49 protein-coding genes (2 of these 49 running past the window's edge) are annotated in these 57,042 nt (G+C 70.8%); 29 read left to right on the plus strand and 20 right to left on the minus strand.

The annotated features are described in order from the left end of the window. Positions 1-442: the start of an AAA family ATPase gene (locus tag ABZ532_RS23880; protein WP_361287225.1), read on the minus strand. 2,804 nt of this gene lie to the left of the window's left edge; 442 of the gene's 3,246 nt are visible here — the first part of the coding sequence; the start codon lies at positions 440-442; its stop codon lies beyond the left edge, outside the window. 203 nt (positions 443-645) lie between these two features. Between ABZ532_RS23880 and lanL the strand changes: the two genes are divergently transcribed. The 8 genes from lanL to ABZ532_RS23920 all read left to right on the plus strand — a co-directional run bounded on the left by lanL (position 646) and on the right by ABZ532_RS23920 (position 9,564). Further along, on the plus strand, positions 646-3,441 hold the full coding sequence (gene lanL, locus ABZ532_RS23885; RefSeq protein WP_361287228.1) for a class IV lanthionine synthetase LanL: 2,796 nt from the start codon (positions 646-648) through the stop codon (positions 3,439-3,441). Between the two features lie 59 nt (positions 3,442-3,500). Beyond that, on the plus strand, positions 3,501-5,282 hold the full coding sequence (locus tag ABZ532_RS23890; RefSeq protein ID WP_361287231.1) for an alpha/beta fold hydrolase: 1,782 nt from the start codon (positions 3,501-3,503) through the stop codon (positions 5,280-5,282). A gap of 6 nt (positions 5,283-5,288) precedes the next feature. Continuing rightward, positions 5,289-5,387 (plus strand): ALQxL family class IV lanthipeptide, encoded by a 99-nt coding sequence (locus tag ABZ532_RS23895; protein WP_361287234.1) that lies wholly within the window; start codon positions 5,289-5,291, stop codon positions 5,385-5,387. A 48-nt stretch (positions 5,388-5,435) separates the two neighbouring features. Beyond that, positions 5,436-5,567 carry an ALQxL family class IV lanthipeptide gene (locus tag ABZ532_RS23900; protein ID WP_361287237.1) on the plus strand — a complete coding sequence of 44 codons (132 nt, stop codon included), beginning with the start codon at positions 5,436-5,438 and terminating at the stop codon, positions 5,565-5,567. A gap of 47 nt (positions 5,568-5,614) precedes the next feature. Continuing rightward, positions 5,615-5,737, plus strand: coding sequence for an ALQxL family class IV lanthipeptide (locus ABZ532_RS23905; RefSeq protein WP_361287240.1), 123 nt, complete (start codon positions 5,615-5,617; stop codon positions 5,735-5,737). Between the two features lie 46 nt (positions 5,738-5,783). Continuing rightward, a complete protein-coding gene (locus tag ABZ532_RS23910; protein ID WP_361287243.1) occupies positions 5,784-5,906 on the plus strand; it encodes an ALQxL family class IV lanthipeptide in 123 nt (40 codons plus the stop codon). Positions 5,907-6,022: 116 nt separating this feature from the next. Beyond that, on the plus strand, positions 6,023-7,801 hold the full coding sequence (locus ABZ532_RS23915; protein ID WP_361287246.1) for an ABC transporter ATP-binding protein: 1,779 nt from the start codon (positions 6,023-6,025) through the stop codon (positions 7,799-7,801). Beyond that, on the plus strand, positions 7,783-9,564 hold the full coding sequence (locus ABZ532_RS23920) for an ABC transporter ATP-binding protein (RefSeq protein ID WP_361287249.1): 1,782 nt from the start codon (positions 7,783-7,785) through the stop codon (positions 9,562-9,564). The genes ABZ532_RS23915 and ABZ532_RS23920 overlap by 19 nt, the downstream gene beginning before the upstream one ends. A 29-nt stretch (positions 9,565-9,593) precedes the next feature. Here the strand turns inward: ABZ532_RS23920 and ABZ532_RS23925 are convergent, their stop codons facing one another. Beyond that, positions 9,594-12,518 carry an AAA family ATPase gene (locus ABZ532_RS23925; RefSeq protein WP_361287252.1) on the minus strand — a complete coding sequence of 975 codons (2,925 nt, stop codon included), beginning with the start codon at positions 12,516-12,518 and terminating at the stop codon, positions 9,594-9,596. Between the two features lie 217 nt (positions 12,519-12,735). Between ABZ532_RS23925 and ABZ532_RS23930 the strand changes: the two genes are divergently transcribed. From ABZ532_RS23930 to ABZ532_RS23940, 3 genes are read left to right on the plus strand one after another with little or no spacing between them, the layout of a single operon-like run. Continuing rightward, positions 12,736-13,524, plus strand: a complete 789-nt coding sequence (locus ABZ532_RS23930; protein ID WP_361287255.1) for a CPBP family intramembrane glutamic endopeptidase — start codon at positions 12,736-12,738, stop codon at positions 13,522-13,524. A gap of 17 nt (positions 13,525-13,541) precedes the next feature. Then, the gene (locus tag ABZ532_RS23935; protein WP_361287258.1) at positions 13,542-14,819 is read left to right on the plus strand and encodes a sensor histidine kinase; all 1,278 of its coding nucleotides are present in this window, start codon (positions 13,542-13,544) and stop codon (positions 14,817-14,819) included. Then, the gene (locus ABZ532_RS23940; RefSeq protein ID WP_361287261.1) at positions 14,771-15,415 is read left to right on the plus strand and encodes a response regulator transcription factor; all 645 of its coding nucleotides are present in this window, start codon (positions 14,771-14,773) and stop codon (positions 15,413-15,415) included. The genes ABZ532_RS23935 and ABZ532_RS23940 overlap by 49 nt, the downstream gene beginning before the upstream one ends. A 66-nt stretch (positions 15,416-15,481) precedes the next feature. On the opposite strand, the gene ABZ532_RS23945 is transcribed toward ABZ532_RS23940, so the two are convergent. Beyond that, the gene (locus ABZ532_RS23945; protein ID WP_361287425.1) at positions 15,482-17,116 is read right to left on the minus strand and encodes an acyl-CoA synthetase; all 1,635 of its coding nucleotides are present in this window, start codon (positions 17,114-17,116) and stop codon (positions 15,482-15,484) included. A 176-nt stretch (positions 17,117-17,292) separates the two neighbouring features. Between ABZ532_RS23945 and ABZ532_RS23950 the strand changes: the two genes are divergently transcribed. The 7 genes from ABZ532_RS23950 (at position 17,293) to ABZ532_RS23980 (ending at position 22,747) form a co-directional block, all read left to right on the plus strand. Next, positions 17,293-18,093 (plus strand): crotonase/enoyl-CoA hydratase family protein, encoded by an 801-nt coding sequence (locus tag ABZ532_RS23950; RefSeq protein ID WP_361287264.1) that lies wholly within the window; start codon positions 17,293-17,295, stop codon positions 18,091-18,093. 44 nt (positions 18,094-18,137) lie between these two features. Then, entirely contained in the window at positions 18,138-19,100 is a 963-nt protein-coding gene (locus tag ABZ532_RS23955) for an OB-fold domain-containing protein (RefSeq protein ID WP_361287267.1), read from the plus strand. 2 nt (positions 19,101-19,102) lie between these two features. After that, positions 19,103-20,149, plus strand: coding sequence for a thiolase domain-containing protein (locus ABZ532_RS23960; RefSeq protein ID WP_361287270.1), 1,047 nt, complete (start codon positions 19,103-19,105; stop codon positions 20,147-20,149). After that, positions 20,146-21,324, plus strand: coding sequence for a thiolase domain-containing protein (locus ABZ532_RS23965; RefSeq protein ID WP_361287273.1), 1,179 nt, complete (start codon positions 20,146-20,148; stop codon positions 21,322-21,324). Before ABZ532_RS23960 ends, ABZ532_RS23965 begins: the two co-directional genes overlap by 4 nt. A gap of 130 nt (positions 21,325-21,454) precedes the next feature. Next, positions 21,455-21,697: a DUF397 domain-containing protein gene (locus ABZ532_RS23970; RefSeq protein ID WP_361287276.1), complete on the plus strand. Its 243-nt coding sequence runs from the start codon at positions 21,455-21,457 to the stop codon at positions 21,695-21,697. An 81-nt stretch (positions 21,698-21,778) separates the two neighbouring features. Further along, on the plus strand, positions 21,779-22,177 hold the full coding sequence (locus tag ABZ532_RS23975; protein WP_361287279.1) for a RidA family protein: 399 nt from the start codon (positions 21,779-21,781) through the stop codon (positions 22,175-22,177). A 69-nt stretch (positions 22,178-22,246) separates the two neighbouring features. Next, positions 22,247-22,747, plus strand: coding sequence for a hypothetical protein (locus tag ABZ532_RS23980; protein WP_361287282.1), 501 nt, complete (start codon positions 22,247-22,249; stop codon positions 22,745-22,747). A 95-nt stretch (positions 22,748-22,842) separates the two neighbouring features. Here ABZ532_RS23980 and ABZ532_RS23985 read toward each other — a convergent pair whose 3' ends face one another. Then, positions 22,843-25,068 (minus strand): terpene synthase family protein, encoded by a 2,226-nt coding sequence (locus ABZ532_RS23985; RefSeq protein ID WP_361287285.1) that lies wholly within the window; start codon positions 25,066-25,068, stop codon positions 22,843-22,845. Between the two features lie 170 nt (positions 25,069-25,238). After that, positions 25,239-26,597, minus strand: coding sequence for an MFS transporter (locus ABZ532_RS23990; protein ID WP_361287428.1), 1,359 nt, complete (start codon positions 26,595-26,597; stop codon positions 25,239-25,241). Between the two features lie 187 nt (positions 26,598-26,784). Here ABZ532_RS23990 and ABZ532_RS23995 point away from each other — a divergent pair, with 187 nt between their 5' ends. Next, a complete protein-coding gene (locus ABZ532_RS23995; RefSeq protein WP_361287288.1) occupies positions 26,785-27,723 on the plus strand; it encodes a helix-turn-helix transcriptional regulator in 939 nt (312 codons plus the stop codon). Between the two features lie 80 nt (positions 27,724-27,803). On the opposite strand, the gene ABZ532_RS24000 is transcribed toward ABZ532_RS23995, so the two are convergent. Beyond that, the gene (locus ABZ532_RS24000; protein ID WP_361287291.1) at positions 27,804-28,925 is read right to left on the minus strand and encodes an aminoglycoside phosphotransferase family protein; all 1,122 of its coding nucleotides are present in this window, start codon (positions 28,923-28,925) and stop codon (positions 27,804-27,806) included. A 230-nt stretch (positions 28,926-29,155) separates the two neighbouring features. On the opposite strand from ABZ532_RS24000, the gene ABZ532_RS24005 reads away from it, so the two are divergent. Beyond that, positions 29,156-30,655: a hypothetical protein gene (locus ABZ532_RS24005; protein WP_361287294.1), complete on the plus strand. Its 1,500-nt coding sequence runs from the start codon at positions 29,156-29,158 to the stop codon at positions 30,653-30,655. A gap of 86 nt (positions 30,656-30,741) precedes the next feature. Here ABZ532_RS24005 and ABZ532_RS24010 read toward each other — a convergent pair whose 3' ends face one another. Together ABZ532_RS24010 and ABZ532_RS24015 are read right to left on the minus strand one after the other, a co-directional pair. Next, positions 30,742-32,148, minus strand: a complete 1,407-nt coding sequence (locus tag ABZ532_RS24010; RefSeq protein WP_361287297.1) for a SpoIIE family protein phosphatase — start codon at positions 32,146-32,148, stop codon at positions 30,742-30,744. A 173-nt stretch (positions 32,149-32,321) separates the two neighbouring features. Beyond that, positions 32,322-33,722 (minus strand): cytochrome P450, encoded by a 1,401-nt coding sequence (locus ABZ532_RS24015; protein WP_361287300.1) that lies wholly within the window; start codon positions 33,720-33,722, stop codon positions 32,322-32,324. A 194-nt stretch (positions 33,723-33,916) separates the two neighbouring features. Between ABZ532_RS24015 and ABZ532_RS24020 the strand changes: the two genes are divergently transcribed. Beyond that, complete coding sequence (locus ABZ532_RS24020; protein WP_361287304.1) at positions 33,917-34,084, plus strand: hypothetical protein; 168 nt, start codon at positions 33,917-33,919, stop codon at positions 34,082-34,084. 89 nt (positions 34,085-34,173) lie between these two features. Here ABZ532_RS24020 and ABZ532_RS24025 read toward each other — a convergent pair whose 3' ends face one another. The 5 genes from ABZ532_RS24025 to ABZ532_RS24045 form a co-directional block, all read right to left on the minus strand. After that, entirely contained in the window at positions 34,174-35,652 is a 1,479-nt protein-coding gene (locus ABZ532_RS24025) for a glutamate--cysteine ligase (protein ID WP_361287307.1), read from the minus strand. A 166-nt stretch (positions 35,653-35,818) separates the two neighbouring features. Continuing rightward, complete coding sequence (locus ABZ532_RS24030) at positions 35,819-37,540, minus strand: serine/threonine-protein kinase (RefSeq protein ID WP_361287310.1); 1,722 nt, start codon at positions 37,538-37,540, stop codon at positions 35,819-35,821. Between the two features lie 119 nt (positions 37,541-37,659). Beyond that, positions 37,660-38,868: an MFS transporter gene (locus ABZ532_RS24035; RefSeq protein ID WP_361287313.1), complete on the minus strand. Its 1,209-nt coding sequence runs from the start codon at positions 38,866-38,868 to the stop codon at positions 37,660-37,662. Between the two features lie 144 nt (positions 38,869-39,012). After that, entirely contained in the window at positions 39,013-40,434 is a 1,422-nt protein-coding gene (locus ABZ532_RS24040; RefSeq protein WP_361287316.1) for a S1 family peptidase, read from the minus strand. Positions 40,435-40,574: 140 nt separating this feature from the next. Beyond that, positions 40,575-41,198 carry a TetR/AcrR family transcriptional regulator gene (locus tag ABZ532_RS24045; RefSeq protein WP_361287319.1) on the minus strand — a complete coding sequence of 208 codons (624 nt, stop codon included), beginning with the start codon at positions 41,196-41,198 and terminating at the stop codon, positions 40,575-40,577. 60 nt (positions 41,199-41,258) lie between these two features. Here ABZ532_RS24045 and ABZ532_RS24050 point away from each other — a divergent pair, with 60 nt between their 5' ends. Both ABZ532_RS24050 and ABZ532_RS24055 read left to right on the plus strand, forming a co-directional pair. Next, positions 41,259-42,872, plus strand: coding sequence for an FAD-binding oxidoreductase (locus tag ABZ532_RS24050; RefSeq protein WP_361287322.1), 1,614 nt, complete (start codon positions 41,259-41,261; stop codon positions 42,870-42,872). 176 nt (positions 42,873-43,048) lie between these two features. Beyond that, positions 43,049-43,669 carry an L-threonylcarbamoyladenylate synthase gene (locus ABZ532_RS24055; RefSeq protein ID WP_361287325.1) on the plus strand — a complete coding sequence of 207 codons (621 nt, stop codon included), beginning with the start codon at positions 43,049-43,051 and terminating at the stop codon, positions 43,667-43,669. 104 nt (positions 43,670-43,773) lie between these two features. Here ABZ532_RS24055 and ABZ532_RS24060 read toward each other — a convergent pair whose 3' ends face one another. The 4 genes from ABZ532_RS24060 to ABZ532_RS24075 form a co-directional block, all read right to left on the minus strand. Next, a complete protein-coding gene (locus ABZ532_RS24060; RefSeq protein WP_361287328.1) occupies positions 43,774-44,004 on the minus strand; it encodes a helix-turn-helix transcriptional regulator in 231 nt (76 codons plus the stop codon). A 275-nt stretch (positions 44,005-44,279) separates the two neighbouring features. Beyond that, the gene (locus ABZ532_RS24065; RefSeq protein ID WP_361287331.1) at positions 44,280-45,359 is read right to left on the minus strand and encodes a selina-4(15),7(11)-diene synthase; all 1,080 of its coding nucleotides are present in this window, start codon (positions 45,357-45,359) and stop codon (positions 44,280-44,282) included. Positions 45,360-45,912: 553 nt separating this feature from the next. Beyond that, the gene (locus ABZ532_RS24070; protein WP_361287334.1) at positions 45,913-47,883 is read right to left on the minus strand and encodes a potassium transporter Kup; all 1,971 of its coding nucleotides are present in this window, start codon (positions 47,881-47,883) and stop codon (positions 45,913-45,915) included. 127 nt (positions 47,884-48,010) lie between these two features. After that, positions 48,011-48,580: a TetR/AcrR family transcriptional regulator gene (locus ABZ532_RS24075; RefSeq protein WP_361287337.1), complete on the minus strand. Its 570-nt coding sequence runs from the start codon at positions 48,578-48,580 to the stop codon at positions 48,011-48,013. A gap of 150 nt (positions 48,581-48,730) precedes the next feature. On the opposite strand from ABZ532_RS24075, the gene ABZ532_RS24080 reads away from it, so the two are divergent. Together ABZ532_RS24080 and ABZ532_RS24085 are read left to right on the plus strand one after the other, a co-directional pair. Then, positions 48,731-49,675 carry an NADP-dependent oxidoreductase gene (locus ABZ532_RS24080; RefSeq protein WP_361287340.1) on the plus strand — a complete coding sequence of 315 codons (945 nt, stop codon included), beginning with the start codon at positions 48,731-48,733 and terminating at the stop codon, positions 49,673-49,675. A 65-nt stretch (positions 49,676-49,740) separates the two neighbouring features. After that, entirely contained in the window at positions 49,741-49,920 is a 180-nt protein-coding gene (locus ABZ532_RS24085; RefSeq protein ID WP_361287343.1) for a hypothetical protein, read from the plus strand. A gap of 293 nt (positions 49,921-50,213) precedes the next feature. On the opposite strand, the gene ABZ532_RS24090 is transcribed toward ABZ532_RS24085, so the two are convergent. Continuing rightward, entirely contained in the window at positions 50,214-51,347 is a 1,134-nt protein-coding gene (locus ABZ532_RS24090; protein ID WP_361287346.1) for an extracellular solute-binding protein, read from the minus strand. A gap of 122 nt (positions 51,348-51,469) precedes the next feature. Further along, on the minus strand, positions 51,470-54,214 hold the full coding sequence (locus ABZ532_RS24095; protein ID WP_361287349.1) for a SpoIIE family protein phosphatase: 2,745 nt from the start codon (positions 54,212-54,214) through the stop codon (positions 51,470-51,472). 183 nt (positions 54,215-54,397) lie between these two features. Between ABZ532_RS24095 and ABZ532_RS24100 the strand changes: the two genes are divergently transcribed. After that, the gene (locus ABZ532_RS24100) at positions 54,398-54,760 is read left to right on the plus strand and encodes an MmcQ/YjbR family DNA-binding protein (protein ID WP_361287353.1); all 363 of its coding nucleotides are present in this window, start codon (positions 54,398-54,400) and stop codon (positions 54,758-54,760) included. 142 nt (positions 54,761-54,902) lie between these two features. Here ABZ532_RS24100 and ABZ532_RS24105 read toward each other — a convergent pair whose 3' ends face one another. Next, a complete protein-coding gene (locus ABZ532_RS24105; protein WP_361287356.1) occupies positions 54,903-55,499 on the minus strand; it encodes a hypothetical protein in 597 nt (198 codons plus the stop codon). Positions 55,500-55,753: 254 nt separating this feature from the next. Between ABZ532_RS24105 and ABZ532_RS24110 the strand changes: the two genes are divergently transcribed. The 3 genes in view from ABZ532_RS24110 to ABZ532_RS24120 are tightly spaced (at most 36 nt apart) and all read left to right on the plus strand, a layout consistent with a single transcriptional unit that may run on beyond the window. Next, entirely contained in the window at positions 55,754-56,053 is a 300-nt protein-coding gene (locus ABZ532_RS24110; RefSeq protein WP_361287359.1) for a gas vesicle protein, read from the plus strand. A 36-nt stretch (positions 56,054-56,089) separates the two neighbouring features. Then, positions 56,090-56,530: a gas vesicle structural protein GvpA gene (locus ABZ532_RS24115; RefSeq protein WP_361287362.1), complete on the plus strand. Its 441-nt coding sequence runs from the start codon at positions 56,090-56,092 to the stop codon at positions 56,528-56,530. Between the two features lie 3 nt (positions 56,531-56,533). Beyond that, positions 56,534-57,042: the 5' portion of a GvpL/GvpF family gas vesicle protein gene (locus tag ABZ532_RS24120; protein ID WP_361287365.1), read on the plus strand. 205 nt of this gene lie beyond the right edge of the window; 509 of the gene's 714 nt are visible here — the first part of the coding sequence; the start codon lies at positions 56,534-56,536; the stop codon falls past the right edge of the window.

Raw genomic sequence — 57,042 nt, forward strand, 5'->3', positions numbered from 1 at the left:
GCGTCTTGCCCAGTCCGGGATCCCCCGTGATCTCGACCAACGCCGACGCACCGCCGGCGCACCCGGCGACGGCCGACCTCAGCAGTGCCATCTCGCGCTCACGGCCGACCAGCGGCCGCGATCTCGCGGCGGTTCCCGATCGAGCCGTACGGTCCGCGCGCCCCGGACCGGCTGTCCGGTCCGTTCGGCCGGCGCCACCCGGCCGATCGCCACGACCGGTACCCTCCCGCGGCTCCCGACGTTCCACCCCCTTGCCCGACTGCCCCCACTGCCCCGCTGACCCGGCCGCACGCCGACTCTGCTCCAACGACCCCGCCTCGCCTCCTGCTTCACCCGGACGGCCCCCCGCCGCCACGGGTACGGATCTGACGCCACCGTCTCCGCCTCGTGGGCGGATCGGACGACCGATCCGATCTTCGAGTACGTGGCGGGGTGCGGACATCGTGGCAATCACGCAGATCCCGCGCACGTAGCGGCGGTGATTCCTCCACTTCCTCCGGCGAGGGTGCTCACCGAGGGGCCCCCTTGGTCGCTCCCTCGCCGCATCAGGGGCCACACCCTCATGCTGCGGCCCTGCCGCCGCTGCGAGGTTCGTCGCCGAGGTCGCCGCCGGGCGACGAATCACCGGGAGGAGCGCACGGTCTGATGCAGGAATTTCGCTTGCGGTGGGTCGTGGAAGCGCTGCTGGGGGAGCGTCGGGCGGAGGGCTGGACGCTCACCGAGAACGACGTGTGGTGCCGCGTGGAGCCTGCTGACGGCGGAGCAGTCGAGCGGATCCAGGGCTGGAAGCTGCATGTGTCGGCCACCAGGTTCTCCGCGCCTGAGGTGCTCCACCGGGTGGCGGGTCCGCTGGTCGACCACGGCTGTGCGTTCAAGTTCGCCAACAGCATCGCGGTGGTCGAGGAACTGACGGGGGAGCGCGCCGACCGCGCCCAGTGCGGAAAGGTCATCACGGTCTACCCAGCCGACGATGACCAGCTCCGGACCCTCGCCGCCGCGCTGGACGACGCCACCGCGGGACTGCCCGGACCGGCCATCCTGTCCGACCGGCCGCTGCGGCCCGGGAGCCTGGTGCACTACCGCTACGGCGCGTTCCAGGGCGTGCCGGTGCTGACCGACGACGGGGTCCACCAACTGCGGGTGGCCGCCCCGGACGGCACTCCCGTGGAGGACCTGCGCAAGCCGTGGTTCAGCCCGCCGCCCTGGACCGAACCGCCCTTCCCCGCGCCCTCGGCGAAGGCGCAGGGCCCGGCAGGGACGGCCCCCGCTCGCGGGTCCGGGGCACGGCCGGTGCTGGTCGCGGATCGCTACGAGGTGCGCGAGGCCATCCGCCAGGCGGCACGCGGGGGTGTGTACCGGGCCGTGGACCGCACGGACGGTGCTCCCGTGATCGTCAAACAGGCCCGCGCCCATGTGGGAGTCCGGTGGGACGGCCGGGACGCCCGGGACGGTCTGCGGGCCGAGGCGGCGGCTCTGGCCACGCTGGCGGGAATCGCGGCCGAGCCGATCGAGGTCTTCGACAAGGGCGGGCACACGTTCCTGGTCGAGTCGCTGCTGCCCGGACAGACGCTGGCCGCCTGGGTGACCGAGCGGCTGGACGAGACGGGCCCCCTCACCGGACTGCATCCCCGGGAAGCGCTGCCACTGGCAAGGAAGCTGGCGGATCTGCTGGACCAGGTGCACGAACGCGGCCTGGTGTTCCAGGACTTCACCCCGCCCAACATCATGGTGGCCCCCGACGGCGGACTGAAGCTGGTAGACCCCGAGCTGGCGGCCGTCCCCGGCACCTGGGTGGCACGCGGCCACACCCCAGGTTTCGCCGCACCGGAGACGCTGGTGAATCCCCGACAGGGACCGGTACCGCAGCAGACGGCGGACCTCTTCTCGCTGGGCGCGGTGCTGTTCTACGCCGCGGTCGGGACCGCCCCGCTGTTCGGGGAGGACAAGCCCGAGCCCAGATCGGTGCACGGCCGGCTCAGCGCCCTGCTGACCGCGGTCGGCGAGCACAACCCCGCGGCCAGGCTGCTGGCCCCCGCGATACGCGGGCTGACTGCCGACACCCCCGGGGAACGCTGGTCCATCGAACGCCTGCGGATCTTCCTGACTGAGGCAGCCCGCGCCGATGTCATCCGTGCCGGTCCGTCCGCGACGCCCGTGACGCATCGAGCGAGTGCCCCGGACGCGCCGGACCGGCTGGCCCCGGCCGAACAGGAACGGATGGCCGACGAGGGCCTTGCCCACGTCCTGGCCACCCTTGCCACGTCCGACGCCCACCGGCTCTGGCCGAGCACCGACTTCGGCAACGACACCGACCGCTGCAACGTCCAGCATGGCAGCGCGGGCGTCCTGAGCGTGCTCACGCTCGCCGACCGCCTGCTCGGCCGGGAGGAGCTGCGGTCCGCGGTCGCCCATGCCGCACGCTGGACCGACCGGCGGCGCAACACGGTGCCCCGGCTGCTGCCGGGCCTGTACTTCGGGCGCTCGGGTACGGCCTGGGCGCTGTTCGACGCCGCGCGCCACATCTGCGATCCCGAGCTGGAACAGCACGCCGTCGAACTCGCCCTCGGTATACCCGTGGTGTGGCCCAACCCGGACGTGTGCCACGGAGTCGCGGGAGCCCTGATCGCCCAGCTGCACCTGTGGCGTGGAACCGGTCGCCCCGAGTTCCTCCACCGGGCGCGCACCGCCGCGGACACGCTGCTGGCGGCTGCCGTACGGGAGAGCGGCCAGGTGTACTGGCCCGTTCCGGCCGGCACGGACTCCCAGCTGGCCGGTATCACCCACCTGGGATTCGCCCACGGAGTCGCGGGCGTGGGGTACGCCCTGCTGGCGACCGCGCAGGCCACGGGCGAGGAGAGGTATCTGGAAGCGGCGGTGGCCGCGGGGGCCACGCTCGCCGCCACGGCCGAGCGGGCCTCCTGGGGGGCCAGTTGGCGCACCGACCGCGCCGACGCGCCCGGAGTGGGTCTGCGGTTCCACTGGTGCAGCGGGTCATCCGGAGTGGGTACCTTCCTGCTGAGGCTGTGGCGCGCCACCGGCGACACCGGCTGCCTCACCCTGGCAAAGGAGGCCGCGGCGGCGGTACGGCAGGTCAAGTGGGCCTCCGGCACATCGGCCTGCCACGGTCTCGCCGGAAACGGTGAGTTCCTGCTCGACCTCGCCGACGCGATCGGGGGCCCGTACCACGGCTGGGCCGAGGAACTGGCTGCCGCCATGGTGCTGCGCCACGCGGTCCACGAGGAGCGGCAGCTGGTGCCGGACGAGTCACTGCGTACGGTGGCGGTCGACTACAACGTCGGCCTGAGCGGCGCGGTGGGATTCCTGCTGCGGCTGCGTCACGGCGGTAGCCGGCCCTGGATGGCCGACGGGCTCGCGACGGACGCCTTCTGTGCGACGGGCGCGGCGCCCCGTCCCGCCGGGCAGGCGGTCCCCGGACGATGACCACGCCATCGAGCGCTCCACCTCACGCCTGGCGGCCCCCGTCGACCGACCCGAGCGCGATGATCTCCAGGATCAGCTTCCGGTTCTCCGCCGACGGCAGCCGGGCCGTCTGCCTTGCGGCCGACACAACCGGCCGCTACCACGCCGAGAGCTGGACCCTGCACGGTGACGGACCACGACGCGACTTCGCCGCCAGGCTGAACAGCGGCCCGGCTTACATCATGGCGCTGCCGCTGGACACCGGACGGCTGCTGATCTCCCGGCACGGGGCTGCGGGCATCCAGATCCTCGAATTGCTCCACCGGGACGGGCAACGCACCCCCGTCGGCACCCACTCGGGCCCGCCGCTGCGCCTGCTGCCCGCTCCGGAGACGGCCGGATGCCTGGCGTTCGCCTGGCCGAGCGGTGGGAACACCGGCAACTTCGGGGCCGCCGGGAGGCTCTACGCGGTGGTGGAGGCGGCCACCCCCTGGCTACGAGAAGTGGCCAGGCTGCCGGGACCGGTACTGGACGCGGCCGTCTGCGGCCACCGGCTGCTGCTGACCGTCGGCCAGGGATCCGGCGGGACGCGGGTACTCGTGGATCCGTCCAGCGGCGCACCGGAACCGGCGCCGTTCCTGGACCCGAGGTCGCACGTCCTGGCCACGGCGGGTGAGCGGGTCCTGCTGGCCTCTCGCGGACCGGCAGGCGCCGAACTCGTACTCGCCGATCTCGCCACCGGAACCTGCCGTGCCCTCGATCCGGAGGGCGAACTACCGGGCGTGGCCCATCCGGTGGCCCTCGACCCCACCGGTACGTCCGTGGCCGTCATCGGAACCCTCGGCGCCAGATCGGTGCTCAGCCGCTGGGACACCGTGACGGGAGCCGTCCACCCTGTCCCGCTGCCCGAAGGGGAACTCCTGCCCAGCGCGGCCTGGACGAGCGCGGGTCTGTGGCTTCCCTACGCCGGCCCCGGCCACCCCCGGAGCCTTGCCTGGTCCGGACCCGACGCCGACCGGCTTCACGTGCCGGTCTCCAGGACGGGACCCTGGGTGCCCGCCAGACTCGAGACCTTCCCCGGTGCCGAAGGACCGGTCGAAGCCGTGGTCCACGGCCCCGACTGGCGCACCAGCCCCCGCGTCGTGGTGGCCCTGCACGGAGGCCCGTCGAGCCGTTGGACCCTGGGCTTCGAACCGCTGTTCCAGGCGCTCGCGGCGGCCGGCATCACGGTGGTCGCGCCCAATCAGCGCGGAAGCACCGGGTACGGAGCCGCGCACACCCTCGCCATCGTCGGAGCCTGGGGTGTACCCGACCTCGCCGATGTCGCCGCCGCCGGGGCGCACATCGCGCGGGAGCGGGCACCGGGTCTGGAGCCCCCGGCTGTGTTCGGCATCAGCTACGGCGGCTATCTCGCACTTCTTGCCGCGGCCACCCAGCCTGGTACGTGGTCGGCCTGTGTCGCCGTCGCGCCGTTCCTGTCCGGACCCCGCCTGCACGCCGACGGCTTCACCACGGTACGTGGCATGGTCGAACGCCTCGACGGGCTCACCCCCGCCGACGACGCCATCGGGCCGCGCGACGTAGAGCGGCTGGCTCCCGGCCTGCGGGCCCCGCTGCTGCTCGTCCACGGAGCACGAGACGAGTCCACCCCGGTGTCCCATTCCCGGGCCCTCGCCGAGCGGTTGACCGCGCTGGGACGCCGCGACGGCGCGGACTTCCGCTACCTCGAACTTCCCGACCACGGCCACGCCGCCATCGGCGCGGCCGTCGGGGACCCGGTCACCGCCGTCGTGACCAGGTTTCTCGCCGAAGGGGGCGGGACCACCCGCCCCGGACGCCCACCGTCCGCGGAGAGGAGGTGATGACCCATGGCGTTCGCACTGGACCTGGACGCGCTGCAGGAGCTCCCCGCTGAGGAGGAGCAGGCGGGCTGCTGCAAGCAAACGTGCTGCGTGACCAGTCCGTAGCGGGAGTAGCCCGCCCGTCTCCGACGTGAAGTGAAAGGAGTGAAACCAATGATGGATCTGGCACTGGAACTGGACCTCGATGCCCTCCAGGAGCTTCCCGCCGAGGAGGAGCAAGCCGCCCTCTGCGTCCGCTCGTGCAAGTACAGCTGTCCGGCGACCTGCACGATCACGTCTCCGTGATCCGGGTCGCCGCCGCACCACGCGGAGCCGGGAGGTGGCGCCCGCCCATGGCACTGGAACTGGACCTCGATGCGCTGCAGGAGCTTCCCGCCGAGGAGGAGCAGGCCGGCAAGTGCGGACTCTCGTGCACCGGCACCTGTCAGAGCACCTGTCTCAGCACGGGGACCTGATCCGGCCCCCTGCTGTCACCACGCACGGAGAGAGGAGGTGATCAACATGGCACTGGAACTGGACCTGGACGCGCTGCAGGAGCTTCCCGCCGAGGAGGAGCAGGCCGGCGGCTGCCTCTACACGTGCTCCGGCACCTGCCCGGCGACCTGCCTCATCACGGCCCCCTGATCCGGACTCCTGCCGAGTTTCGGCAGGGCGCCGGGGTCGGGCCGGGGTGCTCACCGCGCCCCGGCCCGACCGGACCGTCACGACCGTCCCGTACGACGACATCCCACGGAGGCACCATGCCCGCCCCAACCGGCGGCCGGCTGCTCGCGGCCACCGCGCGGCGCGTACGCCCACGCCTGGTCCTGCTCACCACCGCGCTCACCGTGAACTCCGGCACCGGGGTAGCGATGCCGGTACTGCTCGCCGCGTGCGGCGACGCGGTGCTCCGCGACGAGGCTCTGCGGGGACCCGTCACCGCGCTGGTGGCCGTCCTGGTGGCGGGAGCCCTCGCGGAAGCCGCCGCCCTGCGTCTGTCGGTGTCCACCGCGGCGGTGGGTACCGCATGGCTGCGGATGTCGAGCGTGCGCCGACTGCTGGCCCTCGGGCCGGGTTCGCCCTACTCCGTGGGGGAGTCGGTGACGCACGTGGTGCAGTCGGCTCCGCAGGCGGCTTCCCTGCCGGGCGAGGCCGCCGAGGCCGCGGTGTCCGCGCTCGGTTCGCTCGCCGCCCTGGTCGCACTGTGGGTGGTCGACTGGCGCGCGGGGCTCGCCTTCACCGTGCTGTCACCGCTGACCGCCGTGGTGGCCCGCAGATTCATCGCCGACGCGGGTGAAGCCGAGGCCCGCTATCTCGACGCCCGGACACGTATGGCGGGCCTGCTGGTGACGGCCCTGTCCGGGGCACGCACCATCAGGGCGGCCGGCACGCTCGTCGTCGAGACGGAACGCGTCGTCACCCCGCTGGGCGAGTTGTCCGCCGCGGGCCACGCGATCTGGCGCACCCAGCGCCAGGTCGTCTGGAAGATCGGGGTGCTGGTGGCCCTGACGCACATCGCCGTGCTCACCACCGCGGGGCTCGACGTGGCCGCGGGACGGATCAGCCCCGGCGAACTGCTGGCCGTGACCGGGTACCTCGCCCTCGCAACGCGTCTGCTCGACCAGATCGACATCGCGCTGAACCTCGCATACTCCCGGGCGGGCGCCTCCCGGCTCTCCGCGATCCTGGACGAGCCTGTGATCGAGGGCGGACCCCGCCGCAGCCCGCCGCTCGACGGCGCCGTGTCCCTGCGCGACGTGACCGTCCACCGCTCGGGAGAACGCGTCCTGGACCGGCTCGACCTGGAGATCCCCCACGGAGTCTCGGTCGCCCTGGTCGGCGCCACCGGATCGGGCAAGAGCCTGCTCGCCGCGCTTCTGGGGCGGCTGGCGGAGCCGGACGAAGGCGTGATACAGGTGGGCGGCGTCCCAGTGGCCGAACTGGAACTCGGCACCCTGCGCCAGACCGTGTCCTACGCCTTCGAGCGCCCCGTGCTGGCGGGACGGACCCTGCGTGAGGCCATCCTGTTCGGTCGACCCGACCTGCCCGGCTCCGCCGCCGAGGACGCTGCACGCGCCGCGCAGGCCGACCCCTTCGTGCGCCGCATGCCCGGTGGTTACGACACACCGGTGCGGCTCGCACCGATGTCGGGAGGCCAGCTCCAGCGCATCGGCATCGCCCGCGCCCTGGCCCGCCCCGCGCTGGTGTACGTACTCGACGACGCGACCTCCGGCGTGGACTCCGTAACCGAGACCCAGATCGGCGACGCCGTGACCGGGCGGCTCGGTGACCGTACCCGCCTGGTCATCACCCACCGCGCGACGACCGCCGCGCGCTGCGACCTGGTGGCCTGGCTCCACGCCGGCCGTATCCGTGCCCTGGCACCTCACTCGGACCTGTGCGACGACCCGGACTACGCAGCCGTCTTCGCCCGCACCGCGGCCGTCGTGGCAGGCCCCGGCACCGGTGCCTCCCCGGCTCCCGCCGACGCCCCGACCGCCCCCAGCGACGAGGAGCAGAGATGTCCAGCCGACTGCTGACCACCCAGCTGCCGGGCCCGGCCGTGCAGAAGCGCCGTCACACCACGGTGCGTCTCGGCCTGAGCCCCGCCGCCTCCGCCCTGCTCGCCGACTCGCTACGGGGGAGCGGACGGCCACTGCTGCGTATCGCCGCCCTGTCGGCCGTCGAGGCGGCTCCCGCCCTCGCCTCCGGCTGGGTGACCGCCATCGCTCTCGACCAGGGCTTCCTGAGGCACCGTCCGGACATCGGGGTGGCCTGGCTGGCCGTGCTCGCCGCGCTGTACCTCGTACGCGCCGTCGCCGAGCGCGGGATGTTCGACCCGATGGCCGCGGTGATCGAGCCGATGCGCGACCGACTCACCCGTCGCGTCGTCCACAACTCCCTGGCCCAGGCCGCGACGTTCGACCAGGCGCCCGACACCGCCGGCGTGTCGCGGTTGACCGGTCAGGTCGACACCGTACGCAATCTGACCGCGACGCTGATGCGGACCGCCCGGCCGCTGACCGTCTCACTGCTCGCGGCGCTCGCCGGACTCGCCGGGCTCGCACCGCTGCTCGCCGTCCTCGTCCTGGTGCCGCTCACGGTGGCGGTCGCGGTGTTCCTGTGGACGATGCGACGGCTGACCGCACTGCGCCGGAGCGCCCTGATCGCCGGGGAGGAGGTCGCCGGCTGCGCCGGGGAGGTCCTCGCCGCCACACGCGACATCGCCTCGCTCGGCGCAGAGGACCAGGCAGCCGCGCTCGTCGAGGCCCGGTCCGACGAGGAGGTCCGAAGCCTGGTCCGGGTAGGCCGCGCGGCGTCGCTGCGGATCACCGTGATCCTCGTCGGCGGCTACGTTCCCCTGGTGGGCCTTCTGCTGATGGGGCCCCGGCTCATCGAGGAACGCGCCATCACCGCGGGCGCCCTGATCGGCGCTGCCACCTACGTCGCGGGTTCCGTCGTCCCCGCGCTGCAACTCATGACCAGTGCCGTCAGCGGCTACTGGAGCCAGCTAGGAGTGCTGCTGCACCGCTTGGCGGAGTCGGCCCCCGAGCTTCCGCCGACCACGCCGCCGGCGGCCCCGGTGCCGCCGGCGCACCCCGGTACCGCCGCACTCGTCGCCGAGCGGATCGCCTTCGCCTATGGACCCGGAGCCGATCCCGTACTGAAGGGCCTCGACCTCCACATCCCCTACGGGGACTACCTTGCGATCACCGGCGCCAGCGGAATCGGGAAGTCCACCCTCGCGATGCTTCTCGCGGGAATCCGGACACCCACATCAGGCGCGGTCCTCGTCGCGGGTGTGCCCGTCACCGGTCTGCCCGAAGAACAACGCCGCGGTCTCATCGCCCTCGTCCCGCAGGAGGCCTACGTCTTCCCGGGCACCGTGCGGGACAATCTCCGCTACCTCGCCCCCGCAGCGGGTGACATCGAGATCGCCCATGCCGCCGCCACGGTCGGCCTCACGCCCCTGCTCACCCGGCTCGGTGGTCTTGACGCCGTACTCGGCGATCCAGCAGGCGGCCTCTCCAGCGGTGAGCGCCAACTCCTCGCGCTCGCACGGACCTATCTCTGCGGCGCCCCGATCGTCATCCTGGACGAAGCCACCTCGCACCTCGACCCGGCCGCCGAGCATGTCGCGGAATCCGCCTTCCGCGCCAAACCTGGCACCCTCATCGTGATCGCCCACCGCTCCAGCTCCGCGGCCCGCGCCGACCGCGTCCTCCACATCGACGCCGACCATGTCAGCCTCACCGCCGTGCCCCCGTCCGCCGCCACTCCGGCCATCGGCACTCCGGCATGACACGTCCGTGCTCGCCGCCCGGCCGTGGCTCAGGCGCTGCCCGCGCGCGCGGCGCCGGAGACCGCCGTGCGGGTGACGAGGCTGGCGAGAGCCGAACGCGACGGGATCCCGGACTTGCGGTAGATCGCGGTCAGATGGGTCTCGACGGTGCGCCGGCTCAGGTGCAGCCCATCGGCGATGGCGTGATTGCTCAGCCCCTCGGCGACCAGTCCCGCGATCTCCCGCTCACGCGCCGTCAGCAAAGCCAGCTCCGGTGGTACTTCCTGGCCGCGATCTCCGTCAGCCTCCTGCGGACGTATCATCTCGGCCAGATCGACCAGCAGACGTGCCCCGCCGTCACTGGCGAGGCGATGCGCCCGCTGCCACATCGCGGCGGCGCCTGCGTGGTCACCCGAGGACTGCGCCAGGGCGACCGTACGCAGCAAGGTGTACGCCTCCCACAGCGCGGCCCCCATGGTGGTGTACTCCCGCGCCGCCTGGTCGAGCAGGCGCATGGCCGTACCGACGTCGCCCCGGTGCTCGGCGAGCGCCGCCGACGCGCGCAGGGCGGCCGCACGCTGGCCGCCCAGCCCCAGCCGTCCGGCCTCTTCGGTGGCGCGGGCCGCCCAGCTCTCGGCCTCGTCCAGCCGGCCACCCGCGAGCGCGGTGGCGACGAGCAGCTCGAGCTGCGCGGGACGTAGCGACGGCTGCACCCGGTGCAGGTGCGTACCGCCTCCGGCTCTCAGGACGGCTTCCTCGGCGCGGTGCGCATCCCCGTTCACGAGTGCCGTATGGCCGAGGATGCACCAGGCCAGCGACGCCCACCAGCTGTCGCTCGCACCGGCCGTGGCGACGGCCTCCTCGGCGACCGCCATCGCCCGTGCGTCCCCCAGGGGGCAGGCCGCGAGAACGATCAGAGGGGCGAACGACAGGGTGAACGTGAGGAGTTCGCTGTCTCCGATGCCCCGTGCGATGGACTCGGCCTCATCGGCCGACTGGAGCGCCGAAGGCAGCCGGCAGGTGTTCAGATGGACATACGCCCTGCTCATCAGCAGGTGCGGCAGCAGATAGAGCTGACCGCTGCGGCGGGCGATGGCCAGTCCCCGGTCGGCGTGCCGCTCGGCGTCGGTGTAGCGCTCCAGCATCGTCTCCGCCCAGCTCAGCCACACCAGGGACTCGCAGAGCTCGGTGAGAGAGGGGTCGGTGAGTCCGTCGGCCAGCTGGGCCGCCTCGCCGGCGAACCGGAGGGCCGTGGCGGTTTCGCCTTCGTATGCCTCGCCGAGTGCGCACAGGGCCAGTGCCGCGGCCTCACCCGTCCGGTCCCCGTGGGTGCGGGCGAGGTCGAGAGTCCGTGCCAGCTCGTCGCGTACGGCGGGGTAGGCCACGGTCAGCAGCGCGGACATGCCCAGCGCGAGTCCCAGCGACACCGCCTGGCCGGGCGACGGCCCCGGGCTGCGCGACAGCTCACGCCGCAGCAGGGCGGTCGCCTCCGGAGAGTGCCCGAGGTGCCGTTCCATCACGGCGCACTGGGCGATGGCGTCGGCGCGCAGCGAGGGGTCGTCGGCGCAGGCGGAGTTGATCACCCTGTGCAGCAGGTCACGGCTTTCCCGCAGATGGCCGCAGACCCCGAGGGCACGGGCCCTGGCCAGCGTCAGCTCACCGCGCTGCCTGACGTGTTCGGGAGCATCCGGCAGCAGCTCCAGCACGACGTCCAGCAGGTGGGCGGCGGTGGCGGGTGCCGTATGGCCGAGCTGGTCGGCCGCTTCGGTGAGCACTCTGGCGGCCGCCGGGTCCCAGCCGGTCAGCGACCGCTCCACATGGTGGGCGCGTTCCGCGGCCGAAGCGCCGGACCGGGCCAGCTCGTCGGCGGCGCGGCGGTGGATCCCGGCCCGCTCATGGGCCGCGGTGTTCCCGTACACCAGGGCCCTGAGCACCGGGTGCCGAAGCGCCCACCGGCCGCCCGGAGCGGGCCGCAGCAGGTCACGCTGCATCAGAGCGCCTATGAAACCGTCCAGTTCACGGCCCGGGTATCCGGTGGAGGACGCCAGCATGGCCGATGTCGCGTGGTCCCCGAGCACCGCCACCGTATCGACGGTGCGGCGTTCCGGCGCGCTCAGCGGGGTGAGCTCGTCCAGCAGCAGGGCACGCAGACCGCTCGGCACACCGACAAGATCGCCGTGCCGGGCCGCGGTCGCGGCTCCCGGCAGCGGGGCGCCGCTGCGGTAGGCGTGGAGCAGGGACAGCAGATAGAGAGGGTTCCCCTCGCTGGCGGCGAAGAGCTCCGCGGCGTCACCGGGGGGAAGCCCCGCGGCGAATTCGGTGAGCGACTCACGCTCGGGGAGCGGGGACAGCTCCATGGGGAGCACGACACCGCTGTCGATCCCGCGGGTGAGCGCCGCCGTCAGCGAGGTCGGCGTCTGCCGGTCCCGTCGCGCCACGACGAGCAGCACCCGGCCGCTCACCGGATGCCGTACGAGATGGTCGAGCAGCTCCAGCGAGCCCGGGTCGGCCCAGTGCAGATCGTCCAGGGCCACCAGCAGCCCGCGGTCCCCGGAACTGCTCGCGAGCCTGGCCAGCAGACGCGCGACCGCACGGTAGGCACCGAAGCGGTCAGCCGCGCCGGGTGCACCGGACGCCGTATGGGAGACACCGCGCACCACGGGCGCCGCCTCCGTGAACGCGGCCGCGGTGTCATCGCCCGCACCGTTTTTCACGAGGTCGTGCACGTCGATGTCCGCGAAGGCGTCCGTGAATGCCTGGAAAGGCGTGTGCCGCTCGAACTCCGTGGCCCTGCCCCGCAGTACCGTCATCCCGCCGCGCGCTGCCTTGGCGCACAGCTCACCCAGCAGCCGGCTCTTACCGATCCCGGCGTCCCCGGTGACGTCGACCACCGAGGGCCCGACGCTCTGTCCGATCCTCGCGATCAGGGAGTCGAGCTGCGCCAACTCTTCGGTTCTACCGACCAGTTTCAACACGCAGTCACTATCCCATGACGCACTGACAACCTCCTTCGGCAGCGCCTCGACCTGGCCGGGTGCTGCCGAAGGCGCATGTGGGGTGCCCGCACCGCCTGCCACGTGGACGGGTCGAGGAAGTCCGACGGCATCGGCCTTGGAAGGTGGTGCTGGGTACAGCCCACCTTGGCAAGCAGGTGCAGTCCGCGCCCACCGAACGTGCGGCATCGTCGACTTCATGCAGATGAGACAGCAGACGAGACAGCAGACGCAGTGGAAAGCGCAGGCCGGAGTGTTTCTGGCGATCGCCTTCGTGGCGGCCGGGGTACTGGGAGCCGTGCAGCCGGCCACCGGTATCCCCCCGGAGGTCATCCAGCTGACCCAGTTCGGCCCCGCACTGGCCGTGGCGGTGGCGGCCATGCTGTGGCCGGCCCTGACCCGCGGGCTGCTCGACGGCTACCCGACGGGTACGGCCGTCCGGGGCCGGGCGCTGATCGCCACGGCCCCCCTGGCCATCCTCCTGGCGGCAGGCTCATACGCCCTGTTCACCGGCGCCGCTCACGTCACCGACCCCCGCAGCCTGCACCACTCCTTCTTCCTCGTGGTCTGTGCGCAGCTGGTGGGCGCCTGCGGTGAGGAGATCGGCTGGCGCTGCTTCCTGCAACCACTGCTGCGAACGCGCTTCGGGCCGGTGACCGCGTCGGTGGCGGTCGGTGTGGCCTGGGGCCTGTGGCACGTTCAGGTGCTGGCGGGGAGCCCCGCCTACGCAGCGGGCTTCCTGCTGGCCACGACCGCGATGTCCGTCGTGCTGGGTGTGGCCCTGGACGAGGCACGGGGGCACCAACGCCTGCTCCTCGCCGGCGCCTTCCACTGCCTGATCAATCTGGGCATGCTCCTGGCCATGGACGAGGAGACGGGCAGGGCGGCGCCGATGGTCCTGTTCGGCCTGGCGTGCGCGGCGACCGCGCTGCCGTGGACCCTGAGCGGGCGGCGCGGCGCCCCGGTTAAGATCGCGGAGAGAGCGTGATGATCGGGTCGGGGGTCATGAGGGCGGTGCGTGTCGGGCGAGGGGAGTGGATCGCCCTCGGGCGCTGTCAGTTGCTCGGGCTGACCGGGTTTGCGGTGACCGGCGTCGGGCTGCTGGCCGGTGGGGCGCTGCTGCTGCTGCCGCTCGGAATCGGCTTCTGGGCGCTGCCTCCCGCCGCCCGGCTCCTGCGCCGCGTCTGCGACCGGTACAGGAACCGCGCGGCCCGCTGGACCGGCCGTCCCCTCAGCCATCCCGACCCGCTCCCGCACGATACGTCGGCCCGCCGCGGCAGCGCCGAAATCCTCGCAGACGACGGCTTCTGGCGTGACCTGCGCTGGGCTTGCCTGGAGCCGTGGACGGGCGGAGTGCTTGCGGCGGTGCCGCTTGCGCTCGCCGAGTACGGGGCCTTCGGCGCGCTTGTGCAGCCCTTCGTGTGGCGCCGGCTGGGCGATGGCAACTGGTACGCCTTCGTGCCGGTCACGTCGACCGCCACCATGGCCACCGCCCTCCTCCTGGGCCTTGTCCTCTCGGTTGCGGGTCTGCATCTGGCACCGTACGCCACCTCGCTGCACGCCCGTCTCACCCGTCACTTCCTGTCCGCCCCGCGCAGCACCGAACTCGCCCGCCGTGTGGCTCGGCTGGCTGATACGCGAACCGCCGCCCAAGACGTCCACGCGGCTGAAATCGCCCGCATCGAGCGGGATCTGCACGATGGCGCACAAGCCCGGCTCGTGGCGTTGGGGCTGACCCTGGATGATGCGACCCACCTCCTGGACACAGACCCCCGGACCGCCCGGGCCCTGCTCCTCGACGTCCGCGCCACCTCCGAACGGGCGCTGCAGGACCTGCGCGACCTCGTCCACGGCATCCACCCTCCTGTCCTGGCAGACAGGGGTCTCGCCGACGCGGTCCGCTCGCTGGCTCTGGAAAGCCACCTGGATGTGGATGTGCTGGCGGAGCTGCCCCAGGCACGCTTGCCCGCTCCCGTCGAGTCGGCAGCGTACTTCGCGGTGTCCGAACTCCTCACCAACGCGGCCAAACACGCGGCGGCCACCCGCGTCGACATGGTGCTCACGCACGACGGCAGCCGGCTGCGGGTGAGCGTGACCGACGACGGCCGCGGCGGCGCGGACCCTGCGGCCGGGAGCGGACTGAGGGGCATTCAGCACCGGTTGGGCCCCTTCGACGGCACACTCGTCCTGCACAGCCCGCCGGGCGGACCGACCACAGCAGCCTTGGAGATACCGTGCGCGTCGTCCTCGCCGAAGACCTCTTCCTCCTCCGCGACGGGCTGACTCGCACACTGCACGACCACGGTTGCCAGGTCGTCGCCTCCGTGGACAACGGTCCCGAGCTGGCAAGAGCCCTCAGGCGTACCGACCTGGACGTCGCCGTGATCGACGTCCGGCTTCCGCCGACCCACACGGACGAGGGGCTGAGGGCGGCCCTGCGGGCCCGTGAAAGCCGTCCCGCACTCCCGGTCCTGATCCTCTCCCACTTCGTCGACCAGCTGTACGCCCATGAGCTCCTCGCCTCGGGCGAAGGCGCCGTGGGCTACCTGCTCAAGGACCGTGTCACCCACACCGCCCAGTTCATCGACGCCCTGCGCACCGTCGCGGCGGGTGGCACGGTGATGGACCCCCAGGTCGTGGCCAAGCTGCTGACCCGCAGCGGGAGACGGGGCCGCACCGACTCCCTGACCGGCCGCGAGCACGAGGTCCTCGCCCTGATGGCCGAGGGCCGATCGAACACCGCCATCGCCCAGACCCTCCATGTGAGCGAGAGCGCGGTGGCCAAGCACATCGCGTCGGTCTTCGGGAAGTTGCGGATAGAGCAGTCGCCGGAGGACAACCGGCGGGTGCTGGCGGTGCTGGCGTATCTGAAGGGGTGAGCCGTCCGCGCAGCCACGACCCACGGGCCTGTCCGCCCTCACCCCGCCGGCCCAGGTCGGACCGGGTCACCCGGACCGCGGCGCCTCCGCGTCCGCGGTCGCCACGGCCCGTGCCCAGCGGTAGTCTGCCTTGCCGCTCGGTGACCGCTGGATCGTTGGTGCGATCACCAGCTGCCGGGGGATCTTGTAACCGGCCAGCCGCTGGCGGCAGTGCGCCTGGACCGTCCCCAGGTCGAGCACCCCGGCCCCCTCGCGCAACTGCACCACGGCCGCCACATGATTGCCCCAGGTGGCGTCGGGCACCCCGGCGACCAAAGCGTCGTACACATCCGGATGGGCTTTGAGCGCCTGCTCGACCTCCTCCGGATACACCTTCTCGCCACCGGTGTTGATGCACTGCGAACCGCGCCCGAGCACGGTGACGACGCCCTCCTCGTCGACCGTCGCCATGTCCCCGAGCAGTACCCACCGCTCGTCGCCCCTGCGGAAGAAGGTCTCGGCGGTCTTCTCCGGGTCGTTGTAGTAGCCGAGCGGCACATGGCCGCGCTGGGCGATGCGCCCCGGCTCGCCGACGCCGACCGGCTCGTGCGTGGCCGGATCCACCACCTGCGTACGGGCGTTGACGCGCAGCCGGAAGCCCTTGTCCGGCCCCGAGTCCTCTGTCGCCGTGCCGTTGAAGCCGGACTCCGACGAGCCGAAGTTGTTCAGCAGCATCACGTTCGGCGCCAGCGCGGTGAACTGCGCCCGCACCGTTTCGGACATGATCGCCCCCGATGACGACACGCTGAACAGCGAGGAGAGATCGGTCCCCTTGAGCGGTCCTCGCAGTGCGTCGATCAGCGGTCGCAGCATCGCGTCGCCGACCAGCGACACACTGGTCACCCGCTCCCGTTCGATGGTGCGCAGCACCTCCTCCGGAACGTACTTGCGGTGCAGCGCGACCCGTTGCCCGAAGTTGAAGGCGATGAAAGCGGTGAGCGTCGAGGTGCCGTGCATCAGCGGGGGAGTGGGGAAGAAGGTGATTCCGCTGCCGCCCGCGGCGACCCGCTCCGCGAGCTCCTGCGGTCGCCGCACCGGTTCACCCGTGGGCGCCCCGCCGCCGAGACCGGCGAAGAAGAGGTCCTCCTGCCGCCACATCACGCCCTTGGGCATCCCGGTGGTGCCGCCGGTGTAGATGATGAACTGGTCGTCGGGCGACCGCGGTAGGAAGCCTCGTTCCGGTGAGCCGTCCGCCTCCGCGTCCGTGAATTCGAGGCAGTCGAGCGGGGGAGTCCCCTCGGGCGGGGGCCCCACCCGTACCAGGTGGCGCAGCATCCCGCTCCGTGGCGCCGCGACGGCGACCCGCCCGGTGAACTCGGCGTCGAAGACGAGGGCTGCGAGATCGGCGTCGCGGTAGAGGTAGGCCAGCTCGTCCTCCACGTAGCGGTAGTTGACGTTGACCGGCACAAGCCGGGCCTTGAGGCAGCCCAGCACCGTCTGAAGGTACTCGACACCGTTGTAGAGGTGCAGCCCCAGGTGCTCGCCGGGCTTCAGCCCGGCGCCGACGAGGTGGTGGGCGATCCGGTTCGCCGCGGCGTCGAGCTCCGCATAGCGGTACCGGCGCTCCGCCCCCGTACCGGGATGGTCGGCGTAGACGAGTGCCTCACGGTCCGGAACGACGTCCACGACCGACTCGAAAAGGTCGGCAAGGTTGTACTCCACCATTCCTCCTTGGCTCCCGTGCGCACGGTCCACTGCCTCGGCGCGGTCATTAGAGCGCCGGGGCGAACAAGTGGGAAGGGGCCCGGCAGAAGAAATCTGACTGACTGTCAGAAGACTATTGAACTGCACTCCTGGCTCCTGCAACCTGTTCTAGGTCTCGAGACGGGAGGACGGTCATGGCTGGTACGGAACACCTCACCGTGCGGCGCGAGGGCGCCACGCTGGTGCTCACGCTCAACAGGCCGGAGGCGAAGAACGCGCTCTCGCTGCCGATGCTCGTCGGCCTCCACGACGGCTGGGTGGAGGCAGACGCGGACGACACCGTCCGCACCATCGTGCTCACCGGCGCGGGCGGCGGATTCTGCGCCGGAATGGACCTCAAAGCACTCGCGGGCGGAGGGATGGAGGGCGAGCAGTACCGGGACCGGCTGAAGGCCGATCCCGACCTCCACTGGAAGGCGATGCTGCGCCACTACCGCCCCCGCAAGCCCGTCATCGCGGCCGTGGAAGGGCACTGCGTGGCCGGCGGCACCGAGATCCTGCAAGGTACCGACATCCGCGTCGCCGGCGAGAGCGCCACCTTCGGACTGTTCGAGGTCAGACGTGCTCTCTTCCCCATCGGCGGCTCCACAGTCCGCCTCCAGCGCCAGATCCCGCGCACCCACGCCCTGGAGATGCTGCTGACCGGCCGTCCCTACACCGCCGCCGAAGCCGAACGCATCGGGCTCATCGGCCATGTCGTCCCGGACGGCGGGGCCCTGGAAGCCGCCCTCACCATCGCCGAACAGATCAACGCCTGCGGGCCGCTCGCCGTCGAAGCCGTGAAGGCGTCCGTCTACGAGACGGCCGAGATGACCGAGACGGAAGGCCTGGCAGCCGAACTCAAGCGCGGCTGGCCCGTGTTCGACACCGCCGACGCCAAGGAGGGCGCCCGCGCCTTCGCCGAGAAGCGCGCCCCCGTCTACCGCCGGGCGTGAGCACAGGACCCGAGGTCCCGCCCCGCACCCACCCGAGGAGACCCATGTCAGCCGGCCCCGCACCCGAAGTGCTGCGCGCACCCCTGGTCGTCGAGTTCCCCTTCACCCGCTCTCTCGGACCCGTCCAGTCCGCCTTCCTCACCGGCTTGCGCGAGCGCACCGTGCTGGGGGTGCGGACCACCGCGGGCCAGGTGCTCGTGCCACCCGTCGAGTACGACCCCGAGACCGCGCAGGAGATACGCGAGCTGGTCGAAGTCGCCCCCGTCGGCACCGTCACCACCTGGGCCTGGAATCCGGCCCCCCGTCGCGGCCAGCCCCTGCGAACCCCCTTCGCCTGGGTACTGGTCAGGCTCGACGGGGCCGACACCGCACTGCTGCACGCCCTCGACGCCCCCGGCCCCGAGGACGTGCACACCGGAATGCGGGTCCGCGTCCGCTGGGCGCCCGAGCGCGTCGGAGCCATCACCGACATCGCCTGCTTCGAGCCGTACGAAGCCAGTGGGCCCACCGCGGAGGCCCAACCGCACAGCGGATCCTTCACCGACCCCGTCACCGGAATCGTCGCCGCCGCACGGCTCGACTACAGCTACAGCCCCGGCCGCGCCCAGTCCCGCTACATCCACGCACTCGCGGGGCGGCGCACCACCGGCGAACGCTGCCCGTCCTGCCGCAAGGTGTACGTCCCGCCCCGCGGCGCCTGCCCCACCTGCGGAGTCGCCACCGCGGAACAGGTCGAGGTCGGCCCACGGGGCACGGTCACCACCTTCTGCATCGTCAACATCAAGGCCAAGAACCTCGACATAGAGGTGCCCTACGTCTACGCGCACATCGCGCTCGACGGCGCGGACCTCGCCCTGCACGGACGCATCGGCGGCATCCCCTACGACCAGGTACGCATGGGCCTGCGCGTCGAACCGGTGTGGACCGAAGACGGCCGTCACCCCGACCACTACCGGCCCACCGGCGAACCCGACGCGGACTACGACACCTACAAGGAGCTGCTGTAGCCATGCGAGACGTCGCGATCGTCGCCTTCTCCCAGACCGAGACCCGGCGCAGCAGCGAGGAGCTATCCGAGGTCGAGATGCTGATGCCGGTCCTGCACGACGTCCTCGAACGGACCGGACTGCGCACCGGGGACATCGACTTCACCTGCTCCGGCTCCTGCGACTACCTCGCCGGCCGGGCCTTCTCCTTCACCCTGGCCCTCGACGGAGTGGGGGCCTGGCCGCCCATCTCCGAGTCCCATGTCGAGATGGACGGTGCCTGGGCCCTGTACGAAGCCTGGGTGAAACTCCTCACCGGCGAGGCCGACACCGCACTCGTCTACTCGTACGGAAAAACCTCACCCGGCTCGATCCGGGACGTCCTGACCCGCCAGCTCGACCCCTACTACCTCGCCCCGCTATGGCCCGACCCGGTGTCACTCGCCGCCCTCCAGGCCCAGGCGCTCATCGACAGCGGCGCCACCAGCGAACGGGAACTCGCCGGCATCGCCGCCCGCAGCCGCACGGCCGCCGGACCCAATCCGCGGGCACAGCTGCGCGGCCACCACGAGCAGGGGGACTACCTCGTCCATCCCCTGCGCACCGGGGACTGCCCGCCCATCGGCGACGGGGCCGCGGCCGTCATCCTCGCCGCGGGGGACAGAGCCCGCGACCTGTGCGCGCGGCCCGCCTGGATCCGCGGGATGGACCACCGCATCGAGGCCCACGGCCTCGGCGTACGCGACCTCACCGACTCCCCCTCCACCCGGCTGGCCGCCGAGCACGCCGGAGCCTTCGACGCACCCGTCGACACCGCCGAACTGCATGCCCCCTTCACCTCCCAGGAGGTCGTGCTCCGCAAGGCGCTGGACCTCGACGACAGCGCCCGGGTCAACCCGTCAGGAGGCGCACTCGCCGCCAATCCGATCATGGCCGCGGGCCTCGTCAGGATCGGCGAGGCGGCCGCCGCCATCCACCGCGGCGAATCCGGCCGCGCCATCGGCCACGCCACCTCCGGCCCCTGCCTCCAGCAGAATCTGGTCGCCGTCCTCGAAGGAGAGCCGACATGAGCCGCACATCCGCCAAGGAACCCGTGGCCGTCGTCGGCATAGGCCAGACCAAACACGTCGCGGCCCGCCGTGACGTCTCCCTCGCGGGGCTGGTCCGCGAAGCCGCCCGGCGCGCGCTGGACGACGCCGAGCTGGACTGGGCCGACGTCGACGCCGTCGTCATCGGCAAGGCCCCCGACTTCTTCGAGGGCGTGATGATGCCCGAGCTGTATCTCGCCGACGCGCTCGGAGCCGTGGGCAAGCCCATGATGCGGGTCCACACGGCCGGCTCGGTGGGAGGCTCCACCGCACTCGTCGCGGCGAATCTCGTCGCGGCCCGTGTCCACCGCACCGTCCTCACCCTCGCCTTCGAGAAGCAGTCCGAGTCCAACGCCATGTGGGGCCTCTCCCTGCCCATCCCGTTCCAGCAGCCACTGCTCGCGGGCGCGGGCGGCTTCTTCGCCCCGCATGTACGGGCGTACATGCGGCGCACCGGGGCGCCTGACACCGTCGGCTCCCTCGTCGCGTACAAGGACCGCCGCAACGCCCTGAAGAACCCCTACGCGCATCTGCACGAGCACGGCATCACGCTCGAGAAGGTGCAGTCGTCGCCGATGCTCTGGGACCCCATCCGCTACTCGGAGACCTGCCCCTCGTCCGACGGCGCCTGTGCCATGGTCCTCACCGACCGCACGGGCGCGGCCCGTTCACCCGGCCCGCCGGCCTGGCTGCACGGCGGTGCGATGCGCAGCGAGCCCACCCTCTTCGCCGGGAAGGACTTCGTGTCCCCGCAGGCGGGCAAGGACTGCGCCGCCGATGTCTACCGGCAGGCCCATATCGCCGATCCGCGCCGTGAGATCGACGCCGTCGAGATGTACGTGCCGTTCTCCTGGTACGAGCCGATGTGGCTGGAGAACCTCGGCTTCGCGGCGGAGGGGGAGGGCTGGAAACTCACCGAGTCCGGGGTCACCGAACTCGACGGAGACCTGCCCGTGAACCCCTCGGGCGGAGTGCTGTCCACCAACCCCATCGGCGCCTCGGGCATGATCCGCTTCGCCGAGGCCGCCCTCCAAGTACGTGGCCAGGCGGGCGAACACCAGGTCGACGGGGCCCGCAAGGCACTGGGCCACGCCTATGGCGGCGGCTCGCAGTTCTTCGCGATGTGGCTGGTCGGCGCGGAACCCCCGGCGCACTGACCACGCCGGCCCTCACCGACCCACGCCTGGCGCACGTCGGCACATACGTTCCGGCGCTGTCGGCGACCTGTCCGTGACCGGTGGCGATCGCTAGGCTGAGCGCGGACGACGAACCGGGAGGAGTACGCACGTGGCCGAGACCATCACCACGGAGCAGCCGCTTTCGGGCTGGCACAAGCCGGACCTCGACCTCAGCCAGGCCGACTGGCAGCCGGGCACCCAGGGCGCGGGAGACATCCAGATCGCCTTCGTCGAAGGGTTCATCGCGATGCGCAACAGCGGCAGGCCCGAAGCCCCGTCGCTGATCTTCACTCCCGCCGAATGGCGCGCCTTCGTCCTGAACGCCCGCGAAGGGGAGTTCGACCTCACCTGAAGTCCCGGCAGGCGTGGGCCCGCCGGCCCACGCCCTCCGCGCCGTAGCCGCGCACCGGTCCCGGGCTGGGACCATGGGGTCATGGCACTTGATCGGGACATCCAGCGGGTGAGCTCGGGATCGCCCCTCGAACCGGAGATCGGCTTCTCCCGCGCGGTCCGCAAGGGCTCTCATATCGCCGTCGCGGGCACCGCGCCCATCGGCGACGACGGCGGCACCGTCGCGCCGGGTGATGTACACGCCCAGACGCTCCGCTGCCTGGACATCGCCGAGCGCGCGCTGAACGAGGCGGGTGGCTCGCTGGGCGATGTGGTGCGCACCCGCGTCATGCTCACGGACATCGACCGCTGGAGGGAGGCCGCACGCGCTCACGGGGAGCGCTTCGCCGCCGTGCGCCCGGTGTGCACCTTCGTGGAGGTGTCCCGCTTCATCGACCCCGCCTGGCTGGTCGAAGTGGAGGTCGACGCCATCGTGGACTGAGCCCCGCACCCCGCCGATGCGCCGTACCCGGATAGCCGGACCCGGCCGCCGGACACGTACCATGGCCGCATGTCCTTCCTCCGCCGCCGCAGTGCCGCCCACCCCGCGGGCCCTGACTTCGACGTCCTGGCCATGGACCCGAGTGACTGGCCCGGCAACCTCGGCGCGGGGCTGCTGCCTGCGCCCGACGGCAGCTGCCAGGGCGTCTTCCTGCGCTACGACCTGTTCGGCGGCAGGGGTCCGGCGATGATCATCGGCAATCTGCCCGAGGGCTCGCCCGCCCGGGAGCTCGGCGAGGGACAGATCCCCTTCGAGGTCGCCCAGCTGCTCGTCGCACTGGAGAACGACGAGGAGGTCACCGTCACCGGCACCGAGGACGTCCCCGTGATGCAGGGCGACAACCTCCTGATCGTCCGCCGGATCAAGCTCTCCGAGAGCCGTGTCTCCTGCGTCCAGTTCGACCGCAGTGACAACGTCCTGGTCACCATCGCCAGCTGGGACCGGCCGATCACCGACGACCTCTACGCGCTGCTCAAGCCGCTGCCCGCTGAGCTGTTCCAGCAGGGCTGACGGGGCGCCGCCCGAGACCTCGATGACGCCCCCGCGGGCCCGCCGTGACCACGTCACGACGGGCCGCGGTTGTTCCCGGTTCCCGTGACACGCCCCTACGCCGGGACCGGGCCCCTCGCCACCGCGCCACCCGGCCGCCGCAGCGCCGCGACGATCCGGGCCGCCGACATGCCGACCGCCGTCGGCCCACTGGTCCGCAGCGGCGAACCGGCGCCGTGCGGCAGGTCCTCCTCCGCGTACCGCCGCACATTGCGGTGCCAGTGCAGGATTCCGGCGAGCCAGTCCTCCAGCTCCCGCACATAGGCGTCCAATGCCACCCTGGCCCCTTCGTCAAGGCCCAGGTGATCGCACAGCACGGGCAGCTCGTGCTCTTTCAGATGCAGGAACTGACGCAGCCGGGAACGCATCAGATCGTCCGTGATGTGCACGGCCGACGGATAGTCGCAGCCGAAGAAGGACTGCACCACCAGTACGGCGTTGTGCACCTCGCCCTCGATCTCGATCTCCTTCTGGTAGGAGAACAGATCGTTCATCAGCGTGGCGTAGTCCGTCGCCGACTGTTCCAGACCCCGCACCGTGCCACTGCGGTACACCTCGGGTGACAACTCGCCCTCGTGCCGCAGCCGGCACAGCAGCATCGTCAGATCGGCGCCGAAGGTCCGCCGACGCATCTCGATGTAGTCGACCGGGTCGGGCACGCGGTGCTGCGCCTGGTTGTGCAGCTCCCACAGCCAGCTCTCGAGCATCACCTCGATCGCCTGGTGCAGTGCGGACCGTGCCTCGGCCTCCATCGGTCCCGCGGTACGCGCCCACAGGTCCGCGAGCCCCCGCTCCATCGGGCTCACCGCCGTCGCCGCCCCCGCCGCCGGATCATCGAGAGGCATGCAGGCCATCAGCCGCTGGTGGCACGCCTTCGCCTCGACAAGCCTGCGCGGGCGCCCGAACACCAGCGGGTAGTAGTCGTCGGCATAAGTCCCCCAGGTCAGCCACTCGGCGCTCAGTTCCAGCTCTTCGGGTGTGGCGTCGGGGTCGAGCCCCGCCGAGCACAGCGCGAAGTCGAACCCGGCGAGCATCGGCTCGTCCCAGATATCGCCGAGCAGCCCCATCCGGTGCGCCCACGCAAGGGACTTGACGCGTGCGTCATCGAGGTGCGGGCTGAGCGTCAGCGGGAACGGGAGCTCGAAATCGGGCAGCAGAGAGGGACCGGTCCGCTGGTGCGGCACATGGGTGAGACCGCGCAACCGGGCCACCGCGGGGCGCCCGAAGAGCGTGCCGATGTCGAGGGCCGAGGTGCCGAGCACTCCGCCGAACAGCGAAGGGCCGGTCCGCACCTCCCTGTTCATATAGCGACTCGACCGCATATGCCACTCATGGCCGCCCGACTGCCAGTCCTGCAAGCCCTTCGTATAGGCCGCGACCGCCGCGCACTCGTCCGGACCGAGACCGAACTCGACACACATCGCGGGGACTTCGGTCAGCGCCGTGTTCTCGAACTGCTGCAACCGTGAGGTCAGCAGGTCGTTGACGGACTCGGCAGCCTCCTGCGTCGTGCACCCGAGGAACGTCTCCAGCACCAGCACACCATTGCTGAGCTCGCCCTCGTCCTCCACCTCGCGCTGGTAGGAGAACAGGTCGTTGCGCAGATGCACGGCATCGGCGAACGTCTCGGTCAGCACCCGGACCGGCCTCGAACCCGCCACCCGCGCGGGAACCTCCACGCCCGCCGCATACTCGACGAGCCCCGCCGACCACGGCGCGCCCCCCACCTTGCGGCGCATCTCGATGTACTCGACCGGGTTGGACACCCGTCCCTCGTTGATGTTGTCGAGCTCCCAGATCGACTCGTTGAGCAGAGACTCGGTCGCGAGCGCGAACCGGGCCCGCCAGTCGGGAGACTTGTCCGGCACGGTCCGCGCCCACAGATCGGCGAGGCCCGCCTCCACCTGGTTCGTCGGCGCGGGGGTGCCCTGCGCCGGATCCAGCGGCATGAACGCCGGCAGCCGGTCCAGATAGGCCTTGCCGCCCGCCAGGTCCCCGGTGCGCTTGAACACCTCGAGGAAGTGGTCGTCGAAGAAGAAGACCCACACGTACCAGTCCGTCACCAGGGACAGGGCCTCCGCCGAACAGTCCGGGTGGGTGTACGCGCACAGCAGGGCGTAGTCATGCGCGTCGAGGTCCTCCTGCACCCAGACCCCTGACCCCTCCAGCATGCCCATCCGGCGCGCCCATTCCCGGGTGTGCTCCCGCGCCGCCTCGACATGGGGGTTGAGTCGGGCCGGATAGGGGACATAGAAATCCGGCAGTTCGAAGGGCTGTGCCATGCGTGCCCGGGCCTTTCGGTGAACGTCCGCGCGTGCACCGCGCGGACCGGTCGCGTACGGGCCAGTCCTACCCGTCGCCCATCCGGCCCACGCGACGAAGCTGATCACTCATCCGGATGAAAGCGCAGGCACAGCGCCGGACGGCGCCCACCGCGCGACGCGGCGTCCCTTCATGCGACCTGCTTCGGCAGACGCAGGCTCAGCAGCGCCGTGAGCACGACACCCGCCAGCTGCACCAGCAGCGTCGCCACCAGCGCCTCCCGCATACCCACCACCGGCACCAGGCCCAGGAACAGCGAACCGAGCGTGGCCACACCCAGGGCCAGGGACGACTGCTGGGCCGTCACCATCACGCCGCTTCCCACCCCGGCACGGTCAGCCGGTACCTCCGAGAGCACGATCCTGAAGAGCACGGGAAGCTGGAGGGCCTGTCCCGCGCCCGCCACCGCCGCGCCCGGCAGCAGCGACACGGCGTCGAGCCCCGGCCAGTCGCGCCAGACGGCGAGCAGGATCAGGACCAGGCCCACCGCCTGCACCGCCCCGCCCGCGCTCACCACCCGCGTACCGAACCGGCCCACCAGCCGGGGACCCGCCAGCGAGACCGCGAGGAAGGCCACCGCCATCGGCGCCAGCGCCAGCCCCGCGGGGACCGGGCCGAGCAACGCGCCCTGCTGCAGGGCCACCGCGATCACGAACATGAAACCGCTGAAGCCGATCGAGAAGGGCACGATGATCAGCAGCCCGCGCCGCAGCGACACCAGCCGGAAGAGGCTCGGCGGCACCAGCGGAGTGCGGCCCCGCCGGTCGGAGCGCAGCTCGACCCGGTAGAAGGCATACGCCGAGACCGGGAAGAGCGCGAGTACGGTCCATGTCCACAGCGGCCACCCGGCGGCCCGCCCCTCGGTCAGCGGCACCAGCAGGGTCACCAGCGCCGCCGCCAGCAGCAGCGTGCCCGGGACGTCGATGGGCTGGGGGCGCTGGGCACGCGTCTCCGGCACGGCCCGCGCCGCGAGGAAGAGACCGATCGCCACGACGGGCACGTTCACCAGGAACACCGCGCGCCAGCCTGTGCCCGCGAAGTCCCAGGCCACGAGGAGACCGCCCAGTATCTGCCCGGCGACCATCGAGAGCCCGGCCATCGCGCCGTACAGGCTCATGGCGCGGGCGCGCCGGGGCCCTGCGGTGGCCGCCTGGATGGTGGCCAGCACCTGCGGAAGCAGCATCGCCGACGCCGCGCCCTGGGCCACCCGCGCGGCGACCAGCGTCCAGGCATCGGGGGCGAGCCCGCAGGCCAGCGAGGTGAGACCGAAGGCGGCCATTCCGCCGATGAAGAGCCTGCGGCGGCCCAGCATGTCGCCGAGCCGCCCACCGAGTACCAGAAGGACCGAGTAGGAGACGCCGTACCCGGCCACGACGAGCTCCAGCACCGCCTCTCCGGCGGCGAGATCGCGGCCGATCGTGGACAGGGCGACATTGACGATGAAGAAGTCGATGATGGGCAGTGCCGCGCCGAGCAGCACGGTGAACAGTCCGAGTCCGCCAAGCGCGGACGGGGCCGGAGCTTCCGGCGGGGCCGTGCTGCCATGGGTCTGAAGAGTTGCTGTTTCGCTCACGTCAGAAGAGCCTGCTCCCCATTCGAGCCTGGTACCAGAGTCTGTTTATCCTGGTACAAGGAGTACCTGGAAACAGGCTCGACGGTTCGGCACGCTGGGAGTCATGAGCACCTTGGCACAATCGACGCAGACGCGGGCACCGGCATCGCCGCCACCCGTACCCGGAGTCATGACGCACGAGGCCACGGCGTATGCGCGGGAGTCGGAGATCCGCCGTCGCGAGCTCGCCGCGTTCCTGCGCAGCCGGCGGGAGCGGATCAGCCCCGAGACGGTCGGTCTGGACCGTGGCCGCCGAAGGCGTACGCCGGGACTGCGCCGCGAGGAGGTCGCACAGCTCTCCGCGGTCGGTGTCACCTGGTACACCTGGCTCGAGCAGGCCCGCGACATCCAGGTCTCGTCACAGGTGCTCGACTCCCTGGCGCGCACCCTGCTGCTCGACACCACCGAGCGCAGCCATCTGTTCCATCTCGCGGGCGCGATCGACCCGGCCCCCCGCACGGTGTGCCCCTCCGTCACCCCGGCCCTGGTCGCGGTGCTGGAGCAGCTGGAGCCGATCCCGGCGTGCATCCAGAACGGCCGGTACGACATCCTCGCGTACAACCGCAGCTACGGGCGGCTGCTGTGCGATCTGGACGAGGTGCCGCCGGAGGACCGCAACTGCCTGCTGCTGATCCACACGAACGAGCAGTGGCGTTCATCGGTGGTGCTCCGGAAGGAGACCTCGCGGCTGATGGCCGCGAAGTTCCGCGCCGCGATGGCCGAGCATCTCGCCGAGCCCGCCTGGAAGGTGCTGCTGAAACGGCTTCAGTCCGCATCGCCCGAGTTCTGCGAGACATGGGAGCGCCATGAGGTGGTGAGTGCCGCGCACGGCAGGCGCAAGCAGATCAACAACGCTTATGTCGGTCTGCTCACCCTCGACCACACCGATCTCTGGCTCGGTCCGGAGAGCGGCGCGCGCCTGCTCACCTACACGCCGGCCGACCAGGAGTCGCGGGAACGCCTGGAGCGGCTCCGGGAACTGGCCGTCGAGAAGACGGCCTGAGGACTGTCCTGCACGACAACGCGCCGTGCGTCCAGTGTGTCGGCACTGGACGCACGGCGCTCATCCCCCCTTGTTGACGGTCAGCGTGTGCCGACCGCGGCGCGCACGGCCCGCCGTGCCAGCGCGCAGTCGTCGTGCAGCCGGCGCAGCAACAGCCGCTGCTCTTCTCCGACCGACATCCCGCCAGGGTGCTGCGGCACGGTCCTGGAAGAGTCCGCCTCCCGCATCGTCCGCTGCACGGCCGTCTCGTAGGTGCGGATCTCCCTGGTCAGCACCAGCATCAGATTCACCAGGAAGGCATCCCGCGCCGCGGGCCCCGACTGCTGGGCGAGCTGGCTGATATGGCGCCGCGCGAGAGGCGCGTCGCCCATGACTGCCCAGAGCGTCGCCAGGTCGTACCCCGGCAGATACCAGCCCGCGTGCTCCCAGTCGACCAGCACCGGGCCGGTCGGCGCCAGGAGGATGTTCGACAGCAGCGCATCGCCGTGGCAGAACTGCCCCACACCGTGCCGCCCGCCCGCGTGGGCGACCCCGTGCAGCAGCTTCTGGAGATCGCCCAGATCACGGTCGGTGAACAGCCCGAGCTCGTGATAGCGGGAGATCCGGGCGGCGTAGTCGAGCGGTGCGTCGAACATACCGGCCGGTGGCCGCCAGGAGTTGAGCCGTGTGATCGCCCCGAGCGCCGCCCGTACGTCCGCGCGCGGCGGGGCCTCGGAGGGATGCCGTACGAGGGCGGCGGGACGGCCGGCCATACGCTCGATCACCAGGGTGCAGTTGTCCGGATCCGCGGCGATCAACCGAGGCACCCGCACCGGTGGGCGGTGCCGGACGAACGCACGGTAAGCAGCTATTTCGTGCTGGAACCGCTCCGCCCATACCTGGGACTGGTCGAGTAAGCACTTGGCCACCGCCGTCGCGCGCCCGGTGCTGCCGACCAGGAGGACCGAGCGTCCGCTCCTTCGCAGTACCTGAACCGGATTGAACTCCGGGCAGATCCGGTGTACCGACGCGATCGCCATGCGCAGCTGCGCGCCCTGGGGGCCGGACAAGTCGATTCTCCCACTGAGCGGTTGGCCTGTGGTCGCCGGCCATCGCCGGGTCCGTGCTGCGGCGGGGGAGGGGTCGAGAAACGTCCTGCCGCCGACCGGGACGACCGTCTGCGGCCGGGGCGGGGCGGACACGGAGGACGATGCTGTGTACATGGGTGAGCAGATCCCTTCGTGTGCCGACAAGTCGCGTGCGCGGCCCTGCCCTGGAAGCCTTCGGCACCCTGGGGAATGCGGTCGGCCCCGGGGCGGGGTGGCGCGTTCCTACCTGACACCCGGGCGCAGGTGGCACACCATCTGGCGGACCCTGGCGAACCCTGGCGAATAGTCGCAACGCATCTGACAGGGGGTTACTGTCAACTCAGCCGAGAACCTGGGGGCTTGACGTGACCGGAGAACCCAACACCCGTCTTTCCGACCTGTTCGGCCTGGCCGGCTGGTCCAAGGGCGAACTCGCACGGCTCGTGAACCGGCACGCGGCGGCCATGGGCCATCCGCAGCTGGCGACCGACACCTCGCGGGTGCGGCGTTGGATCGACATGGGGGAGACCCCGCGCGATCCCGTGCCGCGGGTGCTGGCGGCTCTGTTCACCGAACGACTCGGCCGTGTCGTGACCATCGAGGACCTCGGTCTCGTACGGCAGAAGCGCACAGGCAGCAGGCGGGACGTCAGCCACACGCAGAACCCTGACGGCCTGCCCTGGGCACCCGACCGTACGGCGGCGGTCCTCACCGAATTCACGGGAATGGACCTCATGCTCAACCGACGCGGCTTGGTGGGCGCGGGTGCCGCGCTCGCCGCAGGCTCCGCAATCAGCAGTGCCATGTACGAGTGGCTGCACACCGACCCCGCAACCATGCGTACCTCCCAGGGGGCCTCCGCCGCCCAAACCCTGCTCGCCGACGCGGCGGGGTTCGACCGCTACGAAGCCGCACCCATCGGGTCGGAGGAAGTAGAGGCGCTGGAGCACTCCGTCGAAGTGTTCCGCGCCTGGGACGCCTCCCGTGGCGGGGGCCTCCAGCGAAAGGCCGTCGTGGGCCAGCTCAACGAGGTGGGTGGAATGCTCGCCTACCGGCACCCCGACCATCTCCAGCGGCGCCTCTGGGGCGTGGCCGCCAACCTCGCCGTCCTGGCCGGCTGGATGTCGCACGACGTCGGTCTCGAACCCACGGCGCAGAAGTACTTCGTGATCGCCGCCCACGCGGCCCGCGAGGGCGGCGACCGTCCCCGTGCGGGAGAGGCCCTCTCCAGGGCCGCCCGCCAGATGGTGCACCTTGGCCGCCCTGATGACGCCCTCGACCTCATGGAGCTCGCCAAGTCCGGTTCGGGCGAGGAGACCCTTCCGCGTACGCAGGCGATGCTACTCACCATCGAAGCCTGGGCGCAGGCCTCCATGGGGCGCGGCCAGGCCATGCGCCGCACCCTCGGACAGGCCGAAGAGCTGTTCGTGGCCGACAAGGGCGATGTACCACCGCCCAGTTGGATGCAGCTCTTCGACGAGGCCGACATGCACGGTATGCAGGCCCTCGCGTACCGCACCCTCGCCGAGCACGACGCCGCCGCCGCGAGCACCGCGCAGCGCCACGCCAGGCAGGCGCTCGAGCTGAGGGAAGGCGGCCGTCAGCGGTCCAAGATCTTCGACTACATCTCCCTGGCCTCGGCCTGCTTCATCGCCGATGATCCGGAACAGGCGGACCGGTACGCCCGGCTGGCCCTGGTGTCGATGGGGGAGACCTCATCCCACCGCACCTGGGACCGGCTGCGCGAGATGTACCGGCTCACGGGCCAGTACGCGGAGTACGCGAAGATCCAGGACCTCCGCGAGGAGATTCAGCTCGCCCTGCCCAACAGTCCGTCCAAGCGCGCCCGCAGCGTGGGAATCTGAACGGCGCCAGCCGTCGGTGACACGTGAAGCCCGGACCGCCGGAAACAACGGGACCACCAGCAGGGGACGGCATCCTTGTGGTGGCGCTAGCGAACCCTGGCCGCCATCACACAGGCGTCGTCTCCGGGCTCGCTTTCGCCGAACTCCTCGACGATCGACCGCACACAGTCCTGTGCCGCGCGGGCCACGGTGAAGCGGGAGGCCAGAGCGAAGAAGCGGTCGGCCCTCGACCCTTCGCGTGCGTCAGCACCCCGGGTCAGCCCGTCCGTGTGGAACACCAGCAGATCACCGGAGCGAAGACGCGCCTCGGCCTGCTCGTACTCCGCACCGGATGTCGCTCCGAGCAGCATTCCCGCCGGTGGTGTCAGCACCCGCCCCGACCCGTCGCGGAACAGCAGCGGGGCGGGGCTCCCGGCCTGCGCCCACTGAAGCGTCCTCGTCGCCGGATCGAAGTGGCAGCACAGCGCGCTGCCCAGGGCGGGCTGTGCGGATGCGTCGAGCAGTTGATTGAGGTGTCCGAGCAGCGCACCGGGCCGGACACCTGCCAGGGCCATACCGCGCAACGCCCCGAGCAGCATCGCCATCGTGGACGTGGTCGTCACCCCACTGCCCGTGATGTCGCCGACGCTCAGCACCACGCCACCATCCGGCAGCTCGACCGCGTCGAACCAGTTGGCACCGATCAGCGCACTGTCCGCCGCCGCAAGGCAGTGGCCCGCCGTGTCAAGGGATGCGGGGCCCTCACCGCTGTCGCGCCAGGAGGGCAGCACCGCCTCCTGGAGCTCCGTGGCGATCCGGCGCTCGGTGCGGTCGACGTGCTGCTTACGGGCCAGCGTGTCACGCGACTCGCGGACGGCACGCTGGGTCCTGCGCAGCTCGCTGACGTCCCGTAAGACCGCCCACATCGAAGCCGTGCACCCGTCCGCGTCGAGCACCGGTTCGCCCGTCATGTGCAGGGTGCGCACCCGGCCGTCGGACCGGACGATTCGGAATTCGCCATCGATGGGCTTCCCGTCGATGAGACAGTCCGTCACCATCGAGGTCAGCAGGCTCTGGTCCTCCGCGAACACCATGGATGGCAGCTCGTCGAGGGACATCGGACCGCTCTCGACCGGCCGGCCGAAGATCTGCTGGAGCTCGTCGGACCAACGAACCTGGTCCGTAAGGAGGTTCCACTCCGCGGTACCGACCCTGCTGAGCAGGGACCCGGTCTCCGGTGGCAGGGCGTCGTCAGGGACTTCGGCGCCCTGGTCGAAGGGCGGCAATCCGTCCTTGAGCTGGCCCAGATGGGTACCGAGGTCGTCCAGCTGATGGACCGCGAGATCGCACAGTGCCCGCTGCCAGCGCACCTGCGGATCGTCCTCGTCCACTATGGCGTCCCTGCGCACCGCGTCCACGTCTCCGCGCAGACGACGGGTCTGCGAGATCAACGAGTCCACCGTGTCACGCCCGGGTGGCTGGGCGGAACGTTCCGCGAACAGATGGGACGGCATGTCGTACTCCGTTACAGGCGCGCATGGCCAAGTCGTAAGAGATGGACCAGTTACGACTGTTGCACAGAGTGCAAGGGCGCGTAAGGGATTTGGCAACACTCGATATGGTGGTGCTCCTGGCATATGTCGGCGGCGAGGCGCGCAGTGAGACAGCGCGGACGCGCGCGCCGGCCTCAGGCCTCACGTGCCGCCCGGAGCACCGCCCTCACCGGAGCGCCGGGTTGCAGGGTCAGCCCCGGTTTCGTGGGCACCTCGCCCTGCTCCACGTCCACATGGAACCGCTGCGCGAGCGTCGCCAGCACCAGGACCGCCTCCACCATCGCGAACCGCGCTCCCAGACACGCCCGCGCGCCCCCGCCGAAGGGGAACCATGCGTGGTCCGGAGCCACCGGCCCGCCATCCGCGTCCCAGCGTTCCGGGCGGAAGTCGTCCGGCCCGGGGAACCAGCGCGGGTCGCGGTGCGCGCTCCACTGACTCGACCACACCACCGTCCCTTCCGGGACCGGACGGCCGCCGAGGGTCGAGCCTTCCCGCGCGACGCCCGTCATCAGCCACACCGGGGGATACAGCCGCAGGGTCTCCTTGACCACCTGTTCGGTGTACGGGAGCAGACGCAGGTCGTCGAACTCCGGGGTGCGACCGCCGAGGACCCGCTCCAGCTCCTCCCCGAGCCGCGCACGGGCCCGGGGATTGCGGGACAGCAGGTACCAGGCCCAGGTGAGGGTGGTGCCCGTGGTCTCGTGCCCGCCGATGTAGAGCGTCACCGCCTCGTCACGCACCTCCTTGTCGGACAGCGGCATTCCCTGTTCGTCCCGGGCGGCCAGCAGCCTGGTCAGCAGATCGTCCCGTCCTCCGCTGCCGTGGCGCCGCTCGCGGGTCACCCGTCCCACCTCGGTGTCGATCACGTCGACCGCCCTGCGCAGCCTCCGCCGGCCGGGTGTGGGCACCCAGGAGGGAAGGAACAACGTGATACCGCGGAACTCGTCGCCGATCGCCCGCTGAGCCACATCCATCGCCGCTCCGATCACCTCCTCACGCCCTGCCGTGTCGGCACCGAACAGCGTGCGCACGGCGATCCGCTGGGTGAGCGCCAGCATCTCCCGCCGTACGTCGATCACGCGATCCGGCCACCAGGTGTCCGCCACCTCGACGGCGCAGGCCGCCATCGTCTCCGCGTACGCACGGACCTGGCGCGGTCGCACCGCGGGCTGGACCAGCGCCCGCTTGCGCCGCCAGTCAGCGCCCTCCGAGGTCACCACGCCTTCTCCGAGCACCAGCTTCAACGCCCACCCGAGGCCGGGATGGCTGAACACCGTCTCGATTCCGGTCAGCAGCTCACCGATGTGCTCCGGACGCGAGACGAAGAGCGCGCGCTGCGGCCCCAGCCGCCAGGCCACCACGTCCCCGCGTTCCCGGAGTCCCACGAAGAACCCCAGCGGGTCGCGGGCGAACGCCGGAAGGTTGCCGAGCCCGGGCAGCCGGGGCGGTCCGGGTACGACCGGCACGTCGGACAGGGCAGACCGGCCGGGCGGCGCCTCGCCGGCTCCCCGATCGGCGTCGCCTCCAGTGGTCATGAGATGCCTCCCCGATTCCCTGAGTCCCCGGGGTCCCCAGAGATGTCAACGGCCAAGCGCTCCAGCGGCGTTGGTCCTGCGCGGCGTGTACACGATCACTCCGGGGGTGGGAGTGTCAAGGCTCTTGAAGGACCCTTCGAGATAGTCCGGATCACGCATACCGGTACACCGTGGCGCTGGGCATCCTCTGACGCATGAGTGAGCCGCACTGCTCGAAGTGCTGTCCCGTCCAACCCCCCGCCCCCGCGACCCCCGACCCGCTCCCTTCCGGTGCGGTGGTGGGCGCGCTCCTCGTCGCCCTCGCGGTCGTCGGCGGATGGCTCGCGCTGGTGTGGGCCGGGGCGACGCTGTTCCCGGGGTGAGCCGGCCGCCAGGACCGGTCAAGGGGATCCGGCGGAAGACCGGAGCGGCGTGCCCGCCGGTGTGACGGCGGCGGGCCCTCGTAGGGTGGTCAGTCCACCGGCCAGGTGTGCGCCGGAGCGTTCAGGTGCATGTAGTCGATGTACTGCCGCGTCATCAGCCGCAGCGCCTCATGGTCGTCGACATGGCTGGTACCGGCGATCCGGTGGTACATCTCGGTCTGCCACACCGCACCGTTGCGGACGTTCACACACCGCTGCTCGATGATGCCGAGCAGCGGCTCCCGCCACGCCGCGTCCATACCGGACAGCTCGAGCCCCTGGTGCGCCATGGGCAGCAGCCGCCGCAGCACCAGCTCCGCCACCGGTACCTCACCCACTCCCGGCCAGTACAGCCGCGCGTCGATCCCCTGCCGGGCGGCCTCGTGCAGATTGTCCTCGGCCACCGAGAACGACATCCGCGACCACACCGGCCGGTCCTCCTCGACCAGCGCCCGCGTCAGTCCGTAGTAGAAGGCGCCGTTCGCCAGCACATCGGCCACCGTGGGCCCGGCCGGGAGCACCCGGTTCTCCACCCGCAGATGGGGACGGCCGCGGGTGACCGCGTACACCGGACGGTTCCAGCGGTAGATCGTCCCGTTGTGCAGGGTGAGCTCGCCCAACTCGGGGGTGTCGCCGTGGTCCAGGGTCTCCAGGGGTTCCTCGTCCTCGCACAGCGGGAGCAGCGCCGGGAAGTAGCGCACGTTCTCCTCGAAGAGATCGAAGACGCTGGTGATCCACCGTTCCCCGAACCACACCCTCGGGCGGACCCCCTGGACCTTGATCTCCTGCGGACGGGTGTCGGTGGCCTGCTCGAACAGCGGGATACGGGTCTCGCGCCAGAGCTCCTTGCCGAACAGGAACGGTGAGTTCGCCGCCAGGGCCACCTGCACCCCCGCGATCGCCTGCGCCGCGTTCCAGTACGGCGCGAACTCGTCCGGGGCCACCTGGAGATGGAACTGGGTGCTGGTGCAGGCGGCCTCCGGTGTGATCGTGTCCGCGTACGTCCTCAGCCGCTCCACGCCGTCGACCGAGATCCGCAGGTCCTCACCCCTGGCAGCGAACACCTGCTCGTTGAGGAGGCGGTAGCGGGGGTTCTCCGAAAGGGCCGCCTCGCCCACGTCGTGCTGCCGCAGAGTGGGCAGTATTCCCACCATGACCAGGTGCGCCCCGACGGCCGCAGCCCGCTCCTCGGCGTGGTTGAGGGCGTCCCGGATCTCCTTCTCCCAGGAGTCGGGGCCGCCGGCGGTCAGCTCACGAGGAGGGATGTTGATCTCCAGGTTGAACCGGCCGAGCTCGCTCGACCACGCGGAGTCCGCGATCGCCTCGAGCACGTCGGTGTTCCGCATGGTCGGTTCGGCGGCACCGTCCACCAGGTTCAGTTCGATTTCCAGACCCACCTGGGGCCGTTCGGCCTCGAAGCGTTCGTCCCGCAGCATCTGCGCGAACGCGTCGAGGCACTGCTGCATCTTGTTCCGGTATCGGCGGCGGTCATCACGGGTGAACACCAGCGCCGGGACATCGCGCCCCATCGGCCCTCCCGAGTCTCCTCGGCCGCGGTCCCCCCCGGGTCTCCAGCCTCCCACTCCCCGCGCGAACGGACCAGCGAAGCATCAGCGGGTGCCGCTGACCAGCCCGAAATGAGTGGTGAGGGATCGTGCCCCAGCCGGGCCCCCGCCCTGGCCGCCGCGGCCCGGATCAGGACCGCGCCACGGAGAAGCTGAGGCAGTTCGCGCCGTACACCACACCGTCCAGATGGCCCGGCGTCCCCGGGTCGTACTCCGCCGCGAGGTCGACCATCAGGAAGCCCGGGGGCTGCTCGATCCAGTAGGCGCCGCGCAGGGCGAGCTCACCGTCCAGGAAGGTCCCGCTCATCGCGAACGAGCCGCGCGGGACGAGCGGATTGGAGGGGTCGGGGAAGAAGCTGAAAACCGCCGACACGACGCCACCGCCGTCGTCCTCGATGGTCAGGGACAGCCCTGTGATCCCCTGATTGCAGACATAGGTGCCGAGCCAGCTTCCGGCCACCGCCTCGGCCCCGCCGTCCTCGGTACCCGCCTGCGACGGCGAGGCGGCTGAGGCAGTGGGGGAGACCGCGGGGGAAGCCTCGGGGGAAGCCGCGGGGGAGGGATCGTACGACTGGGACTCCGACGGAGCGGCCGAGGGGGAGACCGGTGCGGACGTGTGGGCCGCGATGCCGCCCGAGGCCGCTCCCGACGACGACCGCCCGGAGCCGGGGATGGCTCCTGCCTGCCAGGCGATGACTCCCACGGCCACCACAGCGACGGAGGACGCCGCGAGGGCAAGCCACCGCCGGCCCGGGGGAGAGCCCGGTGGGGCTCCGGGCACCGGCGCCGGGAACGATGCCGGATACGGCGCCCAGGCGGGTGGGGGAGTCGCGGGAAGAGCAGGCGGGGGAGTCGGCGGTGCGGCTGGAGGCACCGGTGCCCCGCCACCCGGCGGAGGCACGTCCGGTCGCACCGCGCCGCCGTGCGGCTCCCCGGATGCCGTGGTCATGGCGACGGTCCTGGCGTATTCGCGTACGGTCAGGGCCACCGGCTGCGGCAGCCACGCGGCATCCGTGAACACCATTGTCGTCCGCGCGGCTTCCGCCGATCCGGCCACCGCCGCCAGCACCTCCGCGACCGTCGGGCGGTCCCGGGGATCCTTGGCCAGGCAACGCGTCACGAGCGGACGCAGCCCCGTCGGCACGGAGTCCAGCTCGGGCTCGGCGTACACGATCCTGAACATCAGGCCCTGGGCCGAGCCCGAGCCGAACGGGCCCGTGCCCGACGCGGCGAAGGCCAGTACGGCACCGAGTGCGAACACATCGCATTCCGCGCCTGTGTGCGCACCCGTCAGCTGTTCGGGAGACATGAACCCAGGGGTGCCGATCACAGCGCCGGTACGCGTGATGGCGCTCAGCTCGCTGGCCACCGAAATACCGAAGTCGATCACCCTGGGGCCGTCCGCGGCCAGCAGCACATTGGAGGGCTTGAGATCGCGGTGGACCACACCGGCGGCGTGGATCACCTCCAGCGCCTCCGCCAGCCCTGCGGCAAGCGACATCAGCGGCGCCTCCGGCCAGGCTCCCGACCGTGCCACCGCCACGTCCAGGGAGACACCCGGCACATACGCGGTGGCCAGCCACGGCGGATGAGCCTCCGGGTCGGCGTCCACGACCCCTGCCGTGAACACGCCGTTGACCCTGCGGGCCGCCGCAACCTCGCGAGCGAACCGCTCCCGGAATTCGGCCCCCTCCGCCAGCTCGGGGCGGACCACCTTCACGGCCACCGCCCGCCCGCCTCGCGAGCGCCCCAGGAACACCCGTCCCATCCCGCCCGCCCCGAGCCGTGCCACCAGCCGGTACGGGCCCACTTCCCGCGGGTCCCCGGCCTCCAGCGGCTTCAGAGGCTCCATCCCCCACCCCCCCACATCCACGGCTGCGCACCGCGGATGCCTGACATGGTGCAGCAGGTAAGCGCTCACATGGGCAGTTATCAGGAAACACGGCCCCATGTACCTTCACGGCCCGCTCGCTACGCCTCCGACGGCGGACGCCACAGCGCATACGCACCGGCGCACGCCGCCAGCACCGCCACACACGCGGTGAAGACCAGGCCGGCGTCACGCAGTCCCAGCCACATCGCCATGGCGCCCACTCCCACCACCGGCACGGAGATGCCCGCGTAGGCGACGACGAAGAACGCCGAGATGGTCCCGCCGCGCTGGTCCGCCGGTGCGGCCCCGCCGACCAGCGTGAGTGCCCCGCGAAAGGCCAGTCCCTGACCCGTGCCCCCGCACAGCGCGCCCACGACGAGCAGCGGCAGCGAGGCGGCGATCAGCGACGAGGCCACCAGCAGCAGCCCGACGATGAGCACAGCGCACCCCACCGGCAGCGCCCGGCGCGCGCCGAACTTCCCGGTCAGGGACTGCCCGAGCGTCGAGGCGAGGAACACGGAGAACACCACGGCGCCCGAAACCGCCAGATTGTGCACCCCCAGGGTCTGCGCGGCGAAACTCGGCGCTACCGCCGTGAACAGTCCGAGCAGGGCGAATCCGGCGAAGGCAGCAGCGGCGGCGGGCGCGAACACCCCCGCGACCTCCGGCGGCACCCTGATCCCCTGCGGCTTCAGCGGCGGCAGGCGCTTCGTGTGCTCAACGGTCTCCGGCAGCAGCCAGGTGATCACGCCGCCCACCGCCACGAGAACCAGATGGACCAGGAACGGCAACACCAGCGGCCAGGGGGTGTACTCGGCCAGCAGTCCCGACAGCAGGGGCCCGCAGCCGAGACCGCCCATGTTGGCCGCGGTGGCGGCGAAGGCGGCCCGCGCCCGCCGCTCAGGGCCGGCCAGCTCGATGACCGCCGCGGTGGCCGCTCCGCTCAGCAGACCGGCCGCGAACCCCGAGAACAGCCGTCCCGCGAAGAGCAGTGGCAGCCCGCTCTCCAGCAGGAAACACCCGGCACTCGCGGCGGACAGAGCCATGGCACAGAGGATCACCGGCCGGCGGCCGACCTCGTCGGAGTAGTTCCCCGCGACCATCAGTACGGTGATCACCGCGATGGCGTACACCGCGAACACCACGGTCACCATCAGCTCGGAGAACCCGATCTGCTCCTGGTAGAGCCCGTACAGCGGAGTCGGCAGAGTCGTCCCGGCCATGCCGATGGCGAACACCGCCGCCGCCGCCGGATAGCCCGGACGCCGGTCACCGCGCGTCCTGCCCGTGCCACCGTGCAGCCTCACGCACATCACACCCCAGGCCCTGGTCCGACAGCGGAGCGTTCCGCATGACGTGACCAGGCTGGCACCGGCACGGTTCCCTGCCAGGCAGCCGCCCCGCCGCCAACGGAGAAGTCCACCGGAACACCGCTCCGGGAGCCGCTCAGGTCACGCCCAGGTCTGCGAGTAGTAGTCGCGGTAGTTCCTGCGTCCCTGGGCCGACTGGATCCAGCGGCTGGCGATCAGCAGGACCAGGCTCGTGATCACCACCGCGAGCCCGGGACCGACCGCGCCGAGAGGGCCCAGGCCGGATGCGAGCCCGGTGACGATGCCCGTGCCGCTGATCTCGCCCACCCCGCCGGTTCCCCCTGCCGCGGGCGGTCCGGGCACCGCGGGGGCGACCGTTTCGGGTCCCGGGGACGCGGTGTCACCCGGGTCTTCCGCGTTCCCCGGAGTCTGCGGGGCCGAACCGCTCCCGGCACCGGGACCACTCTGGCCCGCCAGGCTCACCCCGAGTGTCGCCATCGCCTCCGTCACCGGCTGGAAGTACGTGACGCCCCCGCTGGTGCAGTCCCCGTTGCCGCCCGATGTGACCCCCAGCGCCAGCCCCTGGGCCAGCAGCGGGCCCCCGCTGTCCCCGGGCTCCGCGCACACGGTGGTCTGGATGAGTCCGGTGACCGTTCCCTCGGGATAGTTGACCGTGGCGTTCAGCGCGGTCACCTGGCCCGTGCGCAGCCCTGTGGTGCTTCCGCTGCGGAAGACCTGCTGGCCCACGACGGGATCGGCGGCCCCGGTGATCCGTACTCCCTGGCCACCGCCGATCTCCACCACGTCGAGTCGCCCGGACGGCGCCCCGTCGTAGCGCACCAGGGAGAAGTCATCCCCGGGGAAGCTGGAGGCGGTGGTGCTGCCGAGTGCCCGATTGCCGCGGCGGTCGCCGAACCAGGCGGTGCCGACCGGGCCGCAGTGCCCGGCCGTCAGGATGTACGCGTCCTTGCCGTCGGTCACGTTGAACCCCGCGGAACAGCGGCTGGTGTCCGCGAAGATCGGAGCGGCGCCGTTCACCCGTGTGGTGAAGGTCCCCGCTGTCCGTTCCATCGTGACGAATCCGCCGATCCCCTGGGCGACTTCGGACATCCGCCCCCAGTCGTCCGCCGAGACCGTGCTGTCGGCCTGCATCATGATCTCGTTGGAACGGTAGTCGACCGCCCAGGCGGTGCCCGGCACCCGGGGCGCCGCCCGCAGCCGCTCGGTCGCCGCACTCAGCCGGTCCATGCTGTACCGCACGACCTTGGCCTCCGCCCCGGCCCGCCGTACCTCCGCCGCCGCGCCCGTGTCGGTCACGGCCACGACCCTGCGGCCCGCCGACCCCATCCAGGTGCCCGCGGTACGGGAGGTCCCCAGCCGGGTCATCGCGCGTACGGCGGGGTCAGCGCCCGGATCCGCGGCCCGGGTGGTGCCGGATCTGGTCTCCGCACCGCCTGAGGGCTCGCTCGCCACGGCGTTGGACACCATCAGCGAGCCGCAGACCAGCCCGCCGACGGCTGCCAGCCGGACGATCCGCTGGAGGGTCCGTCGTGCGTGCCTCATCCGCAGCCTCCATGCTCGTACTGACGCGACGTCACCATCGGTGCGCGACCCCGGATGCGGGGTCCCCCGTCTATACGCGCCGACGCGCCCCGCTGTTCACCGCGAACTACATGCTGTTCGGTGCGGGAGCGTCAGTGGCCTCAGGAGCCGTTGCCCACGGCCGACAGGAGCCGGGCGCAGCGCGCGCTCATGTCCTGCGCCGACTCGTCCGGGTGGGACACCCACCAGCCGACGAGGGCGCTGACGACCCCCGTCCACACATGCTTGAGGGCGTCGGCGTCGAGGGCGTCGTCGTTGCCGTGTCCGCGCAGCAGGGCCGCGGTGCCCGATGCCGCGAGGCCGTCGATGGTGTCGCGGTGACCACGGGCCGCGAGCCAGGGTTCGGAGTCCGCGGGCAGTGTGCGGTCGTACAGCACGAACCAGGCCCGCCGCTGGCCCCGCAAGGTCTCGAAGACCGCGGTGAGCACGGCGTGGGCCAGCCGGTCGTCCCCCGGTCCAGCGGACATGGCTGCGGTGACGGCCTCGACGAGGCGAGCGCCGATGCGGTCCACACAGGCGGTGGCGAGCCCGTCCTTCGACCCGAAGTAGCTGTAGAGCATCGGCTTGGTGACGCCCACGCTGCGGGCGATCTCGGCCATCGACGCCCCCGCGTGGCCGCGGCGGCCGAACTCCTCCATGGCCGCGGCGACGATCTGTTCCTCGCGCTGTGCGCGGGGCACACCTTTGGTGCCCGCTCCGCGCCGCGGACCCGTTGCGGTACTCATGGGAAGGAGTATACGTTCGGGTAACTTACCAAGAGGTAAATTACCGAGAGGTCATATCCCATGGTCGACCGTGCCCAAGCCGCCCCTGCCCCGGCGAACCGGTCCTGGTGGGGCTGGGGCTCCACCGACAAGGCGCTTCCCGACGCCGAATGCGCCGCGCTCGGCGCCCTGGTCCCGGGAGCCGCGGCCGAGCCGGTACAGGTACCCGACCTCCGTGCGGTCGAGCTGCCGAATCCGCGCGTCGCACCACCGTCCGCGCTCGCTCCGTTCGTGTCGGACGCCCCGGCCGACCGTGCGGGCCACACCTACGGCAAGGCGTACCGCGATATCGTCCGGGCGCTGCACGGAGACCTCTCACCGGCCCCCGACCAGGTCGCCTTCCCGCGCACCGAGCAGGACATCACCGACGTCCTCGACTGGGCGGCGGATGCCGATGTGGCCGTGGTTCCCTACGGGGCCGGCAGCTCCGTGGTCGGGGGAGTGGAATACCGCGACGCGGACCGCCATCGTGGCGTGGTGAGCCTGGACCTGTCCGGGCTGGACCGTGTGCTCGAGATCGACCGTGTCAGCCGCGCGGCACGGATCCAGGCCGGCGCCCTCGGCCCTCACCTCGAGGCGCAACTGCGGCCGCACGGGCTGACCCTGCGCCATTTCCCGCAGAGTTTCGAGTTCTCCACCCTGGGCGGCTGGCTGGCCACTCGCGCCGGGGGGCACTACGCCACTCTCTACACCCATGTCGACGATCTGGTGGAATCGCTGCGGGTGTTGACCCCCGTGGGGGTCAACGAGTCGCTGAGGCTGCCCGGTTCGGGAGCCGGCCCCTCGCCCGACCGGCTGTTCCTGGGCTCCGAAGGGACCCTTGGAGTGATCACCGAGGCATGGCTGCGACTCCAGGACCGGCCATGCCACAAGGCCTCGGCCACCGTGTCGTTCGACTCGTTCCCCGCGGCGATCGATGCCGTACGCGCCATCGCCCAGTCGGGCCTGCATCCTGCCAATTGCCGGCTCCTCGATCCGGGAGAGGCCGCACTCGCCGGAGTCGCCCGGGGCGGGGAGAGCGTGCTCGTGCTGGGCCTGGAGTCGGCGTACGCCCCCGTCGGCGACCGCCTCGCCGAACTGGTCACGCTCGCCTGCGACCACGGTGGCTCCCCCTCGCTGAAGGGCGCTGAGGCGGGCGCGGACACGGCGGCCGGCACCTGGCGTTCGGTGTTCCTGCGCATGCCGTACCTACGGGACGCCCTCGCCCGGATGAGCGTGATCAGCGAGACATTCGAAACGGCCTGCACCTGGGACCGCGCGGGTGAACTGTACGAGGCGGTACGCGGGCGCCTTGGCGAGGTCGCGCGTCGGGTGACCGGCGCCGAAGCCATGATCAACTGCCGCTTCACCCATGTCTATCCCGACGGTCCCGCGCCCTACTTCACCGTCATCGTGCCCGGACGCCGAGGCCACGAGGTCGCGATGTGGGACGAGATCAAGCAGGCGTCCATGGACGTACTCGGCGACCTCGGCGCGACCGTCACCCATCACCACGCCGTCGGCCGCGACCACCGCCCGGGATACGACCGCCAGCGTCCGGAACCGTTCGCTCACGCCCTGCGTGCCGCGAAGCGGGCCCTGGACCCCGCGGGCATCCTCAACCCCGGAGTGCTGATCGACCCCGCCGCAGCCTGAGCACCCGTCCGCCCCCGGTCCTGACGTCGTGGTCCACGGCCGCGTCCCCGCCGAAACGCACCCGGCCTCCCCCTTGGCCACTGCGGGCGGAGGCCGCGGCCCGTACCCCGTGTTCCCGGTCCCGTACTCCGCGTTCCGGAGCCGGGGGACGCGGCCGGATCACGTAGGCTCCGTGAATGGCCAAGTACTTCGACGTGCACCCCGAGAACCCGCAACGGCGCACCATCACCAGCGTGGCCGATCTGATCCGCTCCGGCGCTCTCGTCGCGTATCCGACGGACTCCTGTTTCGCGCTGGGATGCCGTGTGGGGGACCGGGACGGCCTCGCCCGGATCAGGTCCATCCGCGGTCTCGACGACCGTCACCACTTCACCCTCGTCTGCCAGAACTTCGCACAGCTGGGTCAGTTCGTACGACTCGACAACGACGTGTTCCGCGCGGTCAAGGCGGCGACGCCGGGCAGCTACACCTTCATCCTCCCCGGGACGAAGGAGGTGCCGCGCCAGCTCCTGCACCCGAAGAAGAAGACGGTCGGGGTTCGGATCCCGGACCATGTCGTCACCCAGACCCTGCTCGCGGAGCTCGGTGAGCCCCTGCTGTCCAGCACGCTGCTCCTGCCCGGCGAGGAGGAGCCGCTGACCCAGGGGTGGGAGATCAAGGAGCGTCTCGACCACGTGGTGGACGCCGTGCTCGATTCGGGCGACTGCGGCACGGAACCGACCACCGTCATCGACTTCTCCAGTGGCGAGCCCGAGATCGTACGCGAGGGAGCGGGCGACATCTCGCGCTTTGCCTGAGGGCTGTCCGCCCGTAGTCCCCAGCGGGGTGCCGTAACCGGCGTCGTGCGCCCGCTGGAGGCTTACGGGCCCCCCTGGCCGCTCGTTCTCGCGGAACCCGGGCCTCACAGGCCGAGGGAGATGGCCATACGGGTGAGCTCGGCGGTGGTGCTGATGTTGAGCTTGGCGCGGATGCGGCGGAGGTAGGCGTCGACCGTGTGGGTGGACAGCCCCATGTGGCGTGCCGTCTGGAAGTACGTGCGTCCCGCGGCGATGTGCCGGAGGGTCTCCTCTTCGCGTGGGGCCAGCGCGGGGGCAGGGTCCGCGGTCTCCGGTGTGGCGAGGGTGTGGCTCATGGCTGGTCCTCTGGTGTGTGTCCGTGTCGCCCGGTCTTCGCTGCTCGCACCCTCGGAAGCAGAGATCCATGACCGACATGTTCTTTATGTCTCTTTTAGAAGGTTGTCCTCGCTACTTCATGGCGGTGTCCGCCGACTGTCACAGGAGTGTCACCAGAGGCCGCCCAGGAGTGTCCGGATATGCGCGTACGGTGAGACCCGCAGGTCGCGCGGATGGCCTCGGTGCGCTGGAGCCCTGGGCGGCATCGCACGGGGGGTCACGGCGGCGGTTCCGCTCAGGTGGGCCGCAGAGCCTCGGTCCGGGTCGCGGGGACCAGGTCCCACCACCAGGAGATGGCCGGGATGTCCAGGGGGTCGGTGCTGCTGTCGGTCGGGGTGTCGGTGAAGGTCGCGGACAAGGCCGCCGGGTCGTCGGGTGTGGTGTACCGCAGGGAGCTCACGCTCCAGTCCTGGGTCGCCCGGATGAAGGCGGCGAGGCTGCGCAGGTACTGCCGCACCTGCGGGCTGCCCTCGTCCTCCAGCTTGGCCCGCAGGCTCATGAAGAGGCACATCGCCCGGTCGCGCTGGGCTATCGCCCTGGTCAGTGCCTCGTCCCGGCTCAGGCCGTACTCGTGCTCGAGCACGCGGATGTTGTTGAGGTAGTAGTGCGTCCCGCGGCTTTCCTTGTGGTGGGAGTAGATGTCGTTGTCCCATGTGGTGATGAACGAGGTCATCTCCGCGGCGGCCCGCACCGCCCGGCTGTCCCGCTCGTACGGCTGGAGTTCGTATCCGTGCCCGATCTCGAGGAAGGGCTGCACCACCGATGTGGCCCCGTCGTACAGGCGCATCAGCGTGTAGTCGTTCAGGTCGGGGACCCTGCTCGCGGCCCGGTTCTCCGCTTCCCACACCACGGCGAAGAAGTACTCGCGAAGGGTGTCCACCCATCGTCCGACCTGAAGGGGGGTCGCGCAGCGGGAAAGCCTGAGCGTCAGGTCCCGCAGTGACTCCGCCAGGGGGTCGTCCGTGAGCATCGGCGCCTCCGGATTCTGCGCGATACGCAGCAGCCTCTGGAGTGCCGCCGCCAGCTCGCCCGGCTTGCTGCCGAGTGCGCCTTCCTCGCAGTAGCCGTCGTCCACGCCGAAGAGCCAGATGACGAAATCGGAGAGGATCGAGACGACCTCCTCCTCACCTTCGGGGAGGATGCGCGCAGCGAACACGCCGATGTCCTGGGTCACGAGGCGGCTGCGCCACTCCTTGGAGCCGATGTCGAAGGAATCCGCCCATGCCGCGGTCCGAGCGTCGATGGCGGCGTAGCTCGGATGTATCGCGGGCGGGATCGGCGCGTAGATCGGGGGTACCACCAGTGCAGGCTTCACTCTTGAGTCCCTTTCAGTTCGTCTTCGCCCCGGGTACTCGCCGCGGGCGTGTACGGATCATGGCCGGAACCGCACGCTGAGTGATCAACTAGGCCGCATCGTAATTGACTGGAAGTCAGCGCTCCAAGCCCTCGTCGGAGGCTGCCTGGGATTCACAGGAAATGAACCCTGTCGCCCCTGTCGCCCGTGATGCCCGTGTCACTCAAGCCACTTGGGTCACTTCGGGTCGCTGATGTCCCCTGCGTCACTCGTGTTACCCGTGTCGTCCGTGCCGCGCACGCACCGCGGGGGGAGTGACCGGCCGGGGTCGAGGAACATCTGGACTGCCCGTAGCGCTTTGGCTCCGCGGACTCCGAAGCGAGCGCACCACGCGCCACTGACCAGCGCATGAAGCTCAGTTCGGCACGGCCGTAGCGACGACGGGGACCTGTGGCGACCGGTAGAACTCCTGCCGAGCGCGTAGCGCCCACGCGGCTCGTCGCGCACCCGCGCCACCTGCTGCTCCGCGCCTGAGGCCGCGTCAGTCACGGCTGCCTGACCGGTTCGATGCCCGTCACACCTCGATGTGCGAGCCCATGTTGACCGTCTGGTCGCGGGGCAGGCCGAAGTACTCGGCGGCGTCCGCCGTGATGTAGGAGGTGGCGATGAACAGTCGCTTGCGCCAGGTCGCCATCGTCGGTGACTTCCCGCGCCGGAGCTCGATCTTCGACAGGAAGTAGGAGGCCTGGTCGAGGCGCAACGGGCCCTCGGTCAAGGCCGGGTCGACCAGTGCCAGCGCACCGGGCACATCCGGCGTCTCCATGTAACCGAACCGGGCGGTGACATGGATGATCCCGTCGTCGCCGTAGCCGAGGTCGTCGACCGTGATCCGCTGGTCGTCCGGGACCCGGGGCACGGGTTCGGTGAGGAGCGACAGGATCACGACCTGCTCGTGGCGTACGTGGTTGTGCTCGACGTTCGCGCGCAGGGCGAGGGGTGCGGTCTGCTTGCCGCGGTTGAGGAACACGGATGTACCGGGGACGCGGAGCGTCCACGCCTCCCCGCTGCGCAGCTGCTCCACGAACTCGGGCAGCGAGCCTTCGCGTCGTTCGCGCTCCTCGGTGACGAGCGCACGGCCACGCTGCCACGTGGTCATCACGGTGAACGCGACGAGGCCGATGAGCAGCGGGATCCACGCCCCGTGGACCAGCTTGGTCAGGTTCGCGGCCACGAACAGCAGGTCCACGACCAGCAGAACCGTGGCGCCCGTGCCGATCAGCCACAGCGATGTGCCCCACTTCGCCCGGGCGACGTAGAAGTACAGCAGGGTGGTCATGGTGATGGTCCCGACCACGGCCATTCCATACGCGTACGCCAGCGCCCCGGAACTGCGGAACGCGAAGACGAGGGTGAGCACCGAGACCATCAGCAGCCAGTTGATCCACGGCACGTAGATCTGGCCGATGGCGGACTCGGAGGTATGCGCGATCCGCAGTCTGGGCAGGTAGCCCAGCTGGGCCGCCTGGGAGGTGACCGAGTACGCGCCGGTGATCACCGCCTGCGCGGCGATCACGGTGGCGGCCGTGGCCAGCAGCACCATCGGCAGCCGCCCCCAGTCCGGCACGAGCAGGAAGAACGGGCTGCTGACATTGGCCGGATCGGCCAGGATCAGGGCGCCCTGGCCGAGATAGCTGAGCATGCAGGCGGGAAATACCAGGAACAGCCAGCCGCGGGTGATCGGCCTGCGCCCGAAGTGCCCCATGTCCGCGTACAGCGCCTCGGCACCGGTGACTGCCAGCACGACTCCGGCCAGTGCGAAGAAGGCGATGCCGAAGTGGCCGGCCAGGAAGCCCAGCGCATAACTCGGGGACAGCGCCTTGAGGATCTCCGGGTGGTCGACGATGCCGCTCACCCCGCACGCTCCGATGGCGAGGAACCAGGCGATCATCACGGGCCCGAAGACCCGGCCGACCGCCGCTGTTCCCCTGCGCTGTACCAGGAACAGCACCACGATGATCACCGCGGTGATCGGCACGACCAGCTCCTCCAGCGACGGCTGGACCACCTTGAGCCCCTCGACCGCGGACAGTACCGAGATCGCCGGGGTGATCATGCTGTCGCCGAAGAACAGCGAGGCTCCGAAGATGCCCAGCGCCGCCAGCACGCCCGCGCCTCGCCGTCCGCGCTGGGCGTTCCACCGCCGCAGCAGGGTGATCAGAGCCATGATGCCGCCCTCACCGTCGTTGTCGGCGTGCATCGCCAGCACGACGTAGGTGATCATGACGATGATCACGACCGCCCAGAAGACCAGGGAGACGACCCCGTAGACGTTCGCCGTGCTGACCGGAACGGGATGCGGGTCGCTCGGGTTGAACACGGTCTGGAGGGTGTAGATCGGGCTGGTCCCGATATCGCCGAACACCACGCCGAGCGCACCGATCACCAGCGCGAGACGCACCGTGTCACGCGCGCCAGGACCATGACCCGCCGACGGCTGCGCTGCCGATCCGTCATCCGGACCGGTGCGGTGCCGGCGATCGCTCACGTCGGTCCTCCTCAGCGCGGGCGGGAGCGCAGGCCGGCTGCCCGGCCTGTCGCGCCGGACGATACCGGTCCGTCGCGCGACAGCCCGGCGAACCACCCGCCGACGTGCCGGGATTCGGCGCGATGCGTCAGCGTTCCCCCGGCCCGCTGAGCCATTGGGTGACCACGGCGTCGATGAACCGGTCGGTGACCTCCAGGCCTTCGACGATGAGACGGAAGAGCACGGGAGAGGTCAGCAGCGCGTACTCATCGGCGGTGACCTGCCGCCCGGAGGGTTCCAGCAGGGTGTTGAAGGCCGCGTGCCGGTTCTCGACGATCCGGGCCAGAGCCTGCGCGCTGTCGGGGTCGTAGTCGGTCTGCGCGATGACGGCGAGCACGGCGGCGCGGGTGGGCCGGTCGCTGAGCCCGGCGCGCAGGCTGGTGAGCCATTCCTTGGCGACGGTCCGCACATCGGTGCCGGGTGCGGGGTAGCCCACGTCGGGGCCTTCCAGCAGCAGGTCGGACAGTAGGCTCGCGCGGCTTGGCCAGTGCCGGTAGAGGGTCTGCCTGGTGACGTCGGCGCGCTCGGCCAGCAGTGCGTAGGTCAGTCCTGCGGGGCCGGCCTCGGGCAGGAGGTCGCGGGCGACCGCCAGGACGCGGGCGCGGGTGCGCTGGACCCGTGGGTTGCTCAGTTCCGGGCGGCGCCGGTGGTTCGACATGCGGTGATCATACGCGCGTAAATCATCCGGCCTGAGTGATTGATGCGGGCCGTACCTCGGGGCTTATGGCGCAAATCATACGCCATGTGTGATAGACAGGTGGCTGTAATCATACGACCTGGATGATTAATATCGGAGAGGGAGCCCGACATGAAGCGACTGCAGTACCGGCACCGCGGCGGACCGGATGTGCTCGAATGGGCCGAAGTCGACGAGCCCACGGCCGGTCCGAAGGAGATCGTGGTCGAGGTCAGGGCCGCGTCGATCAACCCGACCGACATCAAGATGCGCACGGGCGAGCTGGGTGTGGCAAATCTGTTCGAGCCATCCCCGAAGGGCATGGGGCTCGACTTCGCGGGCATCGTCCGCGCCGTCGGCCCGGAGGTGTCGACCCTCGTACCCGGCGATGCGGTGACGGGCCTCTCCGCCCCGCGCTCCCGGAGCTTCGCGGACCTCGTCAAGGTGAAGCACGACAAGGTGCGCCGTGTCCCCGACGGCCTGGACTTCGCCGAAGCCAGCACCCTTCCCATGGGTGCTGCCACCGGCGCCAAGGTGGCCGCCAAGTATCTGACGCCCCGCCACGGCCAGACAGACCACCGCGTCGCCGTCCTCGGCGCCGGCGGCGGAATCGGGCTCTACGCCGTCCAGTTCGCGCGCGACACGGGTGCGCTCGTGACGGCCGTCGCCGGCGGCCCGGCAGCCAACACGCTCCGCTCGTTCGGACTCGACGAGGTCCTCGACTACCGGACGCAGACCCTTGCCGGAAGCGGCAGGCGCTTCGACACCGTCATCGACCTGTCGGACCGGTACATGTACCGCGATGTCGAAGCCGCGCTCTCCCGGAAGGGCTGCTTCCGCACCATGACACCCGGTCTCGGACACCTCGGGGCCCTGGTGACGAAGCGGCGCGCACGGCCCGCGTTCGCAATAGCCGACACGGGCGGGCTCGACCGGGCCATCGAGGCCGTCGGCAGGAAGCGACTGGTCGCCGGCGTCGGCGCCACCTTCGCGATGGGGGACGCCATCGACGTGCTGCGCGACTACGAGGAAGGTCGCCTCAAGGTCGTCGGCAAGGTCGTCCTCACCCGCCCCTAGTTCGGCGCTGAAGCCGCTGGCGCCGTGCCGGTGAAAGGGAGCCGTCGTCCCGCGGGGAGCAAGCCATGCGCAGCTCACGACGGCTCGGCCGCGCGCTCGCCGCAGCAGCTCTCGTCGGCAGTGCGAGCGCCATCGGAGCGGGCACCGTGACGGCGACGCCGCGCCCCGCCGTCACGGTCGAGGAGTGCGGCGCACTCGCCGCATCGGTGAAGGGCCGTCAGGCCGACCCCGGCGTCGGATGGTGAGCGTCGCCGCAGCGGGTGCGCTGATGCTCAGTCCGCCGGTGGCCTTCACCTCGGACACGACCACCGTGTCCGCCGAGTCCTCGCCGTCTCCTGCGGGCTGCCCGGCGTGGGCCGGCGTGGGCGCGATCAGCGCAGGATGGCGTACGGCGCGCCCGCGAGAAGAATGGGCCGCCGGGCGGACATCCGCATACCGTCAGTTCGTACCATGAGGCAACCGTATGGCCAAGGCCCTGCGGCCCTCATCCTGTACACCGCCGCATGGACGGCACACCGTCATCCGGGTCCAAGCGTGCTCAGCCCGCCATGGTCTTCGCCCACTCCCGGTCCACCGTCAGCCTGGCCTTCTCCAGTTGGGCGTCCGTGGGGAACTGCGGCTCCCCTTCGACCGTCGGCAGTCTCGCCGCTGAGGCTTCGTCAAGGGTGCCGTCCTCGCGCATGGCCTCCATCAGCACCGGGCGGGCGTAACCACCGAGCCTGAGGTTCTGGCCCGCCACACTGAAGAGGTACTCCAGCCAAAGCCGGGCCGCCGCCGGGTGTGGGGCGTTCCTGTTGACGGCCAGGGCGTAGTACTGGGCGAAGCTTCCGTCGAAGGGGATGGAGACCCGCCAGTCCACTCCCTTGTCGCGGAACTGGTCCGCGTAGTCGAGATTGATGTAGTCCCAGTCGATGCTGATGGGCGTTCTGCCGGTCTGCACCGCGGTCGATGTGGACTCGGCGGGATTGAAGTTGCCCCGCTCCTTGAGCTCGGCGAAGAAGTCGAGCCCGGGCTGGATGTCGTCGAACGACCCTCCGTTCGCGAGGGCGGCCGCGTACACACCGGCGAATGCGGTGTTGGAACGGGTGGGGTCACCGTCCAGCGAGACCTTCCCCTTGTACCGGGGATCCAGCAGGTCGGCGAAGGTCTGGGGGCAGGGGTTGACCCGGGTGGCGTCGCACCCGATGGAGATATAGCCGCCGTAGTTGTTGGACCAGCGGGCCTCACCGTCCCTCTGGCTGGCCGGGATCGAGTCGTACGCGGCGACCCGGTACGGCGCCAGCAGCCTCTGCCGGGCCGCAGTCCGGGCGAAGGTGTCCCCCACATCGATGACGTCGGGGGCGTCGGCGCGCTTCCCGCCCTTCTTGATGGCGTCGATCTCGTCCTGGCTGGAGGCCTCGGGATCGGCGACCGCGACCTTGATCCCGTACTTCTCCTCGAAGCCGTCGATCAGGCCGCCGTAGTTGGCCCAGTCGCGCGGCAGCGCGATGGTGTTCAGCGCACCCTCCCGCTTCGCCGCGGCGACCAGCGCGTTCATTCCCCCCGCCTCCGACGCCGAGGTGGCGACCGCGGGCTTCACGGGCCCGGACTGCGGTGCCTCGGTGCAGCCGCTCGCGAGCAGCAGACCGAGGCACCCCGCGGCCACGGCCGATCGAACGCAAGATGCGGTCACGATTGCTCCAGGACACGGGCGCCGGGAAACGGAGGGGACGGAGAACGTGCGACTCCGCAGGCGAGGCACGGTGGTCCGGCCGCGCCGGGGGAGCGGAAACGCGCTCACTTCACGATTGTCCCTCACCGTCCTGTGCCGACCTGCTCTCCGCCTGGGCCGCCAAGCGGCTCCACCTCGTCGAACAGGAAATCGGCGAGTCCGTCCGCCGATGGGCCGGCGCCGCCGTGGAGGGACAGCTCCGCCCAGATGACCTTGCCGGTCGGGGTATAGCGGGTACCCCACCGTTCGGCGAACTGGGCCACCAGGAAGAGCCCGCGACCGCCCTCGTCGGTGACCGTGGCCCGCCGCAGCCGCGGTGAGGTACTGCTGCCGTCGGAGACCTCACAGATCAGGGCCCGGTCGCGGAGGAGCCGCACCGTGATGGGATCGGTGCCGTAGGTGACGGCGTTGGTGATCAGCTCGCTGAGGACGAGTTCGGCGGCGAAATCGATCTGTTCGAGGCCCCACGCCCGGATCCGGCGTACGCAGTCGGCGCGGACCGGGCTCACCGCCGCCGGGTCGCGGGCCACCGTCCATTCCGCGATCCGGGAGGGGGTGAGCCGGTGGGTACGGGCCACCAGCAGCGCGATGTCGTCCCTGTGCTGGTCGGGCATCATGGCGCCGATGACCGCCGCGCAGGTGGCTTCCGGGGAGCGGTCGGGCCCCGTCAGCGCGTCGCGCAGAGCCACGAGACCGTCGTCCAGGTCGCGTCCCCGGTCCTCGATCAACCCATCGGTGTAGAGCACCAGTCGTGACCCCTCGGACACGGCAAGCTCGGCACTCTCCACGGGCATCGAGGCCCCGAGGCCCAGCGGCGGGGAGACCGGTAGCTGCAGGAATTCCACCCTCCCGTCGGGGTGGACCACCGCAGGTCCGGGATGGCCCGCGGTGGCGACCGTCAACTGCCCCGATGCGGGGTCGTAGACGGCGTACAGACAGGTCGCACCGGTGATCCCCAGCCCCTCGCCGTCGTCGGACTCGTCGATGTCGATCTGGGCCACGAGCTCGTCCATGTGCCCCAGCAACTCCTCCGGCGGGATGTCCAGGACGGAGAAGTTGTGCACGGCGGTGCGCAGCCGCCCCATGGTGGCTGCCGCGTGCACACCGTGCCCCACGACGTCACCGACGACCAGGGCGACCCGGGCGCCGGACAGCGGGATGACGTCGAACCAGTCCCCGCCCACGCCGGCCCTGGCGGGCAGATAGCGGTAGGCCACCTTCAGGGCCGACTGCTCCGGCACCCCGCTGGGCAGCAGACTGCGCTGGAGCGCGACTGCCGTGGTGTGCTCGCGGGTGTAGCGGCGCGCGTTGTCGATGCACACCGCCGCCCGGGCGGTCAGCTCCTCCGCGAAGGCCACGTCCTCCTCGTCGAACGGCGCGGAGGCCTCCGACCGCCAGTAGTGGGCCGTTCCGAGCACCACCCCACGTGCCTGCAACGGCACCACGACCAGGGAATGGACTCCGTGCTCCAGGATCCGGCGGGCCCGCTCGGGGTTCTGGGCCTGCCAGCCCTGGGAGACACTCAGGTCCTCCACCAGGACTGCCCGTCCGTCCGCCGCGCCTGCCGCCGTGGGAGTGGAGCTGACGAACCGGATCAGCGTGCCGGCCGGGTACAGGAGATCGTCCCGCTCCAGGCCCACGACGGCGGTACGGCGCATCTCGGTGCTCGCTCCGGACGGCTCCTCGCCGTGCAGGACCGGCTCCAGCAGTTCGACGGATACGACGTCGGCGAAATGGGGGACCGCGACCTCCGCGAGTTCCCGGGCGGTGCGGGTGACGTCCAGGGTGGTCCCGATCCGCACTCCGGCGTCGTACAGCAGTTGGAGCCGCTCGCGGGCGGTCTCCGCCCGGCCGGCGAGGGACTGGAGCTCGGTGGTGTCCCGCAGCGTCACCACCCTGCTCGCCGGACCCTCCGGTTCGGCGAACCGCTTGTTGACGGCGAGGAGCCGGTCGCCCGCCAGATGCACCTCGTCGGTGGCCGGGAGATCGGATGTCAGCAGCTCGGCGAGTTCGGCGCTCAGCCCCAGCGTGCTGACGGGGCGGTGCTCCGCGTCCGCCGGCAGGTCCAGGAGGCGGCGGGTCTCGTCGTTGGCCAGCAGCAGCCGGCCGTCGGCCCCGACGATCAGCACTCCTTCCCGTACGGCGTGGAGTACCGCGTCATGGTGTTCGTACATCCGGGTCATCTCGGCCGGGCCCAGACCGTGGGTCTGCCTCCGCAGACGGCGGCTCACCAGTGCCGATCCGCCCGCGGCCAGCGCGACCGACCCGATGGCGACCCCGAACAGGACCGGCAGCTGCTGGTTCACCCGGTCCTGCACCTTCCCCACCGTCACGACGGAGGAGACGATGGCGACGACCGAACCCCGGCCGTCCCTGACGGGCACGGCCGAGATCACGGAGAGCCCGAGCGTCCCCTGGAAGGTCTTGGTGAACGTCTTTCCCGTGGCCGCTTCCGCGTAGGGGCCGATGACGTGCTTGCCGATCTGGTCCGGATCACTGTGGGTCAGGGCGATTCCGTCCCTCTGGTAGACGATGATCGCGTCGACGCCGGCGGCCTTGCGGACCGCCTCGGCGCTTGGTTGCAGCACCGCGCTGGGGTCGGGACTCTCCAGTGTGGCGAGAAGCCCCGGGGAGTGCGCGAAGGTCTGGGCCGCGGTGAGTGTCCGCTGCCGGGCGTCCTCCGTGCTGTGGTGGCCCGCCTGTACGACGAGGGCCACCAGCGCCGTGGCGACGACCAGCACCACCACACCCAGCTGGAGCAGGAACACCTGGCCTGCGAGGCTGCGTACATCCAGCAGGGACCGCAGGCGCCGCAGCGACCGCCGCATGCTCCACCCGGACGCATGGTCGCCCCTGGGTGGTTTCGGCGGTTCATCCCTGATCTGCCCCGAAGAATCACGCACAGGGCATTTCTATCGTTCCCGACCGCCGATCGCGGTCCGATCCAGGCGACGGGCCAACGGATTTCTGGCCGCGGGAGCGTGTCAGTGACGCTGGCTACGGTGGGGCGCATGATCGAAGCCGAAGACATCCGCCGAATCGCCCTGTCGCTTCCCGCGACAACGGAGAAAGAGGCGTGGGACATGCCCACATTCCGCGTGGCCGGGAAGATGTACATCACCATTCCGGATGATCAGACGTCGTTCGCCGTGCGCTGTCCCAGACACGAGCGCACAGAGCTCATCGCCGCCGAGCCGGACAAGTTCTGGGTGCCACCGCACGAGGCGAGCTCGGCCTGGGTGCGGGTGCGGCTCGCCGCACTCGAGGACCTGGACGAGCTGCGCGACATCCTCGTCGACTCCTGGAGGCAGGCGGCGCCGGACCGGCTGGCCGAGGAGCACCCCGGCCTGCGGCCCGGCGCCGCGGGCGCATGAGTCGGTCGCTCAATGGCGACCTCACGTCTCTTGCCGCTCAGCGGGTCCTGAGCGGTTCGGCCACGCCCTGCGTGGGCGCGGGGAACCACGCGATCAGCCATGACGGACCCGCAGACGACGCGCCCGATTGCCGGCAGAGCGCCTAATCCTTGATGTCCACATGCATGTTGAAGGTCCGTCCGGCGATCTTCACGAGCAGGTTGCCCTGAGTGTCCCGGCGCGCGAGAGTGTCGCCCACCGAACCCTTGCCCGCCTTCTGCTTGTCCTGCGGCGGGAAGCTGTGGAAGTTGGTGAACATGCCGTCGCCGGTGGCGTACTCGCCCGCCACCGTCCAGTCCTTGCGCAGCTGGGCGAACTCGGTGCGGGTCATCGCCTTGGAGAAGCCGAGGTTGACCCGCTGCCCGCCCAGGTAGGCGTCGGCACACTGCTGGAGGATGTTCGGCACCAGCGTCTTCGCCAGCTCGTCGGCGCGCTCCACGAGGGAGAGCAGGTCGTCCTCGTCGGCGTCCAGCTTGCTCTTGCGCCCCTGCTTGGCGGTCTCGGCGAGCAGGGCCACCTGATCCGTGTCGATGGTGCGGTAGGCCTCGTCGTAGCCGTACTCCTTGTCGCAGGCGATGCGGACCGTGGTAGCCCATCGCTCGTCGCTCATCCACTCCCGGTCGAAGTGGCTCGCCTTGCAGTAGGCGATGAGGTCGGTCTCGGCTTCCGTCGCGTCCTTGGCGTAGGTCCCCTTGGGCACAGTCGCTCCCCTCGTCTTGTGACCGACGCACCGCCCGGAGCGGACGGCGACGTCCACCGTCCCATCCGGTACGGCGCATGTCAGCCGGTTCTTCGCATTCCGTACCTCTGAGGCAGATGAGGCACAAGACACGCTCAGTCAGGAACTGGTGAGTGGCGGAGCATACGTTCGGATCCCCCGGGCAAGCGCAATACATCCGAGTCATATGTTTGAAGGCTCGTCAGAATGGTCACCCGGGCCGTGAGGTGGATCTCATGAACACCCAAGAGGAAAAGGGCAATAAGGCCCCCGAGAAGCGAATGGATGTCTCCAGTGCCTTGCGCTGCGCCTCCGGCCAGCTCGCGGAACTGCTCCGGTGTGAGCCGGGTACGGTTTCCGCGATGAAGGCCACGGACGACGGCTGGTGTGCCGATGTCGAAGTGGTCGAACTCGAAAGAGTTCCCGACACCATGAGCGTGATGGCTTCCTATCGCGTTTCCCTCGATGCCGACGGCAATCTCATCGGCTACGAACGCCTGCGGCGGTATGCGAGAGGCCAGATCGACCGACGCTGAGCATCCGAAAAGAGTTGCGCCGAAAGGAGTTTCATCATGACGATCGTCCAGCAGAGCCCCACACCCAGCAGTTCCGGCGGCGGCTCCGGGAATCTCTATGATGTCCTGGAGCTCATACTCGACCGCGGACTGGTCATCGATGCGTTCGTCCGCGTCTCGCTGGTCGGCATCGAAATCCTGAAGATAGACGTGCGGGTCGTCGTCGCCAGTGTCGACACGTATCTGCGCTTCGCCGAAGCCTGCAATCGGCTGGACCTGGAGTCGGGCCGCAAGGCACCCAGTCAGCTCACCGACCTGGTCGGCGACATGACGGAGAGCGGAGCGAAGGGTAAGTCGAAAGGCGCGCTGAGCGGCGCCGTCGAGGCGTTCACCGATTCGCTGCAGGGCAGGAGCGAGGAATCCGAGGAGCAGCCGCGAAAGCGCCCCGCCCGTAAGTCCGCGTCGAGTCGCCAGTCGGCGCAGAGCAAGGGCGAGTGAGCCATGGCCACCTACGTGTACGCCATCACGCACGCCCACCATCCCCTGCGCCTGGAAGATGTCGAGGGCATCGGGAAGCCGCCGCTGCCGCTGCGCACCGTCACCACGAAGCACCTGGCCGCGGTGGTCAGTGAAGCGCCGCCCGGGCTGCGGGCCAAGCGCCGTGATGTCCTGGCACACCAGGCCGTGATCGAGCGGTTGATGCGCGACGGTGCGACGCTGCCGATGCGCTTCGGACTGGTCGGACCCGATGACGAGCAGGTGGCGGCCGTTCTCGAGCAACAGCGCGAGACCTACGGCGAACGCCTCTCAGAGCTCTCCGGACACGTGGAGTTCAATCTCAAGGCCACCCGCGACGAGGATGACCTGCTGCGGGAGATCATGAGGGACTCGGAGGAGATCCGGCGGCTCAACGAGCGCGGTCGGACCGATTCCGCGCGGCACGACGAGCGGGTCGCGCTCGGCGAGATGGTTGCCCAGGAAGTGGCGGCACGCCAGGAGCGGGAGGCCGC

The sequence above is a fragment of the Streptomyces sp. NPDC019396 genome, from assembly GCF_040632375.1.
In the GTDB taxonomy this organism is placed as follows: Bacteria; Actinomycetota; Actinomycetes; order Streptomycetales; family Streptomycetaceae; genus Streptomyces.

Excerpts from the sequence above, each read along its gene's own strand:
- ABZ532_RS24030 (WP_361287310.1), bottom strand. The coding sequence starts at position 37,540 with ATGGAGCCTCTGAAGCCGCTGGAGGCCGGGGACCCGCGGGAAGTGGGC.
- ABZ532_RS23960 (WP_361287270.1), top strand. The coding sequence starts at position 19,103 with ATGCGAGACGTCGCGATCGTCGCCTTCTCCCAGACCGAGACCCGGCGC.
- ABZ532_RS23900 (WP_361287237.1), top strand. The coding sequence starts at position 5,436 with ATGATGGATCTGGCACTGGAACTGGACCTCGATGCCCTCCAGGAGCTT.
- ABZ532_RS24025 (WP_361287307.1), bottom strand. The coding sequence starts at position 35,652 with ATGGGGCGCGATGTCCCGGCGCTGGTGTTCACCCGTGATGACCGCCGC.
- ABZ532_RS24015 (WP_361287300.1), bottom strand. The coding sequence starts at position 33,722 with ATGACCACTGGAGGCGACGCCGATCGGGGAGCCGGCGAGGCGCCGCCC.
- ABZ532_RS23920 (WP_361287249.1), top strand. The coding sequence starts at position 7,783 with ATGTCCAGCCGACTGCTGACCACCCAGCTGCCGGGCCCGGCCGTGCAG.
- ABZ532_RS24020 (WP_361287304.1), top strand. The coding sequence starts at position 33,917 with ATGAGTGAGCCGCACTGCTCGAAGTGCTGTCCCGTCCAACCCCCCGCC.
- ABZ532_RS24060 (WP_361287328.1), bottom strand. The coding sequence starts at position 44,004 with ATGAGCCACACCCTCGCCACACCGGAGACCGCGGACCCTGCCCCCGCG.
- ABZ532_RS24040 (WP_361287316.1), bottom strand. The coding sequence starts at position 40,434 with ATGAGGCACGCACGACGGACCCTCCAGCGGATCGTCCGGCTGGCAGCC.
- ABZ532_RS23985 (WP_361287285.1), bottom strand. The coding sequence starts at position 25,068 with ATGGCACAGCCCTTCGAACTGCCGGATTTCTATGTCCCCTATCCGGCC.
- ABZ532_RS24010 (WP_361287297.1), bottom strand. The coding sequence starts at position 32,148 with ATGCCGTCCCATCTGTTCGCGGAACGTTCCGCCCAGCCACCCGGGCGT.
- lanL (WP_361287228.1), top strand. The coding sequence starts at position 646 with ATGCAGGAATTTCGCTTGCGGTGGGTCGTGGAAGCGCTGCTGGGGGAG.
- ABZ532_RS24085 (WP_361287343.1), top strand. The coding sequence starts at position 49,741 with ATGCGCAGCTCACGACGGCTCGGCCGCGCGCTCGCCGCAGCAGCTCTC.
- ABZ532_RS24075 (WP_361287337.1), bottom strand. The coding sequence starts at position 48,580 with ATGTCGAACCACCGGCGCCGCCCGGAACTGAGCAACCCACGGGTCCAG.
- ABZ532_RS23975 (WP_361287279.1), top strand. The coding sequence starts at position 21,779 with ATGGCACTTGATCGGGACATCCAGCGGGTGAGCTCGGGATCGCCCCTC.
- ABZ532_RS24055 (WP_361287325.1), top strand. The coding sequence starts at position 43,049 with ATGGCCAAGTACTTCGACGTGCACCCCGAGAACCCGCAACGGCGCACC.
- ABZ532_RS24100 (WP_361287353.1), top strand. The coding sequence starts at position 54,398 with ATGATCGAAGCCGAAGACATCCGCCGAATCGCCCTGTCGCTTCCCGCG.
- ABZ532_RS23995 (WP_361287288.1), top strand. The coding sequence starts at position 26,785 with ATGAGCACCTTGGCACAATCGACGCAGACGCGGGCACCGGCATCGCCG.
- ABZ532_RS24050 (WP_361287322.1), top strand. The coding sequence starts at position 41,259 with ATGGTCGACCGTGCCCAAGCCGCCCCTGCCCCGGCGAACCGGTCCTGG.
- ABZ532_RS24095 (WP_361287349.1), bottom strand. The coding sequence starts at position 54,214 with ATGCGGCGGTCGCTGCGGCGCCTGCGGTCCCTGCTGGATGTACGCAGC.
- ABZ532_RS23935 (WP_361287258.1), top strand. The coding sequence starts at position 13,542 with ATGAGGGCGGTGCGTGTCGGGCGAGGGGAGTGGATCGCCCTCGGGCGC.
- ABZ532_RS23955 (WP_361287267.1), top strand. The coding sequence starts at position 18,138 with ATGTCAGCCGGCCCCGCACCCGAAGTGCTGCGCGCACCCCTGGTCGTC.
- ABZ532_RS23965 (WP_361287273.1), top strand. The coding sequence starts at position 20,146 with ATGAGCCGCACATCCGCCAAGGAACCCGTGGCCGTCGTCGGCATAGGC.
- ABZ532_RS23905 (WP_361287240.1), top strand. The coding sequence starts at position 5,615 with ATGGCACTGGAACTGGACCTCGATGCGCTGCAGGAGCTTCCCGCCGAG.
- ABZ532_RS23890 (WP_361287231.1), top strand. The coding sequence starts at position 3,501 with ATGATCTCCAGGATCAGCTTCCGGTTCTCCGCCGACGGCAGCCGGGCC.
- ABZ532_RS23930 (WP_361287255.1), top strand. The coding sequence starts at position 12,736 with ATGCAGATGAGACAGCAGACGAGACAGCAGACGCAGTGGAAAGCGCAG.
- ABZ532_RS23895 (WP_361287234.1), top strand. The coding sequence starts at position 5,289 with ATGGCGTTCGCACTGGACCTGGACGCGCTGCAGGAGCTCCCCGCTGAG.
- ABZ532_RS24110 (WP_361287359.1), top strand. The coding sequence starts at position 55,754 with ATGAACACCCAAGAGGAAAAGGGCAATAAGGCCCCCGAGAAGCGAATG.
- ABZ532_RS24115 (WP_361287362.1), top strand. The coding sequence starts at position 56,090 with ATGACGATCGTCCAGCAGAGCCCCACACCCAGCAGTTCCGGCGGCGGC.
- ABZ532_RS23910 (WP_361287243.1), top strand. The coding sequence starts at position 5,784 with ATGGCACTGGAACTGGACCTGGACGCGCTGCAGGAGCTTCCCGCCGAG.
- ABZ532_RS24080 (WP_361287340.1), top strand. The coding sequence starts at position 48,731 with ATGAAGCGACTGCAGTACCGGCACCGCGGCGGACCGGATGTGCTCGAA.
- ABZ532_RS24045 (WP_361287319.1), bottom strand. The coding sequence starts at position 41,198 with ATGAGTACCGCAACGGGTCCGCGGCGCGGAGCGGGCACCAAAGGTGTG.
- ABZ532_RS24000 (WP_361287291.1), bottom strand. The coding sequence starts at position 28,925 with ATGTACACAGCATCGTCCTCCGTGTCCGCCCCGCCCCGGCCGCAGACG.
- ABZ532_RS23950 (WP_361287264.1), top strand. The coding sequence starts at position 17,293 with ATGGCTGGTACGGAACACCTCACCGTGCGGCGCGAGGGCGCCACGCTG.
- ABZ532_RS23980 (WP_361287282.1), top strand. The coding sequence starts at position 22,247 with ATGTCCTTCCTCCGCCGCCGCAGTGCCGCCCACCCCGCGGGCCCTGAC.
- ABZ532_RS23915 (WP_361287246.1), top strand. The coding sequence starts at position 6,023 with ATGCCCGCCCCAACCGGCGGCCGGCTGCTCGCGGCCACCGCGCGGCGC.